The organism is Streptomyces phaeoluteigriseus (genome assembly GCF_001896135.2).
Taxonomy (GTDB): domain Bacteria; phylum Actinomycetota; class Actinomycetes; order Streptomycetales; family Streptomycetaceae; genus Streptomyces; species Streptomyces phaeoluteigriseus.
This window is the reverse complement of record NZ_MPOH02000056.1, coordinates 1-44,934: the sequence shown is the minus strand read 5'-3', so window position 1 is coordinate 44,934 and position 44,934 is coordinate 1. Positions and strand designations below refer to the sequence as shown.

24 protein-coding genes and 9 pseudogenes are annotated in these 44,934 nt (G+C 68.3%); 14 read left to right on the top strand and 19 right to left on the bottom strand.

Annotated elements, in window-relative coordinates:
- Positions 1 to 108 (top strand): annotated as a pseudogene (locus BM536_RS38310) (IS5/IS1182 family transposase); the annotation flags it as partial.
- A gap of 320 nt (positions 109 to 428) precedes the next feature.
- Positions 429 to 1,040, top strand: a complete 612-nt coding sequence (locus tag BM536_RS38300; RefSeq protein ID WP_245874026.1) for a restriction endonuclease — start codon at positions 429 to 431, stop codon at positions 1,038 to 1,040.
- 54 nt (positions 1,041 to 1,094) lie between these two features.
- Here the strand turns inward: BM536_RS38300 and BM536_RS38295 are convergent.
- The 5 genes from BM536_RS38295 to BM536_RS43730 all read right to left on the bottom strand — a co-directional run bounded on the left by BM536_RS38295 (position 1,095) and on the right by BM536_RS43730 (position 4,808).
- Positions 1,095 to 1,900, bottom strand: a protein-coding gene (locus BM536_RS38295) for an IS5 family transposase (protein WP_425444729.1) whose coding sequence is annotated in 2 segments (ribosomal slippage) — positions 1,095 to 1,327 and positions 1,327 to 1,900 — 807 coding nt in all. Because the reading frame shifts where the segments join, the coding sequence is not laid out codon by codon here.
- Between the two features lie 72 nt (positions 1,901 to 1,972).
- On the bottom strand, positions 1,973 to 2,608 hold the full coding sequence (locus BM536_RS38290) for an SGNH/GDSL hydrolase family protein (protein WP_073492712.1): 636 nt from the start codon (positions 2,606 to 2,608) through the stop codon (positions 1,973 to 1,975).
- Between the two features lie 408 nt (positions 2,609 to 3,016).
- Positions 3,017 to 3,322 (bottom strand): hypothetical protein, encoded by a 306-nt coding sequence (locus BM536_RS40590; protein WP_143651142.1) that lies wholly within the window; start codon positions 3,320 to 3,322, stop codon positions 3,017 to 3,019.
- Complete coding sequence (locus BM536_RS43735; protein WP_245874024.1) at positions 3,319 to 3,903, bottom strand: hypothetical protein; 585 nt, start codon at positions 3,901 to 3,903, stop codon at positions 3,319 to 3,321. The genes BM536_RS40590 and BM536_RS43735 overlap by 4 nt, the downstream gene beginning before the upstream one ends.
- Entirely contained in the window at positions 3,843 to 4,808 is a 966-nt protein-coding gene (locus BM536_RS43730) for a helix-turn-helix domain-containing protein (protein WP_245874023.1), read from the bottom strand. Before BM536_RS43730 ends, BM536_RS43735 begins: the two co-directional genes overlap by 61 nt.
- Positions 4,809 to 5,465: 657 nt before the next feature.
- Between BM536_RS43730 and BM536_RS38275 the strand changes: the two genes are divergently transcribed.
- The 5 genes from BM536_RS38275 to BM536_RS38255 are packed head-to-tail and all read left to right on the top strand — an operon-like array spanning position 5,466 to position 10,530.
- Positions 5,466 to 6,401, top strand: coding sequence for a conjugal transfer protein (locus tag BM536_RS38275; protein WP_073492713.1), 936 nt, complete (start codon positions 5,466 to 5,468; stop codon positions 6,399 to 6,401).
- Positions 6,398 to 6,739: a hypothetical protein gene (locus tag BM536_RS38270; protein ID WP_073492715.1), complete on the top strand. Its 342-nt coding sequence runs from the start codon at positions 6,398 to 6,400 to the stop codon at positions 6,737 to 6,739. The genes BM536_RS38275 and BM536_RS38270 overlap by 4 nt, the downstream gene beginning before the upstream one ends.
- Complete coding sequence (locus tag BM536_RS38265; protein ID WP_073492717.1) at positions 6,736 to 7,326, top strand: hypothetical protein; 591 nt, start codon at positions 6,736 to 6,738, stop codon at positions 7,324 to 7,326. The genes BM536_RS38270 and BM536_RS38265 overlap by 4 nt, the downstream gene beginning before the upstream one ends.
- Complete coding sequence (locus tag BM536_RS38260) at positions 7,323 to 9,965, top strand: ATP-binding protein (RefSeq protein WP_245874022.1); 2,643 nt, start codon at positions 7,323 to 7,325, stop codon at positions 9,963 to 9,965. The genes BM536_RS38265 and BM536_RS38260 overlap by 4 nt, the downstream gene beginning before the upstream one ends.
- Positions 9,853 to 10,530 carry a hypothetical protein gene (locus BM536_RS38255; protein WP_211363027.1) on the top strand — a complete coding sequence of 226 codons (678 nt, stop codon included), beginning with the start codon at positions 9,853 to 9,855 and terminating at the stop codon, positions 10,528 to 10,530. The genes BM536_RS38260 and BM536_RS38255 overlap by 113 nt, the downstream gene beginning before the upstream one ends.
- On the opposite strand, the pseudogene BM536_RS38250 reads toward BM536_RS38255, so the two are convergent.
- From BM536_RS38250 to BM536_RS38235, 4 genes and pseudogenes are all read right to left on the bottom strand, one after another.
- Positions 10,521 to 11,276 (bottom strand): annotated as a pseudogene (locus BM536_RS38250) (transposase family protein). The gene BM536_RS38255 and the pseudogene BM536_RS38250 overlap by 10 nt on opposite strands.
- Positions 11,277 to 11,526: 250 nt before the next feature.
- Positions 11,527 to 11,976: a hypothetical protein gene (locus BM536_RS40585; RefSeq protein WP_073492719.1), complete on the bottom strand. Its 450-nt coding sequence runs from the start codon at positions 11,974 to 11,976 to the stop codon at positions 11,527 to 11,529.
- 91 nt (positions 11,977 to 12,067) lie between these two features.
- Positions 12,068 to 18,582 (bottom strand): annotated as a pseudogene (locus BM536_RS38240) (RHS repeat-associated core domain-containing protein).
- A 126-nt stretch (positions 18,583 to 18,708) separates the two neighbouring features.
- On the bottom strand, positions 18,709 to 22,266 hold the full coding sequence (locus BM536_RS38235; protein WP_073492721.1) for a LamG-like jellyroll fold domain-containing protein: 3,558 nt from the start codon (positions 22,264 to 22,266) through the stop codon (positions 18,709 to 18,711).
- A gap of 499 nt (positions 22,267 to 22,765) precedes the next feature.
- Here BM536_RS38235 and BM536_RS43725 point away from each other — a divergent pair.
- Positions 22,766 to 22,885: pseudogene (locus BM536_RS43725) on the top strand (ABC transporter permease); the annotation flags it as partial.
- Positions 22,886 to 24,020: 1,135 nt separating this feature from the next.
- On the opposite strand, the gene BM536_RS43720 reads toward BM536_RS43725, so the two are convergent.
- On the bottom strand, positions 24,021 to 25,829 hold the full coding sequence (locus BM536_RS43720) for a DUF2637 domain-containing protein (RefSeq protein ID WP_245874021.1): 1,809 nt from the start codon (positions 25,827 to 25,829) through the stop codon (positions 24,021 to 24,023).
- A gap of 682 nt (positions 25,830 to 26,511) precedes the next feature.
- Positions 26,512 to 26,768 (bottom strand): annotated as a pseudogene (locus BM536_RS38220) (telomere-associated protein Tap); the annotation flags it as partial.
- Positions 26,769 to 27,087: 319 nt separating this feature from the next.
- Here BM536_RS38220 and cutA point away from each other — a divergent pair.
- On the top strand, positions 27,088 to 27,414 hold the full coding sequence (gene cutA, locus BM536_RS38215) for a divalent-cation tolerance protein CutA (RefSeq protein ID WP_073492723.1): 327 nt from the start codon (positions 27,088 to 27,090) through the stop codon (positions 27,412 to 27,414).
- Between the two features lie 63 nt (positions 27,415 to 27,477).
- Here cutA and BM536_RS38210 read toward each other — a convergent pair whose 3' ends face one another.
- The gene (locus BM536_RS38210; RefSeq protein ID WP_245874020.1) at positions 27,478 to 28,614 is read right to left on the bottom strand and encodes an NsdA family TPR-like regulatory protein; all 1,137 of its coding nucleotides are present in this window, start codon (positions 28,612 to 28,614) and stop codon (positions 27,478 to 27,480) included.
- Between the two features lie 555 nt (positions 28,615 to 29,169).
- Here BM536_RS38210 and BM536_RS40580 point away from each other — a divergent pair.
- On the top strand, positions 29,170 to 29,358 hold the full coding sequence (locus BM536_RS40580; RefSeq protein ID WP_143651140.1) for an ATP-binding protein: 189 nt from the start codon (positions 29,170 to 29,172) through the stop codon (positions 29,356 to 29,358).
- Between the two features lie 196 nt (positions 29,359 to 29,554).
- A complete protein-coding gene (locus BM536_RS38205; protein ID WP_094104081.1) occupies positions 29,555 to 30,181 on the top strand; it encodes a hypothetical protein in 627 nt (208 codons plus the stop codon).
- 737 nt (positions 30,182 to 30,918) lie between these two features.
- Here BM536_RS38205 and BM536_RS43715 read toward each other — a convergent pair.
- From BM536_RS43715 to BM536_RS38185, 4 genes are all read right to left on the bottom strand, one after another.
- The gene (locus BM536_RS43715) at positions 30,919 to 31,086 is read right to left on the bottom strand and encodes a hypothetical protein (protein WP_245874019.1); all 168 of its coding nucleotides are present in this window, start codon (positions 31,084 to 31,086) and stop codon (positions 30,919 to 30,921) included.
- A complete protein-coding gene (locus tag BM536_RS38195) occupies positions 31,083 to 31,904 on the bottom strand; it encodes a fibronectin type III domain-containing protein (RefSeq protein WP_245874018.1) in 822 nt (273 codons plus the stop codon). The genes BM536_RS43715 and BM536_RS38195 overlap by 4 nt, the downstream gene beginning before the upstream one ends.
- A gap of 144 nt (positions 31,905 to 32,048) precedes the next feature.
- Positions 32,049 to 33,638 (bottom strand): PQQ-dependent sugar dehydrogenase, encoded by a 1,590-nt coding sequence (locus tag BM536_RS38190; protein WP_211363026.1) that lies wholly within the window; start codon positions 33,636 to 33,638, stop codon positions 32,049 to 32,051.
- Between the two features lie 183 nt (positions 33,639 to 33,821).
- Complete coding sequence (locus tag BM536_RS38185) at positions 33,822 to 34,493, bottom strand: lytic polysaccharide monooxygenase auxiliary activity family 9 protein (protein WP_073492729.1); 672 nt, start codon at positions 34,491 to 34,493, stop codon at positions 33,822 to 33,824.
- Positions 34,494 to 34,867: 374 nt separating this feature from the next.
- Between BM536_RS38185 and BM536_RS38180 the strand changes: the two genes are divergently transcribed.
- Complete coding sequence (locus BM536_RS38180; protein ID WP_094104080.1) at positions 34,868 to 35,893, top strand: LacI family DNA-binding transcriptional regulator; 1,026 nt, start codon at positions 34,868 to 34,870, stop codon at positions 35,891 to 35,893.
- A 380-nt stretch (positions 35,894 to 36,273) separates the two neighbouring features.
- On the opposite strand, the pseudogene BM536_RS38175 reads toward BM536_RS38180, so the two are convergent.
- From BM536_RS38175 to BM536_RS38165, 3 genes and pseudogenes are all read right to left on the bottom strand, one after another.
- A pseudogene (locus BM536_RS38175) lies at positions 36,274 to 37,649 on the bottom strand (cellulase family glycosylhydrolase).
- Positions 37,650 to 37,742: 93 nt separating this feature from the next.
- Positions 37,743 to 39,878, bottom strand: a complete 2,136-nt coding sequence (locus BM536_RS43710; RefSeq protein ID WP_245874017.1) for a cellulase family glycosylhydrolase — start codon at positions 39,876 to 39,878, stop codon at positions 37,743 to 37,745.
- A gap of 507 nt (positions 39,879 to 40,385) precedes the next feature.
- Positions 40,386 to 41,048: pseudogene (locus BM536_RS38165) on the bottom strand (ISL3 family transposase); the annotation flags it as partial.
- A 180-nt stretch (positions 41,049 to 41,228) separates the two neighbouring features.
- On the opposite strand from BM536_RS38165, the pseudogene BM536_RS38160 reads away from it, so the two are divergent.
- Together BM536_RS38160 and BM536_RS38150 are read left to right on the top strand one after the other, a co-directional pair.
- A pseudogene (locus BM536_RS38160) lies at positions 41,229 to 44,005 on the top strand (glycosyl hydrolase).
- A 731-nt stretch (positions 44,006 to 44,736) separates the two neighbouring features.
- A pseudogene (locus BM536_RS38150) lies at positions 44,737 to 44,934 on the top strand (ALF repeat-containing protein); the annotation flags it as partial.

Genomic DNA, 44,934 nt, shown 5'->3' with positions numbered 1-44,934 from the left:
TTCCGCCGCCTGCGCATCCGCTGGGAACGACGCGACGACATCCACGAAGCCTTCCTCGGCCTCGCCACCTGCCTCATCACCCACCGACACGTCCAACGCTTTTGTTAGGACCTCTAAGTCGTGGTCGGGCTGAGCCACAGGAACGGGTCCGCAGAGGGTGAGGGCATCCAGCAGCAGCAGTCCACGGTCCGGTACCCGATCCGCTTCGACAACGGTCCCGCCACGCGGGCTCCGCAGCCTCACCCCACCGTGTCGTACCCGATCCGGTTCGACAGCGACCCGGCCGCGCGGGCTCCGCAACCTAGCCCCACGGTGTCGTACCCCATCCGGTGGGAGCGGTGACCCGGCGGCGGCCGCCGGCGGGACGCCGTACAAGGCGGCCCAGCCGCAGACAGCAGCAGCGAGAAGCGCAGCTGGTCATCTTCGCCATGGTGGTCGCGGTCGCCATCGGTGTGGTGGTGATGGTGGTCAACTGGCTGCTGGCCCACTGGTGGGTGCTCGTCGTGGTCCTGGTGCTCGCCGTGCTGGCGGGCGCCGGTTGGCTCTACAACCGGCAGCAGCGGGCCCAGTGGGAGGCGGTGCGGGCGCAGGGCCTGCGCTACGGACTGCCGCAGCTGGACGCGCTGCACCATACCCGGTTCGAGGACGCGGTACGGGACCTCATGCAGCGAGACAGCTGCCGGGACGCTCAGCGGGTCGGCGGCCGCGGTGACTTGGGCGCGGACGTGAAGGCCACCGACCCGTTCGGCCGACGCTGGGTGATCCAGTGCAAGCACCGCCGCAATGGCCTGCAGGGCTCGGCGGTGGGTACACCGGATCTGCAGGTGCTCAACGGGACGGCCCGCCAGGTGCACGGCGCGGACATCGCAGTGATCATCACGAACGGTCGGGTTACCGGCCCAGCCACGGACTTCGCCAAACAGCAGCGACTGCACGTCGTCGACCGCCACACCCTCGCCCTATGGGCCTCGGGATCGCGTCCGCTGTGGAAACTGCTGCGGGCAGTGCCACCCCCGCGCCGGCCGTCGCCTCTGAGCTGAAAAACCGGCCCATTTCGGTCCGCGGTTGCGGCCATGGCCTGCGGTTAACAACGGCTAACAGAATGACTTGAGTTGTCGGTGGGTGATCAGACAGCAGGCAAGTGTGAGAAACGCTTGGTGTATGTCCGCTCGTCGTTCCCAGCGCACGCGCAGTCGGCGGAGGCCGCGCAGCCAGACGAAGGTCCGCTCGACCACCCACCGGCAGACGCCCAGTCCGGAGCCGCGCCTGGTTCCGCGCCGTGCGATGGCAGGTACGACGCCGCGGGCCCGGACCTGCTTGCGGAACAGTCGTGGTCGTAGCCGGGGTCCGCGTAGGGGGTGACGGCCCTGCGGCGTGGCCGACCCACCCTGCCTTGAATGGGCGGCACCGCGTCGAGAAGAGGCAGGAGCTGGGTGACGTCATTGCGGTTGCCGCCGGCCAGGATGACGGCGAGCGGGGTTCCGCGTCCGTCGGTGATGAGATGATGCTTGGAGCCTGTCCGGCCCCGAGCGCCCGGCGACGGGCCCGTGTGGCTCCCCCTTCTAGCGCCCTGGGTGTGTGAGGAATCGACCACACAGCGGGACCAGTCCAGCCTGCCCGCCGCGTTCAGCTCGGCGAGAAGGACCTCGTGGAGCCGCTGCCAGACTCCGGCTTCGTTCCAGTCCCGCAGTCGACGCCAGCACGTCATACCGGAACCGAACCCAGTTCCTTGGGCAGGTACTCCCACTGGATGTCCGTGTGCAGCACGCATCCCGCACAGCACCTGCCGGTCCGGCAGCGGCTTACGGCCCGGATACCGGAACCGGCGCTCCTTCCTCGGCAGCAACGGCTCGATCCGCTCCCAGAGCTCATCCGACACGATCCACGGGAATGCCCCCATACGTCGGCCACGCTCAACTCTCCGCCCGAACACGGCCAACAGGCCCGACTCACCTGGTTTCGTTAGCCGTTGTTACTTATGCAACAGCCGTGACACTTCGGGACGGATCCGCTGGGCGAGATATGCGTGGCCGGCGTTCGTGGGGTGCACACCGTCGCTTCCGATGAACTGGTGAGCGGATCCGGTGAACCACCCACGGCGCACTGCGGACAAGTAAGGCATGCTGAGCTTCTTCGCCGCGGCCGAGACCGCCTCGTCGATCGGGTGTGAGCCGATCGGCCGCGGATGCGAGTAAATCGGCCCGATGACCAGGATGCGGGCCCGGGGCAGCCCTGCACGGAGACGGCGCAGAGAGTCCACCGCGGCGGCTCGGGTTTTCGTCGGGCCGGCGTCGTTGCGGGAACCCTCGACGACTACCACGTCCGGCTTCGCGGCAATGGCCTGCTTGACCCGCTGTGCGTACGGTCGTCCGCCCTTTTGCGGGCCACCAGTGGTGTAGCCGGTGCCACCCCTTGCATCGAGACGTAGCGTCATTCCCAGTTGTCTAGCGACGAGCGAGGGCCAGCCGTGCGGTCCATTACCGCCCTGGGCGCTGCCGCCGGCGATGCTGTCACCCAGGACGAACAAGCTCAATCGTGGGGCGGCGGCGTTGGCTGGAATGTTGGCGCCTGCCGCCACGAGGGCGTACAGCAGGCTCGCTAGCACCATTACGCGGCATTTTGGCCGGACTGCCCATGTACCCATGCTTCAGAAGCTAATGCGCCTGACGGAGGCGTCACCAATGGACTACTCCGATTGGAGCACCGCGGGAGCGCCCACCGCCCGTACACCGACCCCGTGCTGGTCCTGGTGCTCGGCCTCCGCCGCGGTGAGTCCTCGGCCTGCGCAGCAGGACATCGAGGAGCGAGGTGTTGATCTCCCGGGTGTTGGGGCCGGGGTAGTACGGCTCGTGGGCGAAAAACAGGTACGGGTCGGTGCTGCGAGAACCGTCGTCGGTCCGGGTCATGGGCGGTTGCCTCCTTGACCGGGGTAAGGGTGGCTGAGCTCTGTCGGGCCGGGCGGTGGGGGGCCTGGGTGCGGCGCCGTCAACGGCGATGCGGCAGGGCGCGGCCTGGCTCACCGGGTGGGGCGTAGGTGTGGATGGGGCGGGGACTCAGGGTGGGTCTCGGGCGGGGTCAGGCGGCGCAGTGCGAGGGCGTCATCGAGGTAGGCGTCCATGACGACGGCAAGGTGCGCGGCCAGGTGATGGTTGCCGCGCGCGGCCTCCCGAAGCTGAGCGGCGCGGGCGGTGGCCGCATCGCGCAGGGCGGTGACGGCGAGAGCGGCCGTGGTGGCGGTCGGGCTGCTCGTGCCGCAGGCTGCGCACGACGCACGGTCGGCGTTATCGGTGCCACAACTGCCGCAGGACCATGAGCTGTTCATGGGCGGTGAGTCCCTTCGGGAAGATGGTCAGCAGGGAACGGGAACGGGTCGTACAGGGCGGTGACGCACGTCGTGCAGCGGCCGTCGCCGTCGGGGTGCGCGCGCCGCGGGGTAGGGCCGGGGCAGGTGCGGCACAGCGGCCAGCCCAGGCAGGCCGGGCATAGGTCCTCGCCGGGGGCGGTTGCGGGCACGCCGCAGCCGGCGCATTCGACGAGCGCCCGGTAGGTCAGGGCCTCAGTCACCGTGCGGGCGGCAGAAGCCGTGGACGACCGCCCGGCCGATGGCCGCCCCTGCGGCTCGTCTTCCATCACGTCGCCGCGGTGGTGAGAGCCGTCCAGGGTGGCGGGCGGCGGGTAGGCCTGAGCAGCCCGCAGACGGGCGGCGACGATCTCACCGACCGAAGTGCGCACCGGTTGCGGCAACGGCCGGTCGGTGATGACGTGGCGCAGTTGCTCGGCGCTCCAGCCGGCCTTCATCATCACGGTCGTCACGCGGCCCTGATCAGTCAGGGCCGGTCCGGTCAGCAGCAGCTCGGGACGGCTCGCCCCGATCTCCAGCAGCAGCCGGATACCGGCGTGCATCTCGTCGGCCGGAGGCGGCGGTGTTGTCGCGTGCGAGGGGGCCGTACGTTCGTGCGCGCGGCGTCGCTGTGGTCGCACGGACGGAGGGGGTTGGTGTTCTGGTTGTTGGTGTTCTGGTTGTTGGTCTTCTTAACGATGGTGTTCGTAGTGCCGGGATTAGCCAGCACTGGCTGAGCCAATCCTGGATAACCCGACTCTGGTTGTGAGCTGGGGCTTTGCAGGGCGGGCAGGTCGGTGATGCAGTACAGGGCCTGCCCGAGCGTGCCGTCGGCGTTGCGGTTGCGCTCGCGCTCGCGCAGCAGGAAGCCGTGATTTTCCAGTTCCTCCAGGCCGGTGGTCACGGCGTCGACGCGTTCGCGGCCGTGTCGGGCCAGGGTGGCGACGGTGATCTGCCAGCCGTCCCGGTGAGTGCTGATGTAGCCGAACAGTCCTTTCGCTTTGAAGGAGATCCGGCTGTCGCGGAACAGGGCGTTGGCGATCTGCGTGAACTGATCGGCCGCCATCACCCCGCGACGGATGCCCGCGCCGAAGTCGGCACCGTTGCCGGGCTCGCGGAAGGCGGATGCTGAGTCGATCGGCAAAGCGTCCGGAGCGGCAGGCCGGTCGGTGATGCTGTAGACGATCTGTCCGAGAGTGCCGTTGGGACGGCGCACGCGCTCGCGGACCAGGTAGCCGAACTGCTCCAGCTCGTTCAGTGCGGTCCGCACCGCGTCTCGTCCGTCGGGGCCCAGAGCGACGAGGGCGGCGGTGGTCACCCGCCATTCGTTGCGGTGGGTGCTGATGTAGCCGAAGATCCCCTTCGCCTTGAAGGAGATCTTGGGGTCGCGGAAGAGGTCGTTGGCGATCTGCGTGAACTGATCGGCCGCCATCACCCCGCGGCGGATCCCGGCTCCGAAGCCGCTCATCGCGCCGTCCTGGGTGCAGACCGCGCGCGGTGGCCACGGCAGCACACCGGGCCCGCCGGGGTGGGGCGGCCGGTGAGCGCGGGCGAGGAGGCGTACATGCGTTCCATGCAGTCAGCTCATCCGCCAGCCCTGACCAGGCTGACGGCCACAGCCCCCGACCACCGGTCACGATCGGGCAACATGCGCACAGGGCTGGCATGGTTGGGCTCATGGTCGGGCCGACCACGGCCCTTCCTCGGCGTGGGCCGAAGAATGCGCGGCCGCGGTTGCGCAGCGGCAGCGGCGCTCATTGCGCAGGCGGCTGCGCAATCGTTCCGGGTCTTGCGCATTGGGCATGTGCAGCCGACTGCGCACCGCGGGCAGGCCCTGTCGGCGTTGGTCTGCGCTCTCGGCCAGATCGTGCGCAGCCGGTCCTTCCGCAGCTGCTGGCTGGGCCGGTTCCGCGTCCGCACCGCCTTCACGGTGATGTTGGGTTCAGGCCTGCCGGTCGCCGTCCGGGGCCATGGTGGGGTCTGTGGTCGGGCCGACCATGACCCCGACCACGGGTTTCGTGTCTCCATCGTGACCGTGGTCGGGGGCTCATGGTCGGTGGTCCGGTCGGGGGCGCCGGGTTTTCTCAAGGTCAGCAAGTACACGTTCTGACCTGGGAGTTTGACCATGCCTCTTGGCAAGCAGGCTGCGGAGAGCGACGCGGCTCCTGCGATGGCCGCAGGTGCCCGGCTGGAGAAGATGAGGCGGCGCGTCCGCCTGTCGCGTCTGGTCCTGTTCACCGCGATCGCGGCCGGCCCCGCCGCCCTGGGTGTCGCGGTGCTGTCCGGCCCGACCACCGTCGCAGCCGCCCCCTCGGACAAGCCGGCCGCCGTGCGTAGTGCGGCCGCTGCGGCCGACCCGGCGGGCTATGCGCAGGTGTTCGTCGACGCGTGGTTGCGCAGCAGCGCCGACGACGCGAACAGTGCGCAGGCGCGGCTTGCGCAGTCCCTCGCGCCGGACGTCGATCTGCCGGACCCGGTCGCCAGTGCGCAACAGGTGCTGGCAGCGGTGACCGCTGTGCGCAGTGCGCAGCAAGGTGACGGCGAGTGGGCGGTGACCGTGGCTGCGCAGTACGCCGACGGACGCCTGCGCTACTTCGTCGTCCCCGTGACCGCCGACGCGAGCGGTGCCTCGTTCACTGTGACCGGCGCCCCTGGTGTGGTGGCCGGTCCAGCGCGCGCCGCGGTGAGCCAGTCGCCGTACAGGGTGAGCGTGCCGTCCGACGGTGATCTCTCCTCAGCAGTGGGTGAGTTCCTCGGCGCGTACCTGACGGGGGCCGGGGAGGTGGACCGCTACCTCGCCCCCAGGGTGAAGCTCTCGCCCGTCTCCCCCGCCCCCTACACCGCGGTCGCCGTCCAGCAGGTGTGGGGCGCTGAGGAGACCGCGGCCGCCGCACACGTGCCGGCCGACGGCACGAAGGTCCGCGTCCGCGTCCAGGTCGAAGCCCACGACGACGCCGGGCGTTGGCCGCTGGCGTACGACATCGGCCTCAAGGCCCGCTCTGGCCGGTGGGAAGTCGCCGCGCTTGAGTCCGGCACCGTGCGGGACCGGGGTGCCCGGTGAATACGGTGCACAGCCTGGTGCTCGCCGGGGAGCTGGACGACCTCGGCGACTCGTGGATCACCATGCTCGAGGACTGGGCGACCAAGGGTCTGCAGGCCGGTCTGATCGTGTTGGTCGTCGTCAGCATGATCCAGAAGTTCAGCCTGAAGGCCGGGATCGGCGCCCTGCTTTTCATGATCATCGCGCTGGGGCTGTACGACTCCCGCCAGGACCTGGCGGACATGTTCACCGACGAGGTGCAGAACCCGTCCAAGGGTGCCCCTGCCCTGCCGGGCATCGTGCGCGGACCCGATCCGCTCGCCCAGGTGCACTCCCACGGTGCGGGAGGCCGGCTGTGAGCGCCGCGACCGCAGGTCGGGTGGGCCGCTTCTACACCTCCGCCCGACGCCACCCGTGGGTGCTGGGCAAAGTCGCCGACTGGAAGATCCCGCTCGGCCCCTACACCCCGGCGCAGATCGCGGTCGCGGTCGGCGGCGGCTTCCTGCTGGTCAAAACGATCAGCTGGTGGTCGTGGCTGGGGCCGGTGCCGATCGTGTCCTGGGTCCTGATGGTCTGGGCGGTACGCCGGCCGAAGATCAAGGGACGTGCCCCGGTGCAGGCCGCCTTGGGCTGGGTGCTGCTGGCCTGGCAGCCGCAGGGCGGCCGCATCGGCGGCAGGGCCGCCCGGGACCGCCTTTCCCGTCCTGTGCTCGGCGGTTTCACCCTCGAGGAGGCTGCTCCCGCTGCCCCGGTCATGGCGACGTCCCGCGTCGGCCAGCCTGCAGCCGATCACAAAGCGCACCGGGGCCCGACGGCCCGTCCGTTCGTGCGGCCGCGCCCGGCGCCGCGGGAGCGTCCGGTGTCGGTGGGGCCGGTCTCCGTGGGGCCGGTGTCGGGCGTCCAGCAGTTACTCGCTCTCGCCGAACAGGCGGGGGGTGCCCGGTGAGGGTGCCGATCCGTCACATCGCCGGACACCTCCTGTGGTCGACACACGGCAGCGTGTGGGCGCTCTACCGGCTGCACCCCGGAGCGGACGCGCGCGGCCGCCGCGAGGAGAGCGTCCAGGGCACCTATGTTCCGGCCGCGGTCCGCGACGAGCAGCTCGCGAAGATCACGCATTTGATCCGCTCGTTGACGGGGGCGCCGCGCCTGTTCGGGCTGTGTGCGCAGGTCGACCCGGGTGAGATCGCGCTGCGCATGATCGAGGGCATCGAGCCTGGGGACCAGGTGCCTGGCGCCACGCATCCGTGGGTGGAGAACGTCGAGGCCACTTTGGATCTGCTGGGCGGGCAGGAGATGCACCGCCGCACGCTCTGGCTGGCGGTGCTCCTGCACAACGACGCCGCCGGCGGGCAGGTGACCGCGTCGCTGGGGGCGATGTGGGCGGACGTCGCGCCGATGCTGGGCATGCGGGCCGCCCCCGTGGCCCGCCGCGAGGTGACCTCCTACCGCGAGCAAGCCTCCCGGGTCGAAGCCGCGCTCGCCGGCGGCGTCGCCTTCCGCCCGGCCCGCCCGGCGGAGATCGTGTGGATGATCCAGCACGCCCTGCGCCGCGGGCTCGCGGAGCCGCTGATCACCGAGGCTGAGACCAGCGACCTGTACGGCGGCCAGATGAGGGCGGGGACGCTGTGCTCCCCCAGCTACGCCGACCTCGGACAGGTCCGCCTGCAGGAGGGCGGCGTCGATCCTGCGCTCGACGACGCCGAGGACTTGGCGGGCGCGGACCGGATCGGCCGGTCGGGCCGTACGGCGTGGTGGCGGCTGAAGACGTCGTCGCCGCTGCGGCGGCGGTGGCTGCAGGTGGAGTCCGATGCCGGGGTGGGCTATCAGGCGCAGTTGGCGCTCGCCGAGTGCCCACCTGCCGTGAGCCAGGATGCCGCCGACCTGTTCGCCCAGCTGGAGATGCTCGACTTCCCGGTGGATTACACGGTCGACCTCACCCTGGTGCCGGCCGACAAAGCTTGGGATCAGGTGCGGCGCAAGAAGAACGAGCTGGTCGATCAGGCCGACCAGTACGACGCCCGCCCCACCGGCATGCCCGCCTCCCTGACCGACGCCGCCCGCGACCTGGGCGAGCTGGATGCCCGCCTGTCACGCACCAGCGTGGAGGTCGAGGTCCAGTCCGTCACCGTGTTGACGGTGTGGGGGCCGACCGCAGCCGTCTGCGACGCCCGGGCCCGCGCCCTGGCTGCGTTGCTCGGCGGCGCCGACTACCGGGCCGTTCGTCCGGCCGGCCTGCAGGAGGCGCTGTTCACCCTCGGCCTGCCCGGCACGGTGCGGCCGGGCGTGGTGCGGGAGTTCACCCAGCACCAGATCTCCGAGGACTGGGCGCTGGGCGGGGCATTCACCGCTGCGGAGGTCGGCGACCCCAACGGAATGTTCCTCGGGATCGACCTGGACTGCGGCACCACCCGCCCCGTGATGATCAACGTGGCGGACGCGCCCAAGGTGGATGCGTCGGCGTCGATGGGAATCGTCGGGGATCTCGGCGCGGGCAAGAGCGTCCTGCAGAAACTGATCGCGGAGGCGGTGTGGGCGCGTGGCGGCTGCGCGATCTGCATCGACCGCACCCCTGTGCGCGAGTGGGCCACCTTCGCCCGCACCGCGGCCAAGGGCCGTGTCCAGATCATCGACGCCGCCGAGGCCGAGGTGTCGATCGATCCGCTGCGCATGTTCACCGGGCCTGAGGGACGGCACTACGCCCTGTCCTACCTCACCCTGCAGCTCGGCATCGGCCCGATGAGCACCAACGGCGAGGTCCTGCACCATGCCGTCGAGCAGGCCGCTGCCGGCCCCGAGCCGTCCATGCACCGCGTCCTTGAGGTCCTCGTGGAGATGGCCACGCGAGAGGCGGGAAAGCGGCAGGACGCGGCCGCCACCCTCGCCGGCCTCGTCCGCGTCGTCGCCACCAACCCGCTGGCCCGGATGGTCTTCGACCCGACGTTGCCGCCGGTACGGCTGGACGCCTCCAGCACCACCGACATGATCGTGATCACCACGACGGGGCTGAAGCTGCCTCCCAAGGCAGCGTTCGACAAGCCGGAGGTCTTGCACCACCAGCCGCTGGAGGCGCTGATCGGGCGCGCGGTGCTCTACCTGATCGCCGCGATCGCCCGGCAGACCGCGTTCGAGGACCCCAGCAGGTTCACCGCCGTGGTCCATCCTCACCGCCTCCCTGGCCGTGCTGGTGGCCGTCAACGAAGCCGCCTGCCAGGCCGGGCGCCCCGAAGACCAGGCCACGATCTTCCACATACGGGCGCTGCTCGCCGATGCGGGCTTCCGCACCGCGGCACTCGCCGGCGTTCAGGGGCGCCTGGGCGCAGAGACGCGCTCCTGGTGGCAGACGGTGTTCCCTACCCTGCCGCCGGACTCCTTCGCCGTGGTCCTCAACCCGATCGCCCGCCTCGCCGCCAACCCCGTCACCCGCGCATTCCTCGGCCAGCCCGCCGGCCGCTACAACATCCGCGCCGCCATGGACTCGAAGATGATCCTGTGGGTGTGCCCGGGCGGCAACGGACCCACCGACCGGCTGGTAACCGCGCTGCTCGCCCGAGACCTGCTGCGCGCCGTCCGCTCCCGCCGTGACACCCCGGAAGCGCGACGGGTGCCGTTCCGCCCCTACTTCGACGAGCTGATCACCCTGACCGGCGCGGCCGCAGAGACGATCGCCTCGATGTTCGAGGACTTCCGTAAGTACAAGGTCCACGTCCATGGCATGACCCAGCTCCTTGCCCGCCTGCCCACACCGGTGCGGCTCTCCCTGGTCCAGAACGCCTCCACTCTCGCCTCCACCGCCGGATCGCAGTCCGCCATCGCTGCGATCACCGCCGAGTGGGGCGACAACCCCAGTGCGGACCGGGTGGCCACCCTGGACCGCTTCGAGCACTACATCTCACTGACTGTCAGGGGCCGCCGCGTCGGCCCGGTCCGGATCACCGGCCCGCACCTCGACGAGGTGTTCGCCGACTACGCACGCCCCCGCCAGGCTGCGGCGCTCGAGCGCGCCGCCCTTGCCATGGCCGGTGCCGAACCCCTGGACCAACTCACCAACCGCGCCACCAGCCAGCTGGACCGCGTCAACCGATTCCTCACCCAACTCACCCCCACCGTCCAGCCGGCCGTACGGCTACAGAAGAAGCGTTACCAGTGACCGTCGCCCTCGAGACCATGTCGTCCGGTCACACCCTGAGTCCGGTCAGGCTGCTGCCCCATAAGGACGACGACGGCCTTCACGATGTCGGTGATCCGGTTCATGCTGCAGCGGAGTCTCCGCAGCAGGCGCCAGCCCTTGAGGATGGCCATGGCCTGCTCACCGACGCACCGGATCTTGGCGTGGCTGCAGTTGTGCCGTCGCTTCCCTCGTTTGAGCCGGCGGCCCCGGAAGGGCACGCGGACGAGGCGGTCGGCGTCTTGGTATGCCTTGTCCACCCAGCATTTCAACCCAGCGGCGGCGAGGGCGTCGATGATCCCGTGCCTGCTGGCGGCGGCTCCGGGCTCGGTGAAGACTTGGACATTCATGCTGTGCCGCTTGTGCTTGCCGGAGTAATACGGGGTCGGCGACGATCCGGTAGATCGGCAGCAGCGTGCCGTCAAGGATCACGTATGCCTTCGCCGAGGCAGTCATCATCACCTCAGCCAGGGTCGGCGCCAGGGCGGCCATAACCTCAATAGCCTCGCGTATGTAGCGGTAGACGGTCGCGATGCCGATGCCGAACCCGGCAGCGAGCTGGGCGTAGGTGTCACCGCACCGCAGATGAGCCAGGGCGAGCAGGCCCGAAGGCTGACAGGCAGACGCCGCCACCGCGTGCCAATCTCCCGCTGACGAGCAGCCAGTTGCCTGGACAGGTGCCCCAGCGTGCGGCTGGACAGATCGATCGATGACGGGTAGACAAGCACGCGAAGCTCCTGGCGGACACGGGTGATCTTGGTCGAGAACCCGTCTACCAGGAGCTTCATCGTTCCATTCTACCCGAGACCGTCGACACCCCATCACCGCAACCAGGTTGGAAAAGGCTCACTGCTTCATGAACTACTGCCTGGTCATCCGCATATGACGTATGTGGCGGGGCTGAAAGGTCCTGGAGATCGGTCAGGGCACCGGCGAGGTGCAGCGGATGCTGATCGCCAAGGGCCGACCGGTTGAGGGTCACTTCTCACGGGTGAAGCGGACGTCCAGGCCGCAGGGCACGTCGGGGTCGTTGGTGGCGCAGAGGGTGTCGCCGCCGTCCACGACGGCGAGTTCCAGGATGCAGCCGAAGTACTGGCGTTCGAAGCCGAGGCCGATCCACGAGCCCGACTTCGCCGTAGCCGATCTGAAGCTGCTTCCATTGTCTTCGTCAACCATGAACCCCCAACTGCCGGCCGATTCGTCTCCCGGGCAGTCGGTCTCGGCGAGCTTCTTCGAATCTAGACCTGAGGCAGCAAACTTTCGGTCAGCCGAGAACGAGAGCTTTTCCCCGTTGGGTCCTTCCCAATTCCCGACGACGCGGTCCACCGATACCTTCGCTGTTTCTTCGGTGGCGCACGCGGTCAGCAGGAGGAGAGGAGCAACGGCGGTGCCGATCCATCGGGCGGGCTTCAACGGGGTCTTGAACACGGGTTCATCCTAGAGGTGAGGTGGTGACGGTGGGGGTCGGAGCCCGGTGGTCGAGTTAGGACCCCCACCGTTGATCAAGCGCGGTCCCTGGCTATTCGAGCCACTCGGAATAGTTCACGGACTCGTTCAACGGCCACTTCTCCTCCCAGGAGAAGTCCTCGACCACGGCTGCTCCGAAGGTGTCCTCGAAAGCTGGGTTCCACGACCGGGGAATGACATGGGTCGCGGACCGCCAGTCGGACTTGTTCGTCACCTTGAAGCTCAAGGTGACGCTCTGGTCCTTCTTGTTGATCGACTTGATCTGAGCCGACCCGTTGTAACTTCCCAGGAACGCGTCTGCCTGATTTTCCGTCCCCAACCCGCCATTGGTTAGCACACCGAGGATGTCATTAGCGGCGCCTCGCAAGGAATTGAACTTGTACCAAGGGCTTCCGGGCTCGGGTCCCACGTCCTTGTAGTCCATGTTCGCAACTTCCTTGGCGTACGGGGCCTTCATCCCCTTGTCCCGGGCCTGTCCCACCAGCGTCGCCCGCATCTCGGACACCGTCGAGTCGACCGCCAGGATCGCCGTGAAGGCGTCCCCACCCCGGAAGTCCTGGTGCTCCCTCAGCGGATATCCGCCGCCCCACAGCCAGCCGAAGAACAAGGAGCGCGATGCCTCCCAGCGGTTTGCCGCCTTGGGGTCACTGACGATGCCCCAGTCGCGAATTGATCCAAGCCACTCGTCCATGGTCTGGGTGGGCGGGTTGAACGGCAGGTCCCAGGATTTGGTGATGTAGTTGTACGTAGCGCCGGGCGTCCACTGGGTGACAGATTGGCCCGTCCAGCCTCCGGACGACGTCGAGGCTGTGCCGCCACCGCCGCCGTTTCCGCCACCGCCACCGCCACCGAGAGCTTTGTCGACCACAACGGCGCCGGGGATGAGGATGAAGGCCATGCCGGTCGGGTCGGCGTTGGTCACCGGGTTGTCGCCTGCATAGGAGTATCCGTTGAGCGTCTGCGGCTTGTCCGGCTCAAGCAGCGGGTCGACGCTGAGGAAACGGCCAAGGTCGGGATCGTACTGGCGGGCGCCGAGCTGGGTGAGCCCGGTTGTCTTGTCTTCGGGCTTACCGAGGAAGCCCTTGTCGTCAGGCCAGTTGCCGGACGTCGTGCCGCGCGTACCACCGAAGGGCTTGGTGTACCGCTTGGTGAAGACAAGAGTGTCCGAGGCGATCGCCAGGCTCGAAGTGCCGTGGTGGTCACCGGCGAGGAACGCCAGCTTCGTGCCGGTCTGGCCCGCAGTGGAGGTCCGCACGCCGATGACGGTGTCGCCCGCCTTGTATGTGCGGGCACCGGAGAGCGCCTTGGTGACGCCGTTGCCGCTGACCTTGAGCCGGACCTCGGTCACACCGAGGTAGAGGACGGTCTCACCGTCGGTGGTGGTGGGCCGTTTGATGAGCAGTTCCCCGCTCGCGTCGTAGATGTAGCCGGTGCCGGTGGCCGGCTTGCCGCCCGCAGCGGGTTCGCTCGCGGTGGCGAGTCCGCCCTCGGCGTTCCAGGTCAGGGTCTGGGTGGCCTGAGTGCCCGGTCGGGTCTCGGTGTTGCCGGTGGCATCGTATGTATACGACTCGGTCTTCGTTCCTGTGGTCACGGTAGAGGACAGTGCGTGCGGCTGGCCCTTGTCCGTACCGTACTTGTAGTCGATGGTGACGTTGTCCGAAGCGCTGTGCTCGGTCTGCTTGGAGCGCAGTCCGGAGTCGTTGTACTCGTAGCTCGCCCAGTATGGTGCGGCCCCGCCAAGGTTCGTGGTGGTACGGCCGGACGCTGCGCAATCGGCGGTCTTCGGGGTCCACGCCTCACTCAGACGACGGTAACCGTCGTGGGCGAAGCACTGGTAGTCCTCCTTGCCAGTCCCACCGAGGGTGATGCCGTCGAAGATGGATGTGATGTTGCCCGCGTCGTCCTGGGTGTACTTGAGTTCCTGGAGCATGTAGCCGTGGACATCGTCGGTAACGTATGACCGGGTGAGTCGACGTGTGCCCGCCTCGTAGTCGTGGTTGACGTAGACCTTCTTGGCGGCGGTCGGGTCGGTGGCCAGGGTCAGCTGGCGCAGGTCGCCGACGGGTGAGTAGGCCGATCCCTGGAGGTAGCCCGTAGTGCCCCTGGCGGTCTGCACTTGGCCGAGCCCGTCATAGGTGTACGACACCGTCTCCCCGGGCAGTCCGGCCACGGCGGGCGCGGTTGCCTGCTTGACGGTGCCGTCCAGGTTGTACCCGGTAGAGAAGGACAGCTTGTCCGGCACGCCCGACTTGACCAGTTCGTCGTCCAGGGGCAGGGTCAGCTGGTTGCTGGTGACCTTGTACATGGCATCGTAAGCGGTGACCTTCTGGGTGTACGCCTTGCCAGCGACCCCGCCCTCGTACCGTACGGCTGTGTCCTGCTGGCCCTTGGTGAGGGTGTCGAACGTCCAGGCCGCAAGTTTGTTGGCGTCGGTCTTGGAGTTCTGCCACATGCCGGTCTTGCGACCGAGGATGTCGTACTCGAACAGCAGTACCTTGCCCCGGCTGTCGGTGGACTTGACCGCCTGATCGAGCTGGTTGTGCTCGGTGACCGTCTTGCCCTTGTCGGGGTCGGTGACGGACGTCTGGCGGCCGAAGAGGTCGTACTCGTACGTCCAGGCGGACTGGTCGTGCGCGGTGATGCTCTTCTGCCGGTCGGCGGCGTCGAAGGTGTAGTGGGTGGTCATGTAGGCGGTGCCGGTGGGCTGGGTGCCCGCGTAGTCGCGGCGTTCGACGGTCTGGCCGAGCGCGTTGGTGATCGCCGCGTTGGCGTTGCCGCCGGCCGGGGCACTGGTGAGGACCGTATCTCCCCGGTAGGTCGTGTTGACCGACCACTCGGCGACGCCGTGACTCTTGGTGACCACTTTGGTGACCCGACCGGTGCCGTCATAGGTGCTGTCGGTCTGCCGGGGCGCCTGGCCGCCGTCGATCTGCGCGATGGTGCCAGTCGGCGCAGCCTTGTCGTCCCAGATGTCGGACTGGGCGGTCACGGGCAGGCCGCGGCCGTTGTACAGGGTCTGGGCGATGAGCCGCCCGCCCGCGGCCGACGGGGCCTGCACCTGGCGGGTGCGCAGCAGCGAGTCGTAGATCTCGTAGGTGGTGCTGTATCCGGAGCCGTCGCCTTTGAGGGAAGCGCTGGACACCCACGGGAGCGAGGTGGACTTGACGCTGTAGGTGTAGACGTAGTTCGCGGTCTTGCCGAGCGCGCGGGAACGGTTGGGCAGCCACACGCTGGTGACTCGGCCGAGACTGTCGTACGCGGTCTCGGTGACCTTGCCGTTGGTGTCGGTGACCATCAGGTCGGCGCCGGTGGCGAAGTCCTTGACCGTGATGGTCTTGTGGGTCTTGGCGTTGCCGACGATCGTCTGGGTCAGCGGGCCTGCCGCGGTCGGCACGTACTCGGTCGTGGACGTCGTGGTGTTGTCGGCGTTCTTCACCAGCGTCGGCCGGCCGAGCGTGTCGTACTCAGTGACGGCGGTCTGCTGCCACTGTGGCTGGTTGTCGGATCCGTACCCCTTGGCGCGGCCGGTCCACCGGGCGTCGCCCTTGCTGGGCGTCTGGGTCGCCGACCAGGTCAGAGTGTCGTACGCGGTCGCGGAGTCGGATACGACGTCTCCTGCCCGGTTGTGGTCCGTGGGCAGGTCCAGGTCGGCTTCGGTGACAGAGCACGTCCTGCCGACGATCCGGGTCCTGGACACCAGCGACGTCAGGCCGGTGGCCTCGTTGCGGGCGTACCAGGTGCGGGTGCACTTCTCGTCACCGGAGACGGAGTCGTCGCCGAGGTCCTCCACTGCGGTGGGCATGCCGTAGTCGTCGTATGTGGTCTTCGTGGTGCGGACCCGGTCGTACGGTGTCAGCTTGCTGGTGATGTGGGTACGGGCGTGTGAGGCGCCGACGCGGACGTAGTACGCCTCGGTGTCGGCGTACGACTTGTGCTGGGTGGCTGTCCGCTTGGACCAGGGATCGTTGACCGTGCCGGACACCTCGGTGTCGCCGTCGTAGGAGACGGTCTCCCGGGTGAGACCGGCGTACTGCTCGGAGTCAGTGATCTCGGCTGCCTTGATCCCGGCGACCTTCGCCGTCCTGCGCGCGTCCGGGTCCGGCGTTCTGCCGCCGGTGCCGAGGAGGCGGTCGCCGTTCATGCCCCGCAGGAACACGGTGACGGTCTTGGTCTGGGTGGCGCCCGAGGGGCCGGTGAGGTGGGTGACCTTGCCGAAGCCGCGCCACTGGGACCATGTGCGCTCCTTCACCGGGGTCAGCGGGTCCTCGTTGTAGTGCCAGGCACCGCCACCAGAATACTGGTACGTGTGCTGGACGGTCTCCGAGCCGCCGAGCGGATCGTGGTGCGCACCGAGCTGACCGGGTACTTCTGGAACCAGTCGAGGATCGGCTCCTCCTGGCCATAGGGCGACCAGTACACCGGGAAGCAGCGCTTGGTGTTCTCGTCCACCTTGGGCATGGTCTGCCCGGCAGCGCAGTCGGCCGGCAGGTAATCGACGACGGTCTGTGCGCCCGTCTCGGACACGACCTGCTTCAGCCGGGGCCGCTCGAAGGACAGGATGTCGTCGCTCGGGCCGTCGACCCGGTTCGGCAGGAAGATGTGGGAGAACTTCACCGGGTCCAGGGTGAGGTCGGTGCCGTGCTTGCCGGTGTGCTGGATCTCGTCCAGCCATAGCGACTGGTCGGTTGCGTCACCGGTGTCGCCCGGGTCCAGGTAGAGGTGCTTGAGCTCCCAGGTGTCGACCGGCGCGAACGCCGGGGTGGCCGCCGCCGCGTCCCAGGCGTAGGTGGTGACAGCGGTGATCCGCTTGCGGGTGAAGAAGGTCGGGCTGTCCAGGTACGGACACTTCTCGCCGTCCTTGCAGATCCGGTCGAAGGGAACGTCTGGCCAGTTGTCCCGGGTGCTCTCGGTCAGCGCGTCGCAGCCGGTGCCGGAGGCGAGGCAGCGCTCGGCGTGGCTGAATGCGATCTTGTGCGAGGCGGCCGGGGTGGCGCTGAACAAGGCGCCGGCGCGCTGTCCGTAGCGGATCTCTTTGAGGTAGCCGCCGCGGATGTAGGAGGTGCCGGTGTTGTCGTCGGCGAGCTTGTCGTAGTTGTTGGTCTCGTCCTCGTACCAGTAGCTGCTGGCGTTGCCATGGGTGTCCTCGACGTAGTCGAGGTTCCAGCGCCAAGCCTGTTTCTGGTCCCGGCCGGAGAACGAGGTGCTGTCCGCGTAGCCGGGCTCGCCCTGGTCGTCACCGAAGACGGGCACGGTCCACACCGACTTGGTGCGTACATCGGCGGCCGCACCATCAAGCTTGTTGAGGCCGAAGACGAACTTGGTGCCGTCGCCGGTGACGACAGTCCAGTGCTCGCCGTTGTCGTCGCCGTTGTCCGCCCCGGTGGACCGGGTGACCTTGGAGGCGTCGTCGTTCTTCAGCCGCCACTCGCCGGTGGTGTCGTCCTTGACAAGTTCGGTGGCCTTGCCGTTCAGCACCAGCGAGGCGTTGTCGTACTTCCAGCACAGGTCGTGTTTGTCACTGTGCCCGTCGTCGGTGCAGGAGCCATACTTGCGTTCGATGTACGACGAGGTGATATCGAAGCCCTCACCGACCTGCGTGCCCTGGTTGTTGGTGGTAGAGGTACGGCCGTCCACGCTGCTGGAGTCGTAGGAGATCGCCAGCTGCGGCGCCTGCCCCGAAGCCGGCTGGGGTGCTTTTAGCGGATAGCTCCAGGTGAAGGTGCCGGAGCTGCCGCCGGCCTCCCAGGTCGAGGAGGACGACAGCGGGGTCGCCTTGTAGTCGCCGTCCGCGGACGCGGTGCCGGCGGTGACCGCCAGCATCATGGTCCGCGCTCCGGTGCTGGCCGTCGGCGCGAAGGACAGGTCGGTGGTCAGCTCCTCCTCGCCGCGGCTGTTGGTGAAGTCGACCGGTGTCGTGGTGCGGCAGTTCGCGGACTTCGATTTCTCGGACTTGGGGTCGCAGTTGGGCAGCCGCACGAGCTGGAGCCGGCTGGCCCAGTCGCCGCCGTATGCCGAGGCGAACGCTGAGTAGTCGATGCCCAGTTCAGCTTGGCCGCCGTCGTTCGGGCCGGTCAGCTTCAGGACCACGCCCGTGACGCCCAGTGCCCGCGAGGCCTTCTGGTCGAGGACGTTCACAGTGACCGACCGGGCGCGCTCGCTCTTCTTCGCCGGCGCGCTCAGGGTGACGGGCAGGTCGCCCGGCTCGGCCTTCGCACTGCCGGACGCCGGCAGGATGAGCTGAGCCGAACCGCTTTCCGGCCAGGCGGTGGTCCTGGCCTGGTCCTTGCGGGCACGGGCGGCCGCGCTCTGGTCCGCGCGGGCCGCCTCGCGCCCGGCCACGGCGGTCTTCGGGTCCTGCTCGGCGGCGAAGGGCTTGACCTTCGTCGCGTGCGGGGCGGATAACTTGGGTCGGCCCAGCGGATCCACGTCGCTGGCGACCGCGGCCGCGGGGGCGAGCAGGCCGGGCAGCAGTCCAAAGCAGACGATCAGGCCGACCCGCCGCAGCCGGGGTGACCGGGATGCTCTGGTCCTGGCTCGGGCAGGCCAGACCGGTGGTCTGTGTCGCATGAAGTCCCTTGTCTGAGATCTAAGGAGAAAGGCTGTGAGAAGGGGGCGCGCGGACGCGCCGGGTGTACGGGTGAGCCGACCGGACAGGGGTGGGATGCTCCGCCCCTGGCCGGTCCGGAAGGCGGGTCAGCCGCCGAGGATCTGGGAGCGGACCTGGTCGGCGGTCATCGCGCCGGTCCACACCCGTAGCTTCTCCAGGGATCCGAGCAGGTAGTGCCCGGTGCTGCCGCCCTGGCTGCCGCGGCCGGCAGACAGGGTGGCGGAGCCGTACTGCGGGACGGTGAACCCGGAGTCGGTCTCTGAAGGCTGATCGAACTCACCAACGAAGAGGTGGATTTTGCCGTGCCGGGTCTCCGTCTTCGACGGGTCGGTCGGGTCGGTCCACTCCCAGGCCTCCTGGGCGTCGAAGACACCGGTGACCTGCACCCAGGTGTCGGTCTCGGCGATATCGCCGTCGGGCACCTTGGCACTCTGGGTGACCTTGCCGTCGGTGCCGAGCGCGGTCCGCGTGAACTTCCACTGGTAGACACCCTCGGCGGGCTTGACCACCCACAGCGCCCAGGAGGACTCTCCGGCGCTCGCCTGCTGCCCGGCCACCATGCCCTGGTAGCCGACTGGCTTGGCCGCCAACTTCCCGGAGTCGAGCCGGACCCGGGCCGAGGCGGTGAACGAGCCGGTCTCATCGGTGACCGGACCGGTCGCCGAGGCGTAGCCAGCGGCGCCGTCGAGCACCAGGGCGTTGTTCTCGGCGTCCAGCGCCGCGCCCGATGCGGACAGCTTCAGGTTCTCTGCGGGGTACGAGGACAGCTCCTTGACCTCGGTGCCGGTGGAGGAGCCTGCGTCCCAGTGCGCGACGAGTTCGTTGGCGGGGACGCCGTTCTCCAGCAGCTGCGCCTGCTCGGCGATCTCGTCGGGGGTCAGCACTCGCTGCCAGACGTTGAACTCGTCCAGTCGGCCCTGGAAGTGCTCGCCGTACACACCGCCGGCCAGGGAACGGCCGAATTGCAGGCCTCCGGTGGAGGCCCACGGAGTGTACGCGGTCGACACCGAGTTGAGCAGCACGGGTTTGCCCTGCGGGCGGCCGTTGACGAACAGCTGGATGGTGTCGTTGGTTTTGTCGGTGTCCTTCTTGGTGTCGAAGACGCCGGCCAGGTGCGTCCACACTCTCAGCGGCGGGTTGTTGGCGTCACCGAGGGACCGCAGGTGTACCGGGCTCTCCTTGACGTCCGAGGCGGTGCGGTCGAACACCCACTTCTTGTTCGACGCCGAGTAGTACAGCGTGAACGCCGAGGCGTTGGTGCCCGGGGCTGCCATCACCACGTGGGTGGAGTCGGCATCGGTCAGGTAGGCCCAGGCGGAGATGGTGAACGAGTCCTTGCTGTTCACCGCGGGAGAAGCGGTGGCGGCATAGTACTTCGTGGTCGAGACGCTGCTGTCCATCCACAGCGAGTAGTCGCTGTCGCCGCGGCGGGCCAGCGACGACCAGCCGGCGCTCTCGTGGAGCGTGGCATCATGCCGGGTGCCCTCGGTCGCGGTGTCCTTGGCCACGGTCACGCCGGAGCTCGGCGCGCCGTCGTCGAAGTGCCAGGTGCCCACAGGACCACTGGCCGGGACGGCTTTGAAGATGAACTCGGCAGGCGTGCCCCAGCGGTTGCGCACGTCCTTGGCCTCCACCGACAGCGTCTGCGTACCCGCCAGTGACGGAGTTACGTCGTTCACGGTGGCCGAGGAGCCGCTGACCGTCCTGGTCGTGTTGGCCGCGCTGGGCAACAGCCGCCAGCGATAGCCGGTGATGTCTTTGTCTGCGGCGTTCGGCTGGAAGGTGAAGCTGCCGGGCACGCCCGGACCGCCTTTGCCTTCGCACAGGTTGGTGGTGCACTGGGTGTACGGGCTGACCGAGGTGATCGTCGGGGCCTTGGGCGCGGTCGAGTCGATCTTGAAGTAGCACCAGGAGGAATACGAAGAGAACAGGTCGCCGGGCTTGGTGCCGTACGTCCAGTGGGACTGGGTGCGGGCACGCAGCCGGTACAGGCCGCCGTCGGCGCGGTTGGAGACGCGCAGCTTCTCCAGCGTGTCGTCCGGGTCCCAGCCGGAGTCGGGACGGTAGCCGGACCACACCTGATGCCAGGCGGCGTCGTCACCACGCTCAACAACGAACTCGGCCTGAAGCGATCCCTCTTCGGAGCCCAGGTTGTGCTCGACCTTGGTCTGTGCCCGGGCCTGCACCATCGGGTCGACCCGGGTGACGACGAGCGGGTCGGACGAGGACTTCTTGCAGTACGCGGTGGTCCCGTCACCCGGGATCACGCCGACGTCAGTCGGCACACCCGGCTTGAAGGCGTAGGTGACCTTGAGCTCGGCGTTGTCATCGAACCGCTTCCAGGCCTCGGGGTCAGACTCGTCCTTGGCCCGCAGCATGAGAGTGAGTCGGGAGATTTTACCGTCCGCGAACTTGCGCACGGTGGAGGCGAGGTTCTCGTCGGTCTCGTCCGGGTTGTCGTTGAACTCGACCCACTGGTCGGGCTGCGCAGGGCTGCACTGGGTGCCGCGGCCCGCTGAGATGTGACGGTCACCCATCTGGTCCAGTTGGGCAGGGCCGGGCCAGCGGGTGCCCTCGGAGATGTTGTCGGTGCGCTCTAGGTCGACCCACTTGGGGGAGCAACTGAACGACCAGGTCTCGTACGCGCGGAAGGTGGCGTCGAGGACGTACTTGCCGGACAGCTTCGACGGCGAGAACTCGAAATACATGCGGTTGGTGTAATTGCTGCCGCAGTAGTAAGGGCCCGAGACGCTGCAGCGTCCGACGCCGTAGTCACCGTTGAACTGCCAGAACTTGTCGCCGTCGGAGGACAGCACGGTCCGCTCGGACACCCCGAGACCGACTGATGGGTCGATGTAGACGGGGTAGACAGTGTCCTTGCCGCGCAACAGGGAGAGATCCGGCTCGATGGCGATGCTGTCGGCGCCCACCTGCACGGGCATCACGGCGCTGACATCCCCAGCGCGCGGCTGGGTGCCCTCCTCCACCGGGTCCGGCACCTCGCTCTCGGCAGGCCCGTCGGCCGCGGCAGACCGGACCAGCTGAGTACCCATGCCCTTCTCAGCGGGCGGGCCGGTCTGGCTCGCGGAGTCCCACATCTGGCCCGCCGGACCCTTGAACACCGTGTTGCCGTCGGCGTCGATCGCACGCACACCGCCACCCGCCCCCGGCACGACTTCCAGGTCGGTCGCAGAAACGGTCAGCTCGATCTGCTCGAGCGCCGGGTCGGCGGCCGCCTCGGCGGACTTGACCACGAGCACCTGACGGTAGCCCTCCGCAGTGGCAGTGAGTTCGAGATCGACGCCCTCGAGGACATCGGGATAGACGGCCTTCGTCCCGTCCAGCCGGGGCTCCGGCAATTTGCCCGGCCAGTCGAGACGCAGCGCGCCGCCCTCATCGCCCAGCCGGATCAGGCCGGCACCGTCACCCCCACCGGAGAAGGACAGGTCCACCACTGCGGACTTGGGTCCAACGGTGCCGTCGGTGCGCCGCTCGAGGGTGGCGTCCACCGGCTTCCAGGAACCATCGTCGCCCTTCGCTCGCTGCGGCACAGCCGACTGCACGAATGTGTAGGTGCCGTCCGGGTTGGCCATGGTGGTCGAGTACTCGGTGCGCTCACTGGTGACCTCGACCTGCTCGTCCATCGCCGCAGCACGCTCAGCGGCCGTGCGGTGTGTGGTCTCCAAGGAGGCGGACGCAGCAGCCCCGTCGGACGACGTAGCCGCCGCGGCGGTCGTCGCGAACGTAGGCAACAACGCGAGCAGAGCCATCGATGTGATTCCGCTCGTGAGTCTGGTTAACCACCAGCATGTTCTTCGTCGGTCCCCTCCGACCGCCTCACGCCATGACATGTCCACACCCCCATTTTTCTCACACGATCTTCACTTAACCCAGACAATTAATGTGCATGATCATTACAAATGCAAGTGTGGCCTTGCTCACCGGGCGCATCGTCGGCAGTCACCACCAAGCAAGCCGTCGCTCCGACGGCCGGTCCCGTTGTGGCAAGAGCGCCCAAAACGAACCCCGATCTGACGTGGCGTCCGAGTAGCAGACCTACAGGACCCAGCCGGGTAGTTCTCGCAGGCTGCAGCAGACCGTCGGCACACGAGCGGCAGGAAGGGGTGACCCAGCGAGAGCCCCGGCTCGCGGGCAGCCGCCGGGCTGCTCCTCGCACCATCCATCCTGCGCAGGATGGCCCGCCGCGAGTCCGGGGCCGCGATGGCGGAACGGCACCGGAAGGCAATGCAGCGGGTCGGTTAGCGATATGCCGGGATGCCAAAGCGCCGCTTCGACCACGCCGTTGTTGATCTTGCCGCGCAAGGGTCGCCGGTGACCGCTTGCCCGCAGCGGCGAGGTACCGGTCGACCTCCCGGGATGAGAGCCGCCACGGTACTGTGCCGTAGAACTCGCAGGCCTTGATCACCGGCTTGATCAGGCCGTCGAGTGTCGTCGGTGCCAGGCCGGCCGCGTCCCTCGCCCACTGGTACTCGGACAGTGTGTCGAGGAAGAAGCACTCCTCGTCGTGCTCCGAGATGCCGGCCTGGCGGCGCCGCTGAAGGGTGACAACATCCGCGAGACCGGACTCGACCGACACCGCGGCCGGATCTCCGGATCTACCGGCGCGGTCTGCTCTGGCCCGGGGCGCACGAGCGTCAGCACGCGACTTCCGAAATCTGACACAAAGCCGCAGATTACGGCGATCACTCGCAGAATCTGCGAGCTACTGCTGAGATCTCACACCGACGAGTGCACGACCCACACAGAGCGATCTACCAGCTGAGATGCGGATGTGCAGCCACCGGATGATCTCCGGGAATCCGCGCGTACTCCAATAGGTAGTGCAGCTCGTAGGTGGCCGTCGGGGGTTGCGGAACGCGGCGGGACCATCCAGGAACGCCGCCGGGGCCGCCGACCGAGCCCGGGGACAGACAAGCACGGGAGGCGCAGCCCTCCGCGGCCGCTCCGGTGCACAGGTCGGCAACCGACGTTCGGGAGCGGGGAGACCTGTCAGCGGTGCCGTCTCCGGCACCTTCCGGGCGGTCATCGCCTGGCTCCTGCACCACTCTGCCTCGTGACCCGCGCTGAGGCGCGGCCAGTACGACCCCACCATGGGCCGTACCTCATGTAACTGAGCCACACCCTCGGATTGACCAGCACGACCGCCCACAGGGCTGTGGGTGGGCAGTTCTATTCCGTCACGGTGGTGTCTGCGGCGCGCGATGTTCAGGGCGCGCATGAGCAATCCGCGGGTGCGGGTGCGCAGACCGCTGTGCGGTCCGACTGCGCACTGGGTATCGCGGCTGCGCAGCTGGGATGACCTGCGGTTTTCTTGATGCGCAGCCGTTGGCGTTAACCGGCTTGCTGGTGTGCGATGAAGAGCAGGGTGCGCGGCCTGTTACTGCTGTGGCTGCGCGTGGTGGCGGGTCAGCGCCTGCCAACGCCGTTCGAAGTCCACAGCCTCTTCGGCGATGAGGTCGGGGGAGATGGGCTTGTTGTGCTGACCGGTGATCCCCCGGTCTGCGCAGGCTCGCGCAACCTCCGACTGTGCAGGTGCGTCGGTGTGCGCCCGCTGCTCGGCCCAGACGTTATAGACGCGCCAGCGCAGGAAGTGGCGCCGCAGGTTGGCCGGGCTGATGGGTTTTCTGCCACGGCCGAACAGTCCCTTGTCTGCGCAGTAGGCCGAGAGCTCCTTGTCGCTGGGCTCACTCCCCTTCTGCTCTTGGTACTCCATCCATGCGAGGTAGTACCGGTCAGGAGTGGTGAGGCCTCCCCCGTTCGAGGCTGGCGGCGGTTCGTCGACGGGGGCATCCACTCGGGGCCCGCGCGGCTCCTTCGCCGTTTGTGCTGCAGCGCTGGCGGGCGCTGGCTGCGAGACGGTCGTCTCCGGGAGGGGTTCGCCCGCTGCCTGCGCGATCGGATCGGGGGCGTCCTCGGAGGGGAGCTTGCTCTCGTCGACCTTTCGCTCCTGGAAGGTCGTAACGAAGTCCGCCAGGTCCTCGCCCGTGATGGGGTTGCCGCCACCGCCCTTGATGGCGTCCCGCTCGTACACGTATGCCGCGAGAGCGACCGCGTCGGGATAGGTGCCGTGCTCATCCGCGTAGCTGCGCCAGGCGCTGTAGAAGTAGTCGTACCAGGACTGGTCGGTTACCTGCGGCTCTTCGACGTCGGCGGTCTCCTTAACCGCAATCGCATAGCGGTTACGCAGGACCTGCAGCAGGGGCTGCAGTTGTGCTGGGGAGAGTGGTTCGCCGGCCCCGGTGGAGATGCCGTACGCGTCGCGGAGCCAGAGGGCCCACTGCGCGGCAGTCGGCTCGGCCTGGAACTGCGTGACGAACGCCTGGTAGGCCTGAGCAAACCGCTCGGCATTTCCCGGTGCGGATTCCTCCCGCTCATGCGGCCGCTCGGGCACTACGGCAGGACCCTTCACCGGTCGCGGGTCAAGGTTTTCAGGTTCCGTCGGCTCTGGCTTCTCGTGTGGCGTGGGTGGCGTGGCCTTGAGCGCGGAGTTCTCCGGCCGGGCGGGGGCGGAAACCCGCTCGGCAGTGAAGAGGAGCGGCGGTGCGTCGATGCCGGCGGCAGCGAGGCCGGCGGGCGCAGTCTTGGCGAGCGGCACGCCGTAACGCGCCAGCCGCAACGGCATCAGGGACTCCACCGGCGCCTTGCGGCGCCAGGCCCGGCCGAAGCGGGAACGCAGCCGGGCCTGGTAGACGAGCCGTTCCTGCTCCAGCTTGATGACCTGCTCGTAGGAGCGCAGCTCCCACAGCTTCATCCGACGCCACAACAGGAACGTCGGCACCGGCGAAAGCAGCCAGCGCGTCAGCCGCACGCCCTCCATGTGCTTATCGGCCGTGATGTCGGCGATCCGGCCGATCGCGTGCCGGGCAGCCTCGACCGCGACGACGAACAGGACCGGCATCACCGCGTGCATGCCCACGCCCAGCGGGTCGGGCCATGCCGCCGCCCCATTGAAGGCGATCGTTGCGGCCGTCAGGAGCCAGGCCGTCTGCCGCAGCAGGGGAAACGGGATTCTGATCCAAGTCAGCAGGAGGTCAAGGGCCAGGAGGACACAGATGCCGGCATCGATACCGATCGGGAAGACGTAGGCGAAGTCCCCGAAGCCCTTCTGGAGGGCCAGCTCACGGACGGCCGCGTAGGAACCGGCGAAGCCGATCCCGGCGATGACGACGGCACCGGAGACCACCACGCCGATCAGAATGCGGTGTGCCCGAGTCAGTGTCGGTATCGCACCGTCCCCCGCCACAGTCACCTCTGCTGCCACTCCCCTAGTCGCACGTCTCAGCTCAGCGGTTCCCACCTTCCCACGACGTGCGGCCGACGGTGTCTTGCCAGAGAGCACTTCAGCCGCATCGTCAGCGAATAGTGATACCTAGGGGTGCCAACGGTGCACCCCACCCAGCTGGTGCCCAGTCCGGAGGACGTCGTCGTCGCGATGAGCCCCGGTCTCCAGGAGGGAAGCGTGTCCCGGCTAGGGCAGCCCCCGCCGGGCGGAAGGTTCCTCCGGAATCTCGCCAGCAGACAGGTGGTCATCAGCCCGGTCCTCAACCAGGCGTGGGAGGCGCACCTGCGGGGCACCGAGCACGCCTCCCCCGCCGGCGGCAGCCGCAGGCTGCTACGCCGAGTTGATGTACCGCCGCGGCGTTTACTCCTCGGCCCTTCGGGCTGTGCCGCCGCCCATGAGAACGCGGGCGACAGGTGCTCTGTCGGAGGAAGCGGCGCGCACGTAAAGCAGAACTGCGGCGGGACGCCGGGGCCCGATCCCAAGAGCCTGAAGCCACACGTCCTGCACGTTCCGGTCGGCTCACGGATGCGCTTCGCCTCGGCCTGGGCGACCTCGTAGAGACGGAGCCTCTCGCGCTCGAGCGCACGCTGATGACCGCCGCCCGGATGTCCGACCGCCACGTCGGCCGGGGCAGCGCCCGCCACGGCTGCCCGGGCTTTTACCCCTCCCCGCACAGGCGTCCGCGTAGCTTGCCCAGGCCGCCCTTGACCGCCGAGACGACGATCGCCGCCTCCGGGTCACACTCCTTGTAACCGTCCACCGCCAGCAAGTCGGCCGGCGACAGGTCCGCGTGCACCCGAGGTCTGGCATCGTGGCGAGGAAGGCGTCACGCAGCCGCTGGTACAGCGTCCAGCTCTACTACAAGGCCAACAGCACCCGGTCTAGGGATGAGACAGACCTCACCGCAATCCTTCCGACGCTCGGACCGGCACAGAGGATTGGCTCGCCGAAGCCGTGTTCGCCACGTACGGGGATCACCCGTGGGCCCACCGCCTCGGACGTGCCTGTCCGGCACCGCCGGCCACCCCAGCCAGACCTCCTGGACGACCTGCCCTGTGAGTGAGAGCAGCGCTGGCAAAGTCCGGGCTGCCGCCGGATGGCCTTGGGGTCGGGGCTCGGTGGCTAGGTAGGGTCGCGGTACCCGAACTGGAGAGGTGGTTGCATGGCCAACGACATTGTGATCGCGCAGACGACCAGTGACAACGAGGATCAGGCGAAGGCGCTGGCCCGTGGCGCAGTCGAGTGCAAGCTGGCAGCGGGGGTTCACATAGATGCGCCAATCACCGCCTTCTACTGGTGGAAGGGGAAGGTCGAGACAGCGCAGGAGTGGCGGATCTCGTACATGACTACCACGGACCGGCTCCCGGCACTGGAAGCATGGCTGCACGAGAAGCACCCGTACGATGTACCCCAGTGGATCACACTGCCAGTGACCGGTGGGTCGGAGGCGTATTTGTCCTGGGTTGTTGAGGAGACGGCACAGGACTGAGGAGCGACGGGCTTTCGACGGCGTTCGCGTCCTCAGTTTGGCCCTGTACCGGCGCAGGGCGGTTCAGGAGGCGAACTGCTGCAGGTAGACGGCAAGGTCTTGTTCGCTGTCGGGGAGCGACGCTGCGATGAACGCTGCGCGTTCCTTGCCCATAGTGTTGGGCTTGGCCTGCGCCGCTGCGGCGAACTGGTGTGACACGTTGACACCTTGGTCGATGTCACCTCCGCGCAGTAGGGCCGAAGCGAGATCCCCGAGTACCACGACGCCTCCGTCCGGGAGTTCGTCTCCCAGGCGGCCGACTGCGGTGTCTGCTGTAGCGGTGAGTTCGGGACGCCCCAACTGCCCGTACACAGAGAGGGCAAGCGAGTCCATGCGGTGCGGGGTCACGAACCGGACCCACGCCTGCTCGCTGGTGTGATCCGCGAAATCGTAGGCGAAGCAGGCTCGCTCCAACGCGCGGAGCGCGCCCGTCTCGTCGCCGACCGCCGCCGCCTCCTCTGCATGTCTGCCAAGGACCCAGGCGGCAGCAGTAGCGTTGCCGTAGCCTCGCACATCGCTGGCCGCTTGGGTAAGGAACTCCAACTTCGCCTTCGGCGTCGAAGCGCCGTAGCTGCTGTAGGTCAGGGCCAGGGCTCGGAGCGGAGGATACCCGGCGGTCGTCGCGCACTGCGACGTAACCTTGTAGTAAGCGTCGGCTTTGTCGTGCTCACCCAGGTCCCAGGCCACCCAACCGGCAAGGGCGGCGGTTTCTCCGGCGGCGATAGTGAGAGCCCTCTCGTGCTCGCCAGCGCGGGGCAGAGCCGCAGTGAGCGCGTCAAGATGCGACTCAACCGTGCCTTGTAGCCGCCGGGCGCTGAGATTGAGTTCCTGGACGTGCAGTTCAGCAGCCCGGTCGATGAGCGCGCCGACGGAGGGCGAATCAATCTTGGACCCCTTGCTGAGGGCGAAGGCGAGGCGCCCCCAGGGCTCGGCAGCAGCGCTCACGCCGGCAGCGGCGCCACCCAGCAGCGTACGACGCTTCACGGCGTCCTGGTCCTCCCCTGCACGGGCATGCCCCCTTCTCTTCCGAGCGCGGGCAGCCTTGGCCTCCCGCTGTAGTTCCTCGAAGGGGACACCGCAGGCCGCCGCGATGTGGCCGATTGTGTGATTGGTAGGGATGTTCTCGAAGTTCTCATAGCGGCTGATCTCTCGGCGGGTCATGGTGTCCGGCCGGAGACAGCGTTGATCGCCTCTGCCTGCTCCTCCTGCGTCCTGCCCGCATCCTGCCGAAGCCGCAGGAGCAGGTCGGCGAACGGATCTGGCATGAGTGTGACCTCTGTTGGTGGGCGGAATCCAATCATGGCCTTAATTCCCCTCCAACTTTCCCCCTTGAGAGATTTTTCCCCCGCTGGATTCCCCTGTTCGTCGGCGTCGCCACGCGGTGCGATAGCCCCCATGACCAAGCTCCAAGAGGAGACTCCGCCCGGCGGGGGCATCCGTAGCTTTGCCGCCAGGGCAGGCGTGTCGTGCGCCAAGTCGGTTGACGAAGACCGGCACAACGCATCGGCGAGGCCAGGCGTACCGGTGGCTTCCCGTGGCTGTCAGGCGGCCTTTCTCCCTGACCTCGCGAAGATCGGGGAGATGCGGCAGACAACGCGGGTGTTCCTGCGTCGGTGCCGTGTTTCGGAGCCGGTGGCGGGGGTCGTCTTACTTGCCGTCTCGGAGCTGGTCACCAATGCCGTGGTTCACGGTTAGGGGGAAGTCGTGCTCCGGATCATGGTGGTCGTCGACGTGGTGCGCGTCTCAGTCACCGATCACAATCCGGCCCCAGCTGTACTGAAGGAAGCCGGACCCGACGGTGAATCCGGTCGCGGGATCCGGCTCGTCGATGCGATCTCAGACGCGTGGCAGAGCGGCGGCAAGGAGACGTGGTGTGAGTTCCGGTGCGCGAGGGCTGCGGCTTGAACCAAACTTCCAACTGGCTGCCGGCCACGCTTCCGCCGTTGGCCCCGGCAGGAAACCCGAGCAGGCCGTCAGGCAGTCACCACAGCGCTTCCTCAACGCTTCCGCGAGCAGTCAAGACACCTCTGCAGACCGCCTGGACAGTCGACGAACTGGCCACCAAGGTCTCGTCAGTCTCAATTGCCTGAAAGACAACGGCATGTTCGATCCCTCGCTCGGTTACAGCCCGTACCCCTCCGACCGCAGGAAGTGGCGCACCGTGCCCACCCCGACCAGCCCAGCCCTCGTTCCGTTCGTCACCCAGCGGGAAGGGGAGGAGGCGGCCCCCGACAACCTCATCCTCCTCCCCCACACCGACGGCCGACTGCATCTGCACTACCTCGACGAAGACCCCCGCGACCGCGACCTCCGCGGCGTCCTCTGGGCACGCTGCTCCTTCAACCCCCTCGACGGACAGGGTGAGCCCACGGGGCGCCCGCAGTGGAAACTGATACACCCCTACCGGCAGATGATGACCATGCAATCCCTGCGCTGCCAGATCTGCACCACCCCCGCCCGCACCCCACTGGGGCTGATCTTCCTCGCCGGACCCCACGAGCACACGAGCGAGACGGCGGAAGTGCTGACCAACCAGCCGCCTGTCTGCGCCCGCCACTACACCGACCCATGGAGCATCCACGCCGTCATCGACGTCGTCGTACTCGACACCGGCGATGTCACCGACCACCACGCCGTCAAGGTCGTGTACTCCCGCGCGAGGCTGGCCGAAGGGCTGCGCCGCACCATCGCCCCCCTGCCACCCTACGACCTCAGCTCCGTGCCCTAACGCGGCCGCACACAGACCGCCTTCAAGCCTGCTACTCGGTCGCTGACGGCGGGGTGGTGGCCGCCAGAGAATGCCGGCAGCCACCACCCCTCAGAAGCCGTATCTCCATCGATCAGGAGGACGGTTCTCATCGAATACGGTCCTTGGCCGGGTGATCTCGGCCGGCTGGAGGCATGAGTACAGGGCCCCTTGGTAGCTCGGGTTTGCGACCACGCGAGTGCCAGGAGGCCCTGCTGTTCCAGTCCTGCGTGACGGTCCCCATCTCGTCCAACTCCCGCGTGCCGTCGTGCGATTGTCTCGCGCACAGGTTCGGGAACGCGGCCGACCACCGGGAGGGGTGCCGGTGTATCCATCGGACATGACGGACGCGGAGTGGGCAGTGGTGCGGGACGCGAGCTCGGCATCTGGACCACCAGCACTCAGTGCAACGTGACATACAAGTTCAGTACCGTGCTCCCCGCGCCTGAGCCCGGCGGGGCGGCGTCCGTCGAGATCTGGCTCGGCGACCTGACCACGTCGTTCAAGTGCGAGTCGTACAACCGGCCCTGACCCGCCGACCGGCCGGGCTGCGTGACTGGTCCTGACGAGTGGTGCGTGATGGTCGCCAGATTCCGCAGCCGCGGGCCGGGGCAGCCGGACACGGGCGGCGTCGGCCGCTTCACCGTCCACCCGCGTACTCGCGCACTCGCGGAGAAACGTGCGCTGCCGGCCGAGCGGGGGAGCGCGCCGTCGGGATGTCAGCCGCCCGTCGTGACTGTCCGCTCCGTGGAGAACGCTCCCCAGGTGCCGTCCGGCAGCCGCGGTCTGATCCGCACGGCGTACGTCCTGCCTGCTTCCGTGCCCAGGTTGACGGTGTGCCGCGCCCGTCCCCCGGGCGCGTCGTCGCTCCCGGCCAAGGTCGTCACGAACACCTCGTCGAGGTAGACCTGGTACTCGGCCTCGAGTCCGTCCGTCCGGGGCGCGTCCACGACAGGTCCAGGTAGTACGCCTTGTCCTCGGTGTTCTTGCGCACCGAGGCCCGGAAGTCCGCGGGCTCCGCCCCACCGTCGCCGTCCTCGCCCTGAGCGGTGGTCAGTCGTAGAGGCGCGCTGGCCGGGGAATGGTTGTCCGCCGCGTCCCTGGCACGCACCGTGAAGACGTAATCGGTGTCCGGGCGGAGACCGGTGAGGACGGTCCTGGTCTTCTCACCGTCGACCGTGTGGATCTTCGCGTTGCCCTGGTAGATGTCGTACGAGACGACCCGCTGGTCGTCCGTCGAGGCGGTCCAGCTCAGTTCGACGGCTCGCGATCCGACGGCCTTCCCGCGCGGCGGGCCGGGGCGGGTCGGCGGTCTGCCGTCCTCGGCGGGCGCGGTGAGGGTGGTGACGGGGACCTTGCGGCTGGGGGTGGAGTAGTTGCCGGCGGTGTCCCGGGTGCGGACGGTGAACACGTAGTCGGCGGCCGGTCTCAGGCCGACGATGTCGACCATGGTGCGGTCCGCGTCGACCTCCTTGACCTTCTTCCCGGCCTGCAGGACCTCGTACGCCTCCACGGTCTCGCCGTCCTCGGCGGCCTTCACCCGCTTCCACATGACGTGGACGGTGGTCGCACTGCTGGACTGCGCGGTGACCCCGGTCGGGGCCGCCGGTGGCCGTTCGTCGTCCTTGCTGCACGCCGTGAGCGCCAGCAGGGCGACGGAGCAGGACAGGAGAACGGCAGGCCGGAGCCCAGGTGTGCGGGACACGGGCATGGCTTTCCTCCGGCGTCGGAGTGAGGACGAGATCATGTCGGCCTGCCGGGCCGCACGATCCGCGGAGTTGACGGAAGGAGCGGAGAGGAGGGCGGGTGGGCCCGCCGTTGACGGCGAGGCGGGCCCAGGTGGGGCCGCTCAGCGGCCGACGGCGCAGGCGTCCCCGTTGAGCGTGAACCGCGGCGGCGGCGAGGAGTCACCGGTGTGGCCGGCGAGGTAGCCGAGGGTAATGTGCGCGCCGGGAGCGATCGTGGCGTTGTGCGAGGCGTTGGTGGCCGTGATGGTGTTGCTTCCCTGCGTCAGGTCGGTGTTCCAGTCGGAGGTGACGGTCTGCCCGAGAGCCAGCGGGAACTTCAGCGTCCAGCCGCTGATCGGGGTGCTGCCGGTGTTGGTGACCGTCAGGTCGACGGTCGTGCCGGTCCCCCAGCTCCGCACGGTGCGATCCACGCGGCAGGTGGGTTCCTCTCGCGCGAAGGACACGCGGTGCAGGCCGCCGGGCAGGTCGTTGACGACGTAGAACTCTCCGTCGACGGTCGTGCCGATCGACGTCACCTGGGTGGGCATCTCCCCGATCTCCGCCTGCTCGTAGGCGCCTTGACCGTCGGGGCGCAGCGCCCAGACCGTGGACGAGCAGTAGTCGGTGGCGATGTACGTGCCGCCGACGAGGTCGGCGTACTGCCGGCCCCGGTAGACGTGGCCGCCGATGATCGAGCAGCCGCCGGTGTACGGGGAGTAGGTGAAGACGGGTTCGGTGTGCTGCTCGCCGGGTACGCAGTGGCCGCCTTGGAACCTCTCCAAACCCTCGTAGCAGGACCAGCCGAGGTTCAGCCCTCCCTGTCCGGGCGGGAGGTGGCTGACCTCTTCCCATCGGCCCTGGCCGACGTCGCCGATCCACATCGAGCCGTCGGCGCTGTCGAAGGAGAACCTCCACGGGTTGCGCAGCCCGTACAGCCAGATCTCGTCACGTGCGCCGGGGGTGTCCACGAAGGGATTGTCGGCGGGCACGCAGTAGGCGAGCCCGCCGCAGCGGCGGCTGACGTCGATGCGCATGATCTTGCCCAGCAAGGTGTTCAGGCGCTGCCCGGCGCGCAAGGGGTCGGCGGAGCCTCCTCCGTCGCCGATGCTCCAGTACAGGTTGCCGTCGGGGCCGAACGCCAGCTGGCCGCCGTTGTGGTTGCTGTACTCGGCGTGCGACTGGGACAGCAGGGGCTCCAAGCGGGAATCGTCGAGCCGGTATCGGGCGAGCGTGACCGCGCCGTCGGGCAGTGCCGTGTACGCCAGGTACAGCTGGTGGCTGTCGGCGAAGTCCGGCTGGACGGCCATGCCGAGCAGGCCGCGCTCGTTGCCCGATTCGTCCACGGCCGACGTGATGTCGATGAGCGGGTCCCGGGCCAGGCCGGTGCCCGGGTGGTAGACGCGTACGGTGCCCGACTTCTCGGCGATGAACAACCGGTCCGAGCCGTCGTCGGGGGCGACGAGGGCGGTGGGCCGTCTCAGGCCGGAGGCGACCTGGGTGGTGGTCGCCCGCAGCGACGGCAGGGGGACGGGCGAGGGGGACGCCGCCGTGCGGCTGACCCCGCTGTCCGCCGCCGCGGGCGGGGCCGACGCGGCGGAGGACAGCGGGGTGAGGTGGTCAACAGGAGGCCCAGCAGGAGCGGCCCGGTCCAGCGGCGTCTTGGCATGTCGGCTCCAGGTATCGAAACGCTCGTTCGGCGGTGCTGTTCGCATACGGGGGGCGCGGCCCGGTGGCGTATCCCGTCAGACGCGCACACCGCGGCGCCCCCCTCGGGGCCGGTCAGGCAGCTCTGCTGTCCGGGTCGCGCGTGGGTCCGTGCGAGCACCGTGGTATGTCAGAACACGGTGTCCCGCCGGACGCGCGCTCGTCCGGCGGGGCGGCCCGTGGGCGCAGGATCAGCGGAAGTTCACGTCGCTGCACAGGAAGTACGTCTGGTCCATGTGCGAGGCCTGCCAGATCGTGTAGACGACGTGGCGACCGGTGTAGCCGGACGTGCTGACCGGGATCGAGTAGTTCTGGCTGGGCGCGTACCTGCCGGTGCGGGCCACCAGCTGGAGGTCGCTCCAGCGCAGCGGCTGGGTGGTGGGGTCGAAGCCCTGCCGGGTGACGTAGACCAGGAAGTAGTCCGCGCCGTGGCTGGCCTGGTCGTACAGCTTCACGGTGAAGTTGCCGGCGATGTCCGAGGTCTTCCAAGAGCCCACGGTGTCCAGGGAGTTGTAGCGCCCGCCTTCGGTGCGGCCACCGCTGCACAGTTGGCCGTCGGGGACTGCTGCCTGGAAGTTGCCGCCGGATCCGTTGCGGTACAAACCGTTCCAGTTCCACATGGCGTTGGAGTTGGCCTGCCACGCCTGCCAGCACATGGGGTCTTGCTGGGCCATCGCCGGATCCAGGTGGTTGCTGCCCCATCGGAGCCAGCAGCCGTAGTTGCGGCTCGCGGGGTCGACGACCGAGCCGTGGGCAACGGCGGTCCCGCTCCAGGGGAGCAGGCCGAGGAGCAACGCCGCGAGGAGGCTCAGAACGAGCGTCGAACGACGTCGGACCTTACTGATGTGGTCATGCCAATTCATGATCTCCTTCTTTCCCGTGGGGGGGATGCCGGGTCACGGCGTGGAGATGAAGCGAATGGGAGCGCTCCCAGCTCCAGATTGGGTGTCGTGAAACAAAGCGGCAACACTCATTTGCGCCACTTCCGCGTCACTGGCGCGAACCCTGCCACTGCGGAGCGAGGGCCACCGCCCCTCCCGGTGCCCGCGGCAGGAGGGCCGCCCTGGTTCGTGGCACGCACCTCGCGCCCCGCCGTGCTCGGTCGGCCCTCCCGCCCCGGCCGTGTGCCTGGCGTCCCGGACATGCGCCGGACGCGCGTGCCAGAAGGCCGAAGCCGGTCGATCACGGACGGCCACGGCCGTAATATTGGGTCTTCTCTGGGTGGGGGGAGAAGTACATGGGCAAGCAACGCCCCGGCGCGGGGCCGACCTTGGAAGAGGTGGCCGCGCTCGCCGGTGTGGGGCGGGGCACGGTCTCCCGCGTCGTCAACAACGTGGCAGGGGTGAAGGAGTCGACGCGCCGCGCCGTGCAGCGTGCGATCGCCGAGCTGGAGTACGTACCCAACCTGGCGGCCCGTTCGCTGGCCGGGCGTCGTACGGACGCGATCGCTCTGGTGATGACGGAGCCCGACTGGCGGAAATTCGCGGAGCCGTTCTTCTCGGAGACCATTCGTTCCGTCGGAGACGCGCTGACCGACACCACGCTGCAACTGCTGCTCACCCAGGTACGCACGAACGGAGAGCGGAAGCGTTTCGTCGAGTACGCGCGCGGCGGCCGGGTCGACGGCGTGCTGCTGATGTCCGTGCACGCCGAGGACCCACTGCCCGACATGCTCGCGGACGCGGGGGTGCCCACCGTCATGCTGGGCCGTCGCTCGGGCGACGAGAGCATCACCTACGTGGACGCCGACAACGCCGGGGGTGCCCGAAGCGCCGTCACCCACCTGCTGAACAGCGGCCGCAGCACGATCGCGACCATCACCGGGCCGCTCGACATGTACGTCGCCCAGTGCCGGTTGCGCGGCTACCGCGCGGCGCTGGACCGCGCGGGCCTCGACGCGCAACCGTTCTGGGTCGCCGAAGGAGACTTCACCGAGCAGAGCGGCCGCACGGCGATGGCGGAGCTCATCGCGCGGGAGCCGGGGATCGACGCCGTGTTCGCCGCGTCGGACAGCATGGCCGCCGGGGCGCTGGACGCCCTGCGCGCGGCGGGCCGCCGCGTGCCGGAGGACGTCGCGGTGATCGGATTCGACGACTTCCTCCTGGCGCAGCGTACGGACCCCACGCTGACGACCGTGCGCCAACCGCTCCAGGAGATCGGCCGGACCATGGTGCGGCTGCTTCTGGAGGAGATGGAGGACTCGGGAGTGGCCTGGCGGCATGTCATCCTGCGCACGGAATTGGTGCTCCGCGGCTCCGCCTGACCCGCTCGACCCATCTCGCCAGACGTGGCGCCGGCCGGCTCCGGCCCGCGGAGCCTTACGGGTCCCGCCTGCGGAGCCGTACGGGTCCCGTCTCCCCCGGCCTTCGGGGACGATGGCGAGCGGCGCTTGGGCCATGGCCTTGATCATGCGTGAGGGCGGCGTTGCACCCATACGCCAGTCGGGCCGAACGGCTCGAACGTGGCGCCGGAGGCGGCCTCCAGCGTGGGCGACGATCTTCGCACCGTCGATCCTGTGCCGCTGGCCCAGGCCGAACCCGTAGGCGACGGCGACGGCGACGGCGACGGCGACGGCGACGATGGTCAGGCTAGAGGGCCTTGCAGCGAGTCGGGGGCTCCAGCAAGGCCGGAGCCCCGACGGGGTCAGCTGGTGGGGAAGGCGTCGGGGGTGCTGATGCGGCTCTTGAGCAGCGCCCCCGATTCCGTCAGCACACCGCTGCTGCTGTAGTCGGTGCCGTTGCAGGTACCGGGTTTGAACGCCGCGCTGCCCTCATCGGCGTCGGAGTAGGTCCAGTTGGCGTAGCCGATCTTCAACTGGTCCAGCAGGTCCAGCCAGGCCGTGGAGCTGGCGCGGTCGACCGCTCCCCCGCCGGTGTAGGTCACCGTCCCGAACTCGGTGACGAACAGGGGCAACTTCGTGGCCGCACGGCTCACCGCGGCACGGTAGGTGTCCTTGTGGCTGGCGGCGTAGAAGTGGAACGCGTACATGATGTTGGAGGCGTTGACCGGGTTGTTGATGACCTCCGCCTCGTTGGAGCCGTCCGAGACGCCCAGCGAGGACCAGCCGCGGGTGCCGACGATGATGACGGCGTCCGGGTCGGCAGCCCGGATGACCGGGATGACCTGCTCCGCGTAACTCTTGATGCCCGCCCAGCTCACGCCGTTGGGCTCGTTGGCGATCTCGTAGATCACGTTCTTCTTGTCCGCGTTGCGGGCGGCGACGGACGCGAAGAACGTCTTGGCCCGCTCCAGGTTGTAGTTCGGGTCGCCCGGCGTCAGGGTATGGAAGTCGATCAGGGCGTACATACCGCGCGCCTCGGCCATGTCGACAAGGCTGTTCACCCGGCTGGTGAAGCCCGCCGGGTCGGTCTCGTAGCCGCTCTCCTGCACGTACATGGCGATGCGGAACAGGTCCGACTTCCAGTCCTTGGCCAGCGCGTCCAGGGAGGCGTTGTTGTAGCACCTGCTGAACCATTGAATGCCGTGCGTGCTCATGCCGCGCAGCTGGACGGGGCGGTTGTACTGGTTGCACAGGTACACGCCGCACACCTTGAGCTGCCCGTTGATGCCTACCGGGGTACCGGTGCCCGGGTCCGGCGGGGGCTCCTCTCCGCCGACGGAGCCGGTGCAGGCCACGCCGTTGAGCGTGAAGGCGCCGGGCTTCGGATTGGCGCCCGTCAACGTGCCGGCGAATCCCAGATCGGCGCGCCGCCGGTGGCCAGGGTACGGTTCCAGTCGACGTTGGCGGCGCTGACCGTCGAGCCGGACTGCGACCAGGTGGCGTTCCAGCCCTGGGTCACCTTCTGCCCGCCGTCGGGCCAGGTCCATTTCAGGGTCCAGCCACTGACGGGGTCACCCAGGTTGGTGACCTTCACCCCGGCCTGGAAACCACCCGACCACTGGTTCGTGATCGAGTAGTCGACCTTGCAGCCCGTGGCGGCCGCCGCCGGCGGGCTGACGAGAACGGTGAGGCCCAGGAGCATCGTGCAGGTCGCCAGTAGGGCCAGTAGACGTTTCACAACTCTCTCCTCGTATGGCCTGGTACGGCCGGTGATGGGAGCGCTCCCAGAACAGGGCGGGGACGCGTTCCGCCCTGTTCGACGGGTGGCGGGTCAGGCCGGAGGCGTGCCCCAGGCCAGGGTCGTGCCGGTGTATGCGGGAACGGCCGGTGCGTCGGTGTACGTCGTCGAGGTCGTACGGCTGTAGTCGTTCGTCTCGTTGAAGTTCGACCAGTCCGCCTTGTTCATCCTCAACTGGATGTCACCGGTGGTGGCGCCGGCGGCCAGCGAGCCGCCCGTGAAGCTCACCTCCAGATAGGCGTCAGCGCCCGGGACGGCTGTCGCCAGCGGCACCACCCGCAGTTTCACCTGCGCGCAGCCCACGGCCGCGTAGTCGCACCAGGCGTTCACGGAGGCCGATCCGTCGCGTGTGAAGTAGTAGCGCACCGCGACGGTGTCGAGTCCCAGGTCAGAGGTGCCGGAGTTCACGACGTGGAGCGAGGGCCGGACGGCGTTGTCCGTCGCGGAACTGTCGTTGTTCTTGTACCGCACCTTCACGGCCCCGGTCGGTGTGTCCGACGACTCCGTGGTCACGTTCAGCGCCGCCGAGGGAGCAGAGACGTTGCCTGCCGCGTCCCGGGCCCGCACGGTGTAGCTGTACGCCGTGGAGGGCGAGAGCCCGGCGTCGGTGTAGGTCGTGCCGGTCAGCGGTGCCGCGTTCACCTTGGTCGTTCCCCGATAGACGTCATACCCGGTCACCCGGGTGTTGTCGGTCGACGCCGTCCAGGACAGCGTGACGCTGGTGGAGGTCTTGACGGTGCCGGCCAGACCGGTGGGGACGGTGGGCTCCTGGGTGTCCTCGGGGTCCGTCGACCCGTCGTACACCTCGCTCAGGCTGATGCCGGTGGTGCTGCCCGCACCGCCCAGCGGAACCTCGTGGTCGAGGCTGACGAACTTGCCGCCGTGCTGCCAGAGCGCCGGCTTGAGCAGAGCGTATTTCTCCTCGTCCCAGGACTTCCAGTCGCCCAGCAACAGGCCGCCGGTGTCACCGGAGTTGGGGTTAAGGCACCAGAATGTCTGGTGGATGCGGTGCTCGACGATGAGATCGCGCAGTGCGGTCATCCACTTCTGGTTCGGACCTCCGTCGAGGAAGCCGCCCCATTCGCCGATCACCAGCGGGGCCTTGTTCTCCTTGTGCAAATAGAGCCAGTTGGGGTCCCAGACGTCGCGCTCGAGGGTGGTGCGGTTCCAGTCACCGGTGAACCAGGGCTGCTCGTGGACCAGCGGCCCGTAGTCGTGCGGGGAGTACACGAGCTGGTCGTTGTGCGCACCGAGGTCCACGGGATGGTCGCGGACGCCGCGCAGGTTGCCGCCCCACCAGGTCGAGTGGTAGTCGGTCCCAGTGGTGGAGGTCCAGCTCACACCGGCCTTGGGATAGATCTCGATGCCCTCGCAGAGCACCAGCAGGTTGGGGTTGATGGCGAGCATCCGCTTGCCGGCGGTCTCGCACACGTGCTTGAAGTTGTCCTGGTCCGTCGAACCGTCCCACTTGGCGCGTGGACTTGCGTTGGCCGTGCCGTGCGGCTCGTTCTTGACGTCCATGGCAACGATGGTGTCGTCGTTCTTGTAGCGGGTGGTCACCCACTCCCAGGCGGTGTAGAAGTCCTCGGTGGTGATGGTGCCCTTCCACCACACCGGGTAGACGTGGCCGGAGTTGTCCGCCTCGGCGCTGTGTACGTCCAGCATGACCTTGATGCCGTACTGCTCGCACAGGGCGAGCCAGTGGTCGAAGACCTCCAGGGAGGTCTTGCCGGCGATCTCGGGGTTGGCGTAGGCGTTGACGCCGCTCGGGACGGCGGCCTGGCCGCTCTTCCACTCAAGAAGGAGCTGGGTGGAGATGGGGACGCGGACGATGTTGATGCCGCGGTCGGCCATCGGCTTGGTGATGTCGGTGATGTTGCCCGACCACAGTCCGTGGAAGACCCGTTCGCCGGCGTTGAAGCCGAACCAGTTCGCACCGGTGAGCCAGACCTCGTCACCGTTCGCGTCAACGATCTGGTTGCCCTTGGTGTGCAGCCAGTCGTCGCCGGGAGCGGCCACCGCCGCCTCGCTACGCGCGGGGGCCGGGCGCTCCTCTGCCCCGAGCGCCGGGCCGGTCCCGAACAGCAGTCCTGTGGTCAGCGCCGCAGCGAGCACCACCTTGATGCGCCGGAACGGCCCGGTGCGGCCCCGTCTTGATGACAGTCCCACGACGTCCCTTTCTGTCGGACGGCCAGAACAAGAAACACGGAACAGCGATGGGAGCGCTCCCATATTTGCGCGCTGTTCATGAAGCCAGGCGCCTCGAGGGCTGTCAACCTTTTGCACCGAAGCGGCCGACCCGCTTTGCGGCGTGCGGTGAGGCTTCCGCCATCGGACGAGCGGACGCGGCGGCTGTGACAGCCGCGGAGAGGACGTGGTCCAGGCGTGGGGAGTTCGGGGCACCGCGCGGACGGCCGTAGTTCAGCGAGCCCACGGTCCGCGCGCTGTGTTCGGCGACGTCGTCCAGTTCGTCGCCGCACGGGTCTTGCCGGCCCCCGTGGCCGCCTCCGCCCCGCCCTCTTGGCCGACTCCGCCCCGCCGCCGGAAGGGGGCACCCGCGCTGGACCTCGCGTGAGGCGGCGTGCTGGCCACGCGCCCCGCGCAGTTCGGCCACCCGCCTCGGGGGGTGTAAATCTAACGGCCCTGTCTCACATGCGGTGGTGACGGAGGGTGTCGCTATCCGAGGAGGATACGGTGGCGGAGGAGGGTGAGGCCTGCTCGTCCGTGCATGTGGCGGGCGATCCGCTTGGTCTTGGTGTTGACGCCCTCGGTGGGGCCGTTGCTGTAGCGGAGTGTGAACGCGGCGATCACGGCGTCGAGGTCCCGCTCCAGCCCTCGGATGAAGGCATGCAGGTGCGGCAGATCGGCAGTGCGGACCTGGGTGATCCAGAGCTCGAGCGCGTCGGCATTGTCTGGGTGAGGCTTCAGGAGCTGGGCGAAGCCCCTGATGCAGAGAGCGAGTTGAGTCATCTCGGGGCAGGCCGCGATGAGCCGGTCCAGTAGGTGCTGATGTTCGGCCTAGAGGTTGTCGGGCCTGGCGAGGATCATCCGGGCGAGCCGGCGCGGGGAGATGTGGCTGCGGTCAGCGTCCGCGCGGCCCTGGTTGATGTACTTGTGCAAGAGGTTGAGGCAGCCGGTGAATCCTTGGTCTTTGATCTCTTCGAAGAGGTGCTTGACCGGGACGGCGGGGTCTTCAGCCCGGCGTTCGCGCAGGTGTTCGCGGTACGGGTCGACAAGGCTCGCGCGGTATTTGGGGACGCGGAGCATCCGCTCCGGCCGATCGGCGCCGGCGTAACGTTTGACGGTGTTCAGGGCCAGCTGCAGACGGCGGGTCAGCTGAGCATTGGCCTCACCGGCCGGCCACCAAAGCCACATCGTCAAGCTGCGAAGACATAACGGAAATCATCAGTCAACAACTACTTCCTGCGTTCAGCACATTGACATGTACATACCTAGCACTTACGTTCCGGCCATCTGAGAGCGCTCTCAGACTCCCCCTTGAAGACTTGAGGTGCCGCAATGCCATCCTCACGCGCCCGACCGGCAGCGATGCTGCTGCTGGCCTCAGCCCTCGCCGCCTTCGGTATGGGCCCGGCTGCCACTCCGGCGGCCGCGGCCACCGTGCCCGTGGGCTCGGGCAGTTACTCCGACACCCGGCCGTCCGGCACGCTGGGCCCCACGACCAACACAGGAACGCCCGTCGCGCCCAAGGTGACCGCCGCCGCTCGCAACCGGCCCGTGCCCACCAATGACTGGTGGTCGTCCCTCGCCTTCCAGCGCTACGGCGACAACCCGTGGTCGACCCCCATGTACGGGCACCCCCTCACGTATCAGGCCACGGCCGGCGGGCTCGACGTCGGCTACCCGACCTCCCCGTCGATCGTCGGTGACGGCCGCCAGTACGAGTACGCCCACAAGCGCGACCTCACCATCGGGCTGAGCGGCCTCAACTCGCCCGACACCAAAGCCGACGACTGGTCGGACTGGACGGTCACTCCCCTGTGGTCCGACGGCGCCCGCACCCTGCGCACCACCATCGGCCACGGCTCCCCGTTCGTATACGCCAAGGGCACGGGTGGCAACGCCCAGATCACCACCGCCGGCGCACCCACAGTCTTCAGCGACCAGGGCAACGTCCTCGGCATCACCGTCGCCGGACATCACTACGCCCTCTTCGCGCCGACCGGCAGCGACTGGAACGTCTCCGGCTCCACCGTCACCGCGGGCCTCGGCTCGAAGGACTACTTCTCCGTCGCCGTGCTGCCGTCCATCGACGCGCTGGCGACCTTCAGGAAGTACGCTTTCAGCTTCGTCACCGACTCCAAGGTGGCCTGGAGCTACACAGGTGGCACCGTCAGAGCCACCTACACGCTCACCACGGAGGCGAGGGAAGGCACCGAACGGGGCACGCTCCAGGCGCTCTACCGCCACCAGTGGCTGAACACCTCGGACGCCCTGACCTCCTACACCTATGTCTCACCGCGCGCACCATGAAGGTCCGCGAGTCGGCCTCGTTCACCACGGGCCAGAAGGCGGCGGCGGTTCTGCCCGGGCTGCCCAAGTCCAGCGGTGTGGACGCGGCCCGGCTGCGCGGCTACCTGAACGAGGCCGTGAACGCCTCCGACCCCTTCTCCGGCGCCACCGACACCTACTGGACCGGCAAGGCACTCGGCCGCCTCGCCCAACTCGTCCCGCTGACCGAGCAGATCGGCGAGACTGGCACCCGCGACCGGCTGCTCGGCCTCATCAAGGGCAAGCTCCAGGAGTGGTTCACGGCGGGCGGCGCGAACGAGTTCAGCTACGACAGGGACTGGAAGACCCTCACGGGCTACCCGGCCTCCTACGGCAGCGACACCGAACTCAACGACCACCACTTCCACTACAGCTACTACGTCTACGCGGCCGCGATCGTCGCGCAGTACGACCAGGGATGGGCCGCCGACTCCGCATGGGGCGGCATGGTCAAGACCCTTGTGCGCGACACCGCCAACGCCAGTCGCACCGACACCGCCTACCCCTTCCTGCGCGGCTTCGACGTCTATGCCGGCCACAGCTGGGCATCCGGCCACCAAGGCTTCGCCGCCGGCAACAACCAGGAGTCCTCCTCCGAGTCCACGAACCTCAGCGCGGCCCTCGTCCTGTGGGGGTCCGCCACCGGAGACACCTCTCTGCGTGACCTCGGCACCTACCTGCTGACCACCGAGTCGGAGTCGGTCGCGCAGTACTGGTTCGACGCGGACCAGCAGGTCTTCCCCTCCACCTTCAGCCACGACACGGTCGGCATGGTGTGGGGAAGCGGCGGGGCCTACGCCACCTGGTGGACCGCCAACCCCGAAGAGATCCACGGCATCAACGTCCTGCCCCTCACGGGCGGTTCACTCCACCTCGGCGGCGAGAAGGCCGCGATCCGGCGCAACATCGCCGAGATGGAACGGGAGAACGGCGGCCCCGCCGTCGAATGGCGCGACATCCTGTGGGAGTTCCAGTCCCTGGCCGACCCCGCCTCGGCCAAGTCGAAGTGGGACGCGGGCCACGCGAGTTACACCCCGGAAGAGGGGGAATCCAAAGCGCACACGTACCACTGGATCAACACACTCGACGCACTCGGCGCACCGGACGCCACCGTGACCGGCGACCTTCCCACCTCGGCCGTCTTCACCAAAGGGACGACCCGCACGTACGTCGCCCACAACCACGGGTCGTCGGCACGATCCGTCACCTTCTCGGACGGGAAGACCATCTCCGTGCCGGCTCGCTCCACCGCGAGCGCCACGGGATCGGGCTCCTCAGACCCTGACCCGGATCCCGACCCGCCGGCGGGGAACACCTTCCATCTGCGCAGCGGTGGCATCCTGACCACGGCGACCGGTGGCACCCCGGCCAGCGACACGATCGCCTCCGGAGGCGGCGCCAACCACGACGGCACACCGAACCAGCCCCTCGTCTACGAGATCCGCGGAGTCAACGGCACCCTCACCGCGGGCGCGGGAACGACGTTCCGGCTCCAGGTGGACGCCGGCACCACGGTCGGCCTCGGCCAGCAGGCACGCGTCAGCTACGACCTCACTGGTGACGGCAGCTTCGACCGAACCGAAACGTACAACTACTTCCCAACCGACCCGGTCGCCGGGTGGGAGGAGTACACGCAGACGCGCGGCTACAAGGCATCCACGGGCACCCTCGGCGATCTTAAGAATGGAACCGTCCGTCTCGACGTCTGGAACGCCATCGGCAACGGCACCTCGAAGCTCCAGACCAGCACGGACAAGTCCGTGCTGGTGATCCCCTACAGCTGAGCCGACGCATGAGGGTCGTGCGGCGGGCAATGGCACCAACGCGTTGCCCGTTGCACAACCCGTTTCAGGTCATGCTTACCCGCGTCGATGTCCCAAGGGACGGTGTTGGCACCAGGCCGCCTCATCTCCGACTGCGCCCTGCAGAGGCTGCAAATCGTTCGGTTCAACTCCCGATCACGGAAGATGCATCGCTGACCAGTGAGAACATGGCCGAGCAGGATGCCGTCGAGTCGGCAGCGGCTGTGTCGGCGAGAGGCGTGGACTACGAGTTGGTGAGCCGAGCCCAGGCCAAGGACTTACGGCTGACCGGCGAGGGCGGACTGCTCCAGCAAGCAGACCAAGCGGCTACTGGATTCCGCCCAGGAAGCGGAGATCATCGATCACCTCGGACACACTACCCGCCTGGCAACGCCCCAGCTCAACGCCCGAGCTCCGCCCAGGTGAGCTGGGCGGTATGGCGCCTCTCGGCCGCAGCGAAATTCAGGCGCGCCGCTCGCGGCAGGCCCCTACGGACTCGATGCAGGCCAACACGCCCATGGTGAGCGGCGCCTGAGCGCCGGCCGCTTTCTCGAAGGCGCGCCGCCATGAACACCGGCCACGTCCGTGGCGACGGTGCCTGCGACCACAGCGAGGCAACTGCCACTGTCAGACCCAGATGGCAGCATCACCGAAGTGAACGCCCTGAGGCGTCCACAACTCACCTCCGTAGCAAACGAAGAGGAGCATTCCCCTTGCGACTGCATCGCGTAGCGCCCGGCATCGCCGCGGGCATCATCGCCCCGGCCCTCCTGCTCGCCACCCCGTCCTTCGCCGCCACGGCGGCACCGACCGCGGTGACGGTGCCCGCGGTGTCCTCGTCCGCGGACGAGCCGGACGCCGACGACCTGAGGGTGGCCATAGTCCGGATCCTCGCCGACCCGGACAGCGGC

Bases quoted from the DNA above. Each gene is read 5' to 3' on its own strand.
- BM536_RS38300 (WP_245874026.1), top strand. From the start codon at position 429: ATGGTGGTCGCGGTCGCCATCGGTGTGGTGGTGATGGTGGTCAACTGG.
- BM536_RS38290 (WP_073492712.1), bottom strand. From the start codon at position 2,608: ATGGTGCTAGCGAGCCTGCTGTACGCCCTCGTGGCGGCAGGCGCCAAC.
- BM536_RS40590 (WP_143651142.1), bottom strand. From the start codon at position 3,322: ATGAACAGCTCATGGTCCTGCGGCAGTTGTGGCACCGATAACGCCGAC.
- BM536_RS43735 (WP_245874024.1), bottom strand. From the start codon at position 3,903: ATGCACGCCGGTATCCGGCTGCTGCTGGAGATCGGGGCGAGCCGTCCC.
- BM536_RS43730 (WP_245874023.1), bottom strand. From the start codon at position 4,808: ATGAGCGGCTTCGGAGCCGGGATCCGCCGCGGGGTGATGGCGGCCGAT.
- BM536_RS38275 (WP_073492713.1), top strand. From the start codon at position 5,466: ATGCCTCTTGGCAAGCAGGCTGCGGAGAGCGACGCGGCTCCTGCGATG.
- BM536_RS38255 (WP_211363027.1), top strand. From the start codon at position 9,853: ATGGACTCGAAGATGATCCTGTGGGTGTGCCCGGGCGGCAACGGACCC.
- BM536_RS38235 (WP_073492721.1), bottom strand. From the start codon at position 22,266: ATGGACGAGCAGGTCGAGGTCACCAGTGAGCGCACCGAGTACTCGACC.
- cutA (WP_073492723.1), top strand. From the start codon at position 27,088: ATGGCCAACGACATTGTGATCGCGCAGACGACCAGTGACAACGAGGAT.
- BM536_RS38210 (WP_245874020.1), bottom strand. From the start codon at position 28,614: ATGACCCGCCGAGAGATCAGCCGCTATGAGAACTTCGAGAACATCCCT.
- BM536_RS40580 (WP_143651140.1), top strand. From the start codon at position 29,170: ATGGTGGTCGTCGACGTGGTGCGCGTCTCAGTCACCGATCACAATCCG.
- BM536_RS38205 (WP_094104081.1), top strand. From the start codon at position 29,555: ATGTTCGATCCCTCGCTCGGTTACAGCCCGTACCCCTCCGACCGCAGG.
- BM536_RS38190 (WP_211363026.1), bottom strand. From the start codon at position 33,638: ATGCGAACAGCACCGCCGAACGAGCGTTTCGATACCTGGAGCCGACAT.
- BM536_RS38185 (WP_073492729.1), bottom strand. From the start codon at position 34,493: ATGAATTGGCATGACCACATCAGTAAGGTCCGACGTCGTTCGACGCTC.
- BM536_RS38180 (WP_094104080.1), top strand. From the start codon at position 34,868: ATGGGCAAGCAACGCCCCGGCGCGGGGCCGACCTTGGAAGAGGTGGCC.